Origin of the sequence: Lysinibacillus irui, from assembly GCF_028877475.1 — a bacterium.
GTDB lineage: Bacteria > Bacillota > Bacilli > Bacillales_A > Planococcaceae > Lysinibacillus > Lysinibacillus irui.
The window spans coordinates 4,382,053-4,439,723 of the sequence record NZ_CP113527.1; the positions used below are offsets into that span (position 1 = coordinate 4,382,053).

Below are 57,671 nucleotides of genomic sequence, written 5' to 3' on the forward strand. Positions count from 1 at the left end.
TCTAACATTATGAAAGTCCATTCAGATAAATCATTATTATTTGTGTCCTTTAGCAGTGCTATGCATAGTGTAATCGCTATAGACGAAAATGATTTACCGTTAACACCTGTTATCACATGGGCAGATAATCGTAGTGAAGCTTGGGCACATAAAATTAAAGATGACTGGAATGGTCATGAAATTTATAAAAGAACAGGTACACCTATTCACCCAATGTCACCTCTAAGCAAAATTACTTGGCTTGTGCATGAACATCCTGAAATCGCGTGCAAAACAAAGAAATATATCGGTATTAAAGAATACATTTTTAAAAAATTCTTTAATCAATATGTCGTCGATTATTCATTAGCCTCGTGTATGGGCATGATGAATCTCCACACATTAGATTGGGACGAAGAAGCGTTAACTGTTGCCGGTATTTCGAGAGCACAATTGTCGACACTCGTACCAACAACTCAATTATTTTCGAACTGCAATGACCTTTTAGCTAAACAAATTGGTATTGACCCACAAACACCTTTTATCATTGGTGCAAGTGATGGCGTACTTTCTAATCTAGGTGTGAATGCCATTCGAGAAGGTGAAATTGCTGTCACAATTGGGACAAGTGGTGCTATTCGCACTATTATTGATAAGCCTAAAACTGATGTGAAAGGTAGAATTTTCTGCTATGCCTTAACAGAGAATCATTGGGTCATTGGTGGACCTGTAAACAATGGCGGTATGGTACTTCGCTGGATTCGGGATGAATTTGCTTCATCTGAAATTGAAACAGCCAAAAGACTCGGGATTGATCCATATGAAGTATTGACCAAAATTGCAGAACGTGTAAGACCGGGTGCTGATGGATTGCTATTCCATCCGTATTTATCGGGTGAACGTGCACCTTTATGGAATCCAGATGTACGTGGATCATTTTTTGGTTTAACCATGTCGCATAAAAAAGAACATATGATACGAGCAGCTCTTGAAGGGGTTATCTACAATTTATATACCGTCTATTTAGCATTGCTCGAGTGTATGGAAACTCCCGTAACTCGTATTCAAGCGACAGGTGGTTTTTCACGCTCTGAGATTTGGAGACAAATGATGGCTGATATTTTTGAATCGGAAGTAGTTGTCCCTGAAAGTTATGAGAGCTCCTGTCTTGGTGCTTGTATTTTAGGTTTATATGCTATCGGAAAAATCGATTCCTTTGACATTGTCGCTGATATGATTGGTGACACTTATAAACATACACCTATCGAAGATGCAGCAAAAGAATATAGACAGCTACTCCCTATTTTCATTCGTTTATCCAGGGTGTTAGCAGATGATTATGCATCCATTGCTCAATATCAAAGGAGCTTAATTAAGCCCGACTAAAGAGGAGGAGAATACATGCCATTAATTATTGTAGGTATTGGTATTATCGCACTGTTAATTTTAATAATGGGCTTTAAATTAAATACGTTTATCTCATTAATTATCGTTTCATTTGGAGTGGCATTGGCTCTTGGGATGCCTTTAGATGGCATCGTGAAGACGATTGAAGCAGGATTAGGCGGTACATTAGGTCATTTAGCATTAATATTTGGACTTGGAGCTATGCTAGGGAAACTAATTGCTGATTCAGGAGGGGCACAGCGTATTGCCATGACCCTTGTTAATAAATTTGGGGAAAAGAATATCCAATGGGCTGTTGTAGCGGCATCCTTTATTATCGGTATAGCTCTTTTCTTTGAAGTAGGATTAGTGCTATTAATCCCTATAGTCTTCGCTATTTCAAGACAATTAAAGGTTTCTATTTTATATTTAGGAATTCCTATGACTGCAGCATTATCTGTTACACACGGATTTTTACCACCTCATCCAGGACCAACTGTCATCGCTGGTGAATTCGGGGCAAACATTGGTGAAGTTTTACTTTATGGATTTATCATCGCCATTCCGACCGTTATTTTAGCAGGGCCGCTATTCACAAAATTAGCGAAAAGGTTAGTGCCTGAATCATTCAACAAAACTGGTAATATCGCTTCTCTTGGTGAACAAAAAACATTTGAACTAGAGGATACACCTAGTTTTAGTATCAGTGTTTTCACTGCACTACTACCTGTTATTTTAATGTCTATCGCTACTATTATTACACTGCTACAAAAAACAATAGGCTTTGAAGATAATGGCTTCTTAGCAGGAATCCGCTTCATCGGTGAAGCTGGTACATCCATGTTAATCTCCTTACTAGTGGCTACCTATACGATGGGAATCGCAAGAAACATTCCTATTAAACAGGTCATGGAATCATGTACTACAGCAATTACTCATATCGGCATGATGCTCTTAATAATTGGTGGAGGGGGCGCCTTCAAGCAGGTATTAATCGATGGTGGTGTTGGGGATTACGTTGCTGAGTTATTCCATGGAACTACCTTATCACCGATCTTACTTGCTTGGATTATCGCCGCTATTTTACGTATTTCATTGGGATCAGCTACCGTTGCTGCTTTAACAACAGCTGGGTTAGTCATTCCAATGTTAGGTCAAAGCGATGTAAACCTTGCCTTGGTCGTATTGGCAACGGGGGCAGGAAGCTTAATTGCTTCACATGTCAATGATGCTGGTTTCTGGATGTTTAAAGAGTATTTTGGGCTGAGCATGAAGGAAACCTTTGCTACATGGACACTACTCGAAACAATAGTATCTGTGGCTGGTTTAGGATTTATTTTATTACTTAGTTTATTTGTTTAAGAAATGTATAAAAAGGAGCGGGCACAATGTTAAATACAATAGGCGTTATTGGTTTAGGCGTGATGGGCAGTAATATCGCTTTAAACATGGCTAATAATGGCGAGCAAGTAGCCGTTTATAATTACACACGAGATTTAACCGACAAACTTCTAGAAAAAGTCGAAGGACAGGCGCTTACTCCCTACTATGATATAGAAGACTTCGTACAATCTTTAGAGAAACCAAGAAAGATTTTTTTAATGGTTACAGCAGGAAACGCTATTGATTCTGTTATTCAGTCTGTAGTGCCTTTCCTTGAAAAAGGCGATGTGATTATGGATGGTGGTAACTCACACTATAAAGATACTGAGCGTAGATATGATGAATTAAAGGGACTAGGAATCGGATATTTAGGCATTGGTATTTCTGGTGGTGAAGTTGGTGCATTGACAGGTCCTTCTATCATGCCAGGTGGAGATCAAGAGGTCTATGAAAAAGCTGCGCCTATTCTTACGAAGATCGCAGCACAAGTAAAAGGGATGCCATGCTGTACGTATATTGGCCCTAAAGGTGCAGGTCACTTCGTTAAAATGGTCCACAATGGAATCGAATATGCAGATATGCAACTAATTGCCGAAGCTTATACATTTTTAAGAAAAAATGTTGGGTTATCTGTTGAGGAAATTGCTACTATCTTTGAAACTTGGAATCAAGGCGAACTAAAAAGCTACTTAATCGAAATTACAGCTGACATTTTAAGAAAAAAAGATGAAGTAACGGGATTACCGCTAATTGATATGATTCTTGATAAAGCAGGTCAAAAAGGGACTGGAAAATGGACTAGTATGCAATCCATTGATAATGGTATTCCTACATCCATTATTACAGAGGCCTTATTTGCACGCTATATTTCATCATTAAAAGGGGAGCGAGTTCGTGCGGAGGCTGTATTAACAGGACCTGACTACAATCAACAAAGCCTTGATAAAGAGGTTTGGGTTGAATACGTACGACAAGCTTTGTATATGGGTAAAATCTGTGCTTATGCGCAAGGTTTCACACAATATAAAATGACATCGGAACTTTATGACTGGAACTTGCCATTAAAGGATATTGCATTAATTTTCCGTAGCGGCTGTATTATCCGTGCAGAGTTCTTAAATGTTATTAGTGAAGCCTACCAACAGCAGCCTACTCTAGATAATTTATTAATTGACCCATACTTTGCAGAAAAGACGAAGGACTATCAAATGGGATTGAGAAAAATTGTGTGTGAAGGTATACAAGCAGGTAATGCATTCCCATGTTTAAGTGCTTCTCTCACATATTATGATAGTTATCGCACAGGTTCATCAAATGCCAATATGTTACAGGCCCAACGTGATTACTTTGGCGCTCATACGTATGAACGTATTGATGCAGAAGGTGTTTTCCATACAAATTGGTAAGTAAAAAGCTAAAATATACATCATTCCCTATCGATGACTGATTGTATATTTTAGCTTTTTTTATTCTCTATAAACATGGACTCGATTACGTCCTGCTTCTTTTGCTGCATATAAGGCTTTATCGGCTTTATTCAAAAGCTGATAAAGCGACTCTTCTCCAATTTTACCCTCTGCCACTCCACAGCTAATCGTCGCTCTAATAGTGCCCACAATAGTCATAAGGGGAGAAGTCTCTATGCTGCGACAGAGCTGATTTGCTAATTTTTCACCTTCAGCTAATGTATAGCCCTTGAGTGTAAGAACAAACTCCTCACCGCCATACCTTGCAAAAAATTGTCCATTTTTCAGCTCACTCTGGCAAGCCTTTACAACATGAACAAGTAATTGATCCCCAGTTGCATGTCCATACGTATCATTTACATGTTTAAAGTGATCAATATCCATTAAAACGACTGTAAAGCCAGTAGCTTCTTCGTACGTTTCTAGATGTTTGAAAAAAGCTCGACGATTATAGATTTGTGTAAGCTCATCATAGTAAGCCTGTTGTTCTAACATATGTTGTAGCTTTTTTACTTCAGTAAAATCCGTGAAAATTAGCAGTAACCCATTACCATGATTAACATGCTGGAGTGCTGATATACGTACTTGATAAGTACGATTGATATGGTTTAGCTCAATTTCTTGCGTATTCTCTATCGCTTTCAAATTAAAGGGCATAAATTGTCCAGTTACCTGGAGCCACACCTGGGCAAAGTCCATACCAAACATGGATCTAGATAGTTGAGGGAACATTTGGTTACACGATTGATTAAACTCTATTAATCGTGACGATTCATCTAGCACAATGACACCATCATTGATATTATGAAATATTACATCCTTAGTAATAGGCATGACGCTAAATAAACGAGAGGAACTTATTGACCATAAATACAACAGTGAGGAAGCCCATAACACCATTGGAACGGGATCAACTCCTTGAGGTGTTAAGCCCAACAAGTAAATAAATGCGGTTACCATAGGGATCAGCTGACCACACATTAAAGCAATGAGTTGTTTTCGATAGGCTTTACTTGTTTCTTTCCATTGCTTTACTATTAATAAAAATGCTACAAACATACAGCCAAATGTAAATATCCCATGTATGATATACCATACTCCAATTTCCTGATGAATATAAGGTGATCCCAATACAGGGTCAATTTCAAATACTCTATAATGAAAATGGTGCATATCATTTGTAGCAACCATGATTAAGCTGATAAAGGGAATGGAAAGTAGTGCAATTACCTTTTTCCGTGTCAGTTGAAAGCCCAAATATCTCATGATAAACAATAGTCCGAGAGGTGTTGAAGTGGCCATACCTGCGTATTGAATAGCGGTCCAAAACTTTATTGCCCCCAATGTTGTCGCTATTAAACCAAAAGCAGAGGCAAAACAATATATCGATATTAATGCGGTATAACTAATAAACAAATGCGCAATTTTTGTATAGTTAAATCGTTGTAGAAATACGTATAAACATAAATACAAATTTAGTACACCCGATGTGCAGCCAAGAGTAATAAAAGCAGTCAATTGTGAATTCATGTCTATGTACCTCTTTAAAATTTTTAATTTTAATGTAGCATACATATAAAATTTTGTGGATTTATTTATTTATTGCTCAAATGGTAGCTAAAAAATTTTTAAGGAGTACCAGTATGACTAATAGGGACAACCCTGAAATCATTTTTATTACAGATCCAGCCGAAAGCCTAACCCACCCGTTTTTTAATAAACAAATTGTTTTTACTGGAGCTCTTTCTACAATGACCCGTTCAGAAGCAGCTAAACAAGTAAAAGTTTGTGGAGGGTCCTTGCAAGGCGCCGTTACACAGCAAACAGATTTCGTTATTCTTGGAGATAAACGTCGTGGTATTAGTACTAAACAACGTAAAGCAGAACACCTCATAAATCAGGGTCATGACATTCAACTAATAATAGAGGATGATTTTTTATGGCTTATTTCGATGAAAGAGGACATTCAAAAATAAAAGGAGTATGTAAGATCAATTTACATACTCCTTTTTTATGCTTATTGCAGCGGAACAACGATCGGCTTTATTGTATACGGTTCTTTTATAAGTTCCAATGCTCCTGTACTATCCTTGATCTTGTAGAAGTTTACTACAGGAGTGATCATTATAGATGTTGCTTGTTTATCAAAATTATTAATAACAATGCGTGGGAAATTTCCTCGACCTACAAAGTCTGTATTATGACTATTTCCTCTAAAATGAATAACATTATACTCATTCCCTAAATTATCTTTCACGACATATTCAATGCCAGCCCCTCGCCATTCACCATTTTCCTTCTCTACAAACACCTCTTCTGAAAGATAAATTGCTGTAGAGATAGGGGTTTTCGTTATTTTAAAAGCTTCTATTTTTATACCTTCCGCTTCCGTTTTCATGCTATCTTTTTCTATACGCTGTGTTTTACTTTCAAGCTTCCCTAAAGTAAATTCAAATGACCAATTTCCTGCCACAGCATTATTCACATTATTTAAATCAACAACTTGATCTCCTTGAAAAGTAATATGAACTTCCTCAGGCTTTGAGCCTCTGATGAGTTCAAAAATATATAATACTGCATACTCATTGTCGTTTATTTTTTGAACCAAATGATTCGTGGCATAGCCTCCATATTGATACCTTTTACCAAATTCCTTAGCAGTTAGTTCACGATTTTCACCATATAATACTGGCCTTTCTCCTAAATCTTTCGCACTTTTAATGGTGTACGCAATGGTAATATTTTCTCCATCATATACAGCATCGTTTACAGATACTTCGATCCCATTACTCTCCTGGACCATTCCAATATTTGTAGAGTATTCATCATAATTGTCGAAAACATACTTTTCGTTATCAATGAACAACTCGAAGATATTTCCAATAATCGGCATATTCGCTGCAAATGTAGGAAATGCATAGCCAATTGTAATACTAGAAGCGATGAAAAAGGTTGCTGCAGCAACAAAATTTCTAATAAGGTGCTTTTTCTTTTTTGCCTTTAACACATTTCTTTTAATTCTCTCTTTTTCAAGCGTACTCACTTCCATTGGCTCTATATTTATATGATCAAGATTTAAATGATTAAATTGTTGATATAGCTTTTTCATGACATACTCCCCCCTAAATGAATTTGCTGTAATCTTTTTTTCCCACGATATAATCGGTTATTAATAGCAGCTTTTGTTAAACCACAATGCTCAGCAATTTCTTCGTTTTTCATATTTAAAAAGTATTTCATTGTAAAAATATCACGGTCCAATTGCTCCAATTGACTCATCATCATAAGTAACTCCTCTGTAGATGACTTAATTAAATATTCATCCTCAGCAGATTTTACTGCATTTCCTGTCTCATCAATTTCATAAAAAAATGGCGCTTTAGATAGCTTTCTTTGCTTCGTAATAGCTTTATACTTCGCTATAGTGCAAATCCATTTTCTAAAATCCTCTTTATCTCCCTTGAACTGTTTAGCATTTTCATATGCACCTAAGAAAGTATCACTTATACATTCTTCAATTATTTGAGGATCATTATAAGATTTTAAGGCATTGTAAATAATAGCTTTTACAATTCCGATATATTCATCAATCACGTATTGAAGTGCTTCTTCTCGATTTTTCTTTAGATGCTTTATAAAGTTTTCAGCTGTTATCCTCATCCAAACACCCTTTCTTCCACAATCATAAAGGACCCTTCATACAAAAACATCGCTAATATTTGGAATTGTTCTCATATTATTTAAAAATATTTACATTTCGAATTTTATAGCCAATATAAAAGGCTAAATCGTCATTGATTTAGCCTTTTACTTATTTAAATATCTATTACTTCACATCAACTATTTATTTACCTTAGGTGCTGGATAATCAAAGCCCTTCGTATCAACCTCAACCTTTTTCATTTGTTGATCTTCTAGTGGTTTATCTGTAGCATCTCGCTCAGCTGCAACAATTGCATCGACTGTTTCCATACCCTCGATGACTTTTCCAAAAGCAGCATAATCTCCATCAAGGTGCGGAGCTTCCTTGACCATAATGAAGAATTGAGAGTTGGCAGAGTTAGGGTCCTTCGAACGAGCCATCGAAATAACACCCCGTTCATGCTTCATGTTATTGTCAAAACCATTTGAAGAAAACTCACCATCAATCGAATAATCTGGTCCACCAGTTCCATTCCCTAATGGATCTCCACCCTGAATCATAAAATCAGGAATCACACGGTGGAAAATAAGGCCATCATAAAACCCTTTATTTACTAAGGAAATAAAATTAGCAACTGTGTTCGGTGCTACGGTAGGCTCCAATTCAATGACAATTTTCTCATCATTATTCATTGTAATGGTTACTATTGGTTTTTCCTTCACCTCTGATGCGTAATTAGCTGTTTTCTGAGATTCCTTAGTTGTATTTCCCTCTGTTTGCTCACTATCTTTAGCAGTACCACAGCCTGTCAACATCATAACGATTGCTAACAGTGAAAACACTAAATAGAAACCTTTAAAACGTGCGAACATATTCTTTCAGCTCCTCTTGTTAACCGTCTATTCATTATAAAACTATCGGATTATTTACAACAAATCAAGGTAGTTCCTATCAGTAAGATTATAAAAACCTTTGTATTATTCATAGCCATTAGAACAATTATGCCAGGAATGGTAGATTTAATTTTCCTATTAAATACATATCAAAAGAAAGATAACTGAACTTCACATAAAGAAGGATTGTAGTCCTACTTTATAAAGCTAATAACAAAAACTTAGAATACTTTTAAAAATTTTTAACTAATTTCTACATTTTTTTACCAACATGTTTATTACTACTGTAAAATGAAAATAATGAGACATTCGATACGAATAAAGCAAAAATTTAATAAAAATTTCTATGGGACAACGATACAAAATGGGAGGTTCACTTAAATGTCTATGGAACAAACAAGGTATTCTCGACTGGCCAATATTACGAAGATGATTAACATGAAGCTAGATTTACGTGAAGTATTGGAGCAGGTAACAACTGCAATATCTGAAGAAATCGTCAAATGTGATTCTGTGGGCATTTATCTGCCACAAAAAGATGGAACATTTAGAGGGTATGTTGGAAAACCAGAAGTAATTAATGGTTGGACATTGAATATGCATATTATTGACACCGAAATAGATTTACTGGCTAAAGAAGTAATTGAAACAAAGAAAACAATCTATATTCCTGATACGTCAAAGGATAATCGACCTGACCCTCGAGCTGTTGAAGGATTTCATATTAAATCTTTGTTAGTACTACCTATTTCCTTTGAGCAAGAATTATTTGGTCTTGTTTTTTTATTTGATTATGGTATTCCAATGAACTTAACAGAGGAAGAAATTCAAACGGTTGAAGCATATGTAAATATGGCTGCTGTTGCTATCCAAAACGCAAACAACTTAGCTTATAAAGAACACCTTATTAACGAAAAACAGTTGCTGCTCGATGTTACACGTGACTTATCAATGTGCTCTTCACTACAAGAGAGTCTTGATAAATGCTTTTTTTACTTAGAAAAGGTTCTAGACAATAAAAATATTGGCGTTCACCTATTAGACCCTTTAGCAGAAAAGAATATAAAACCAGCAAAGTTGAGTAAGGATAGCGATTGGACGGAAGAAAATTGGCTAAAAACACATAATAAAATAAAAATTGATGAAAGCAATGATGCTGTAATGCAGGAGGTTTTTGAAACCAAAAAGGCCATTCTTATTCCAAATGTCTTTGAGGATGACAGACCTAATCATGAAGTCTGTCGCAATTTTGGCATAAACGGTTTAGTTATGTTTCCTTTGATATCAATGGGTGAGATTTTAGGACAAATCTCTATTGTAAATCTTGAGAAAAAGCCATTCTACTACTCAGAAGCTCAATTACAATTAGCCCAATCAATTGTTGATACTACTGCATCTGCATTATCAAACCTGTTATATATGGAAAAGCAAGAGATCATTATCGAGGAAAGAACCTCCGAAGTAAGAGAAAAAAATAAAGAGCTCGAAAGAGTTGTCGCAGAGTTACAGCAGCTTAGCCGTGAAAAGGAGTTGATTCTCAATTCCGCAGGGGAGGGGATCTTTGGGTTAGATCTTGATCGAAACATTACATTTTGCAATCCTGCAGGTGCACACATGTTGGGATATGAAACAGAGAAGGAACTGATTGGAAAATCAGTCGATATTATAATGAGTGGCTGTGAAACAGAGGACAAAATTATGGTTTCACCCTTCTTAAACACAAATTTTAATAGCTACAAAGTTTTTTTTAGAAAAGATAATTCAAACTTTCCAGTCGAATATGTAACCTCATTAATAAAAGAAGGAGACAAGGTCGTAGGTGAAGTTGTGACATTTAAAGATATAACACAAAGAAAGCAACTAGAAGAGAAAATTAAATACCACGCTTATTTTGATAGCTTAACAGATTTACCCAACCGAATTCTTTTATTAGACCGATTAACTCAAGGTTTAAAATCTGCAAAAGTGAATGGTGAAAAATTAGCAGTTCTCTATTTAGATCTAGATCGTTTCAAATTAGTAAATGATTCACTCGGTCATAGCTATGGGGATCTATTGCTCCAAAATGTTGCCAAACGTTTAAGTGCTTGCGTTCCAGAAGATGCAACCGTGTCAAGGCAGGGTGGGGATGAGTTTACAATCTGTTTACCTAATATTAAATGTGAAAACGACATTTTGAAGGTTATTAATTGTATAAATGATTCCTTCTCTAAACCTTTTAATTTAATAGACCATGAAATTTACATTAAAACAAGTATCGGTATAAGCCTGTTTCCTGAAAACGGTGAGACTACAGAAACATTAATAAAAAATGCAGACACAGCTATGTACAAATCAAAAGAAACACCCGGTACTAGCTACCATTTCTTTAGCGAAGGGATGGATACAAGAACTTTTGAAAGTATCCAACTTGAGAATGATTTATATAAAGCTTTAGAGCGAGATGAACTAATTATCTTCTATCAGCCACAAATAAATTATAAAACAAATAGAATTAAGGGTGTTGAAGCTCTATTAAGATGGAATCATCGAAAACATGGAATGATAGCACCGGATAAGTTTATTCCCATTGCTGAAGAAACAGGTTTAATTGTTCCTATAGGTGAGTGGGTTCTTAGGGAAGCCTGCAAGCAATTAAAAGAATGGCATAACCAGGGATGTCCTTTAATTAGTGTGTCGGTGAATTTATCTGTCCATCAGTTCGAGCAGAATGATTTATTTGCTATTGTAAAAAACGTCCTAAAGGAAACAGATTTGTCACCCGAGTATTTACAACTAGAGCTTACGGAAAATCTCATTGTTAAAAATACAGAGGTAACTTTAAAAACGATGACACAACTGCAAGGACTTGGGGTAAATTTAGCAATTGATGATTTTGGTACTGGATATTCATCCCTAGGTTATTTGAAAAACTTGCCGATTTCTACATTAAAAATTGATAAATCCTTTGTTCAAGAAATGTTAACGGATGACGCAGCAGCTATTACGAATACGATTATTACGCTTGCTCAAAACTTAAAACTGGAGGTTATTGCCGAAGGAGTTGAAACCAAAGAACAGGCAGACTATTTATTGGCACAAAATTGTCATTTAATGCAAGGATATTTTTTCAGCAAGCCTATGAAATCTGGAGAAATTATGAAAAAATATTTCAAGTAGTGTTTAAATTTATTAAGCAAAGGAGATTTAAAATGAAAGCAGCTCGTACGGTCTTAGAGTATTTAAAAAATAGCGGTGTGCAATATATTTTTGGTATTCCAGCAGGTTCAGTCAATGCATTTTTTGATGAACTCTATGATATGAAGGAATTAACACCGATTGTCACAAAGCATGAAGGAGCAGCATCATATATGGCTGCTGCTTACGCAAAGTATACAAATCATCTAAGTGTATGTATTGGCTGTAGTGGTCCAGGGGGGACAAATCTTGTAACAGGTGCCGCAAATGCCATGCGAGAGCATTTGCCGGTTTTATTTTTAACTGGTGCTGTTCCTGTTAATACAATTGGTCTAAATGCCTCTCAGGAATTGGATGCGCAACCGATTTTCCAATCAGTTACCAAGTATAGTGTAACTGTTAAAGAATCAAAGGATTTATTAAAGGAAATAGTAAAAGCCTCCGAAATTGCTATATCGGGAGTTCCTGGTCCGGTACATATTGCTATACCAATCGATGTTCAACATGAAACAGTTGAAAACGTAGAAATACCAGCTTCACCAAAAAGAACAGCCATGGTTCCTGAAATAGATACCATTAAAAATGTAGCCGAACAGCTAATACAAAGAAAAAATGGTTATATTTTGGTAGGACAAGGGGTAAGAAATTCTGTTGAATCATTATTAGAATTAGCAGAAATTCTTAATTGGCCTATTATTACAACACCACAAGCCAAAGGGTACATTCCAGAGGATCATCCTCTCCTCGTTGGCGTTTTCGGTTTTGCTGGTCACGAAGCCGCTTCAGAATTGATAGCTGAAGGAGATGGACAAGTATTATTAATTGTAGGTTCAAGTTTAGGTGAAACAGCAACAAATAACTACAATTTAAATCTTACAAAAAACCGCTTTTCTATACAGATGGACTTTGACCAATCCGTCTTCAATCGAAAATACGAGATTGATATGCCCGTGCTAGGTGATATCAATCTAAGTTTATTATTACTTATTGAAGAATTAAGAGCGAAAGGTTTAACAAGAACCTCCCTTGAGATTAAAGAAAATAAAGAAATTCTTGAAAATGCAGAGGAATATAACACGAAAAATGTTCTGTTAAATATTCAAAAATATTTACCAGCATCTACAAGGTATACTATCGATATCGGAGAGTTTATGTCCTATGTCATTCATCATATGAAAGTTTTAGATTATGATACTTTTAATATAAATGTTCATTTTGGCGCAATGGGAAGTGGGATTGGATCTGCTATTGGTTCGAAATTAGCTGAACCTGAACGTCCTGTTGTATGTATCACTGGTGATGGTTGTTTCTTCATGCATGGAATGGAAATATTAACAGCGAAAGAGTATAATTTACCGATTTTATTTATTGTCATGAATAATGCTCGTTTAGGCATGGTATATCATGGACATGCTTTACAGTTTCAACGTACTCATCCATCCTTTGAGCAAAATCCAATTAATATAAGTGCTATGGCTTCAGCGATGGATATACCGAGTTTCCAAGTAACTGGACTACAAGATATTACTAACGATATGATTAATAACTTAATGAATTTAAATGGACCAGCTGTATTGGAAGTAGTTTTAACAGATCATAACACACCTCCTATGGGAGACCGAGTTAAATTTTTATCGTCTTTTGGGAAATAGAACCGTTAAAGCATCATAACTATAAAAAGATCATATAGATGGGGAGAATCTCTCCCCTCTAAATGATTTTTTTGATCTTACTATAAACTGTTTATGTATTATAAGTTCCCGACTCTAAACCTAACGAATTGTTTACAAATTAGAAAATGAATGTCGAATAACTCCAAGTATAGCCCCTATTGTTTGTCCTTTAAAAGCATCTGAAACTGCTTCACCTGAGGGGTTTGAGAAATAATAGCTGGCCATTTTTTCATTGTAGTAATACCCTAAACCTGTGAGAGCATCTTGTAAGTCAGCTGGGAGCTCTTCTAATCCTGTGTGTTCAGTGAAATACTTTGTAGGAAAGACCTTCACATCCACATCTCCTGCACCAGTGTGTACTACAAATAAGTCTTTTTCATGTTGAACAATCCACTGATCTTTTGAATATAACGAAAGTCGTGATCCTTCTAATGAGGATATTGCTTCTAAATTAACACCAAAAATTTCATTTATTATTTTGCGTATCTTTGCCCCTGTTATTGCCCCATCGTATTGATGTAGATGGTAATCTATTACCCCTCTCCCTGAAGATAAAGATGTCTCTTTTAACTTTTTAGATAGAATAGGTGCTTTATCTAAATTAATACCAAAAATTAAATCAACAACATGAAAAATCTCAGAACTACTCATTTTTCTTCCATAAGAATTTAAATGCTGATCCATCTTTTCTGCCTTTTTCATCATTCAACCCTCCCATAAAAACTATAACACTACTAAAGAAGCAAGAGGTAAATTCTCTTGCTTCTCGCACAATTTTAAATCTAACAATTACGAAAGACCAGGCCTTTAATGTATAAATTCTATAGCAACTAAAAGGTTCATTACCCTCAATAAATCTCAATTCTTCCTTTGTCTAGAACAGACTTATTTTGCACCTGATTTCCTAAAATATAAAGCTTTTTCAAATTAGGTAGATTCACTAAAGGCTCTACATTTGAAATAGCGTTGTTTTCCAGATGAAGAACCTCAATTTGTTGCCAGTTTTTCATAATATTTAACGATTGTAAGGAACTATCTTGTAACGTGAATGAACGGAGAGCTGAAAAGTCTACAAAGTAAGGTATGACCTTCTCAACATCTTGTACCCAATCACCATTACCTATTCGACTCGTTACATCATTCAAGGTTAAATGCTCCAACACATTATTCGTGAATGGTTGCGTACTATTTAATTGAAGACTACATTTATAACAATTTAAGGTTTTTACATGCTGTAAATTGAATAATTCACTTGTTTCCTGAAAAAACGCTGTCTCATTAAAGTTAAGTGTATGCAGATTCGGTAGTTGATTGAAAGAACGAATACCTGTAAAATCACCATATTCTCTTGCTGTAAGTTGTTCTAGCTGTGGGTATTTCAGTAATTCTGATCCATCAAAGGACACTCCTGCTCCCCCACTTATATAAACCGTCAAATCTTTTAAAGCTGGCGCCTCTAACTTTTCTATAAAAGAACCTGGAAGTTCGGCCTTTTTCAAATGGGGCACTACAATTGTTGACGTATCTCCATAATAACCAGTTACCGATAACTCAGTCAGTGATGATAGACTGTTCACAATATCAAGCAATTCTAATTGTCCTGGAGAAGATAAACGCAGCTTTGTCAAAGATGATTTATTTCTAAGTTTTTCTAAATTCGTAATGTTCATATATTCAAGATCAAGTGATTGTAGGTTAGGCATATTATCTATAAAATCAAGCGTTTTTAAATTTCTTACTGATGAGAGTTTCAATTCTTGTAATTGATTCAATGAATAAAGTGAGTTAAAATCTGTCGCCTCACTAATTTCTAGTGCTAACGATTCTAAATTAGTGAGTGTAGACAACCACTTTAAATCGTTGGTAGATTTTAATGACAGCGATTTTAGTGGTAATTTATTTAGTAGCTGGAAATCTGTAACCTCTTCAGTCATATAAGAAATTTCAAGTGATTGAAGATTAGGAAACTCTAATAATAAAGCAAGCTCATTATTACTTCGTATTTGAATTGAGAGCTCTATAACATTAGATTTATCGCTAAAATATTCCGCAATTTTACTAAATGATTCATTAAAGCTACCTGTATAGCTCTTTAAGTTTTTCAGATGTAGGAAGCTTACATTTTCACTCTGTGAGATTTCATAATCATTCATAAGCTTTAAGACAGCCAGTCCTGTAAAGGCTTCAAAATCTTTCTGTTCGATTTTTTGTGTATTCAATAACTTATCCATCATAATATAAGTGGAAATCTTGGCGTTTTTATTTGTAAATGGATCGTCGAGACTGTAATCAAAATGCCATTGATCGTCAGAATAATAGGCGGCCAAATAACGAATGCTTGCGATTTCTTCTTGAGTGGGCAATAATTCACCTTTTTCAAAAATATCTTTTAAAAAGAATAATAACACTTCGCTTTCAGGCATTGTTCGAACTGGGATTTGCTCTTGATTGCCGTATTCTGTATGATTGTTACCCAAAAGAAAATAAACAAAAAATGCACAAAGGATTATAATCGGCACAATAAGAAGCACCTTTAGATTTGATTTTGGGCGTGGCATCGTACTAGGAGAAGGTGTTCCGTAATAATTATGAATGGTTTGATCTACATAATACACCTTATTCTCTTTCAACATTATTTCAGTATCGCAATAAGGACATTTGAATGATTGCCCTTCTTTGTATTCAATTTTCCCATCACAATTTGGGCAATTTAATTTAATCAATTCCACTGGCAGTCCCCTTCCCAGCTCTATTTTCAATTAAGCTTAGTTGCCCGAAAAATAAATGTCAATATTTCTTTGAAATACTAATTATTCTCCATCATAAATTGCAGCGGGGTACTACATTTAATCTCCCACTAATTGCAGAAGCATTAATTATGTAGAAATAAAGTAAATATGATATCTTTTTGCAAGGTAGTATTTTGGAAAGAGAGGATATTCATCAATGAATCAAAATAATTTCTGGCTTGATTTACCACGGCCATTTTTCATTTTAGCTCCAATGGAGGATGTGACAGATGTCGTTTTTCGTCATGTCATTAGTGAGGCTGGACGGCCCGATGTATTTTTTACGGAATTCACCAATACAACGAGCTATTGTCATCCAGATGGTATGGACAATGTACGTAACCGTTTAGCATTCACAGAAGATGAGCAGCCGATTGTCGCACATATTTGGGGAGACAACCCTGAACATTTCCGTCAAATGAGTATCGGAATGAAGGAACTAGGCTTTAAAGGTATCGATATTAATATGGGGTGCCCTGTCGATAATGTGGCTGAAAGAGGCAAAGGAGCCGGCTTAATTCTTCATCCTGAACGTGCCTCTGAAATCATTCAAGCCGCAAAGGTAGGAGGCTTACCTGTAAGTGTAAAAACGAGACTTGGCTTTACAAATGTAGCCGAGTGGCGTGATTGGCTCACTCATATACTGAAACAGGATATCGCCAATCTTTCTATTCATCTTCGTACACGAGAAGAAATGAGCAAAGTTGCAGCCCATTGGGAATTAATTGCAGATATCAAAAAACTGCGAGATGAAGTTGCTCCTAAAACATTGCTGACGATCAACGGAGATATTCCAGATCGTTCAACAGGCCTAAAGCTAGTTGAGCAATACGGTGTCGATGGTGTAATGATAGGCAGAGGTGTGTTTTCAAACCCGTTTGCCTTTGAAAAGGAGCCGACAGAGCATAGTGCTAAAGAATACCTTAGCTTGCTATCCCTTCACCTGGATCTCCATGATCATTACTCTAAAGAATTTGAAACGCGCTCATTTAAAGCATTACAACGCTTCTTTAAAATATATGTACGTGGCTTCAAAGGGGCTAGTCAATTAAGAGTTCAATTACTAAATGCCCATTCGACTGACGAAGTACGTGAACTATTAGCTGCCTATACTGCCAATGTATTAACGGAGTAGATCGACCACATTAAAGGAGACTGGCAATGCCAATCTCCTTTATATTTGCTTTACTTGTAAACGTATATTCTTAACTATGACTATAAAGATTGGTCATTTTATTTACTTTGAGAAATTGATAAAAAATAGTCTAAAACAAATAAGCGAAATTGCTTTGCAATTGGTGTGAAGTAGCGCTTTTCGGACCAGGCTAATCCAATTGTTCGTTGACAAGTTGGTTCAACTATTCGAAGCTTATGCGGAAACTGTCCTGATTTAGGTACCCATGATAATTCAGAAACGAAAGCTACACCTAATCCTTGCCTAACTAAGTCTGAAATAACGGTAGGTTCGTCTCCCTCAAAAGCAATATGTTGAACAAATCCTGCTTCCCGGCAAAACTGGTCAGTTAAGTTTCGGAATCCATACCCTGTATTCATGCTAATAAATGCTTCATCCTTCACTTCTTCAAGCCGGATACTTTCCCTCTCTGCTAGCTGATGATTAGGTGGTACAATCAAAAATATTTCTTCCGTAATGAGTGGCTCCCATCTTACGCCCTCTCCTTCAATTGGAATTGAAGAAATACAATAATCTAAATCCCCTTCTAATAGCATTTTCTTCATAGAAGAAACAGATTTTAGAAATTGTTGAAAACGAACATCGGGATGTTTCGATAAAAAAGAACCTAATAATGAAGGTAACACTCTTGGAATGGTAACTGCTAATGTAATACTCTTTTGATCTTGATCGATAAATTGATTAAGTTCTCTTTGACCCTCATTCAATTCTGCAAAAGCTCGATCCACACGATTTAAAAAAACTTTTCCAGCTGCATTCAGACTTATTTTCCGATGTTCCCGATCAAACAATTCCACTCCTAAATCTTCCTCTAAACGAGAAATCGTTTTACTAAGGGATGGCTGGGCAATTTGAAGTTGTTCTGCTGCCTTCGTCATATGTTCCAGCCGAGCAACTGTTTGAAAGTATTTTAATTGCAAAAGTTCCATGCAGACTCCCCTTTATCATAGACTCAAATCTATTATGCATAACCTTTTATGTATTATACAACATCAACATATTAGATTAAGATGAAATAATCTTTTGCATAAAGAAAGGTAGGATATTTCATGAAAGGATTACAATTAGTATTACAAGACTTAGTCGCCATTTGGAAACATAAGCATGGACGCATTGCTTTAATTTTTCTTACACTTGTTCCTTTAATTTACGTAGGATTCTTTTTAGCTGGCTATTGGGATCCATATGGACAATTAGATAAACTTCCCGTAGCAGTTGTCAATCTTGATGAAGGAGCTACTATCAATAATAAAGCCATTCATATCGGAAATGATTTTGTTGCTCAATTAAAAAAAGGCAAAGAGTTAAATTTTCAATTTGTCTCTGCCAAGACCGCCAAAAAGGGACTTGAAGCTGGCGACTATTATATGATTATTAAAATTCCAAAGAATTTTTCTAAAAACATAACAACGGTCATGGATAAAACACCAAAACCAGCTAAACTTTTATATGAAGTCAATCCAGGGAAAAACTATGTAGCCTCACAAATTACTACAACGGCCGTTGAAAAAATGAATACAAAAATCAATGCCAATGTCACGAAGATCTATTCTGAAACAATTCTAACTAAATTCAAGGACGTTTCAGCTGGCTTCATGGATGCAGGAACTGGAGCACAGAAACTTTATAACGGCACTGTTGATGCACAAAACGGAAGTAGAAGGTTAACAGAAGGTATTCAAAGTTTAGATGAAGGGGCACAAAAACTTAAAACAGGGAGCACGGAACTTTCAGCTGGCCAAAAGAGCTTATCTTCTGGTGTAAATGAACTTACAACCGGCTCTAATTCCTTATATAAGGGGTTACATCAGCTTACGGATGGTGAACATTCTCTACAATCGGGAATGAATCAAGTAAGCCAAAGCATTACTAACTGGTCTGTTGGAAATACAAAGTTAGCTCAGGGACAAGAACAAGCAGCTATCACCGCTAAGAATTTGGAGGAACAAATGACTCAATATGTAAAAGAACATCCTGAAGCAAATCAGGATGGGAAACTCCAACAAATTATTGCTTTATCTAAAAAATTATCTACGACAGAAACTACTTTAAAATCTGACCAAGATCAGATAGAAATAGCTGCAAAAAAAATTACTACTGCACAGGCTTCGCTTCAAACTGGGATGGAAACGTTAGGTGCTAACATTACTCAGACTACTGAAGGAGCAAAACAGTTACAAGAGAGTACGAATGCATTTGCTAGTGGGTTTACAAAATGGATGACAGGCTATACAACACTTAACACTGGCATTACAACTCTCGCAAACGGAATCAGTCATGAATCAAGCGGATTAGCGGACCTACAAGACGGGCTTTCTTCTCTAGCAATTGGCTCAAATGAATTATCAGCAAAGCTAAATGAAGCTGCAGAAAAAACGTCTAATCTTCAATACAATGACTCTACCTCAACAATGTTTGCACAACCAATTGAATTGGTAGAATCCCATTTATCCAAAGTTCCGAATTACGGGACTGGCATTGCTCCTTACTTCTTATCACTTGCTTTCTTTGTAGGAGGCATTATGGCAGCCAACATCCTACCTTTAGGACGTAGAGAACGTCTAAAAGTAACTGGAACAGTTCACTTTATTAATAAACTAGGATTAGTTTATATAATAGGAATAATTCAGACACTTATCGTGGACCTGGTCGTACTTTTAGGATTTAAATTAGCAGTAGCAAGTGTACCGTTATTTATCCTATCAAGTATTATCGTGTCATTTACTTTCATGACCTTCATCCTGATGCTTATTATTCTCTTAGGGAATCTTGGTAAATTACTAGCTGTCACTCTCTTAGTATTTCAACTAGCAACCTGTGGCGGAACTTTCCCAGGAGAACTTGAAAATCCAATGTTAGCTAGGGTTGGAGGGTTTTTACCGATGGCCCACTCATTGAAAAGCTTCCAGGAGGTTGTTTCTCTCGGTGGCTGGTCAAACTTAATCACACAAGCATGTATATTACTTATTTACCTTTTACTCGCTTTCATCATCGGCTGGACTTCAAGTCATATACAGCATAAAGAACCAGCAGCCTTAGAAATGGTAAAGTAATAATTCGAGAATAATACTTGTTGAACTTGCTAGATAAAATAAAAATAGTATTTTTAAACTTTGAAGAAAAAGTACCAGCCCATGAGGACTGGTACTTTTTTATAATTTCTGTTGCTTAAGTTATGGTCCGACGCAACTAGTATAAGACTATATTTCTTAAAAAATATAGAAAAGGAAATGCAATACTTCATCTAAAGCCATGTTGTTGAAACACTTCTTTTACAGAAAAGCTCTCTTCATCATATTTCAAAAAATTATCCTGAAATAAGACGTTTTTCTTTCATTGCACCAACTTGGCCTAAAATTAGTGCACCGAACATTTGAATAATCGTTTTCACAATAATTTGTCCAAAAATGGCGGCAGGCACCGCTTCCCAAGGCAACATATTAGCCCCCAATGGACTCAAGCCGATTACTACGAAAATAGCAGAATCCAGAAATCCTCCAACAATTCCACTGTAGAGCACACGCCATGCCATTGGTAATTTCAATCGACTATAAATTTCTGTATCAGCCGTTTCAGCGACAACAAATGATAGGGCTGACGCTACCACAATCAAAAGTGTATCCCCTAGAAGGAATGACACTACTGCTGATAAAATTAAAGCTGTAATAATAACTATATATGTCTTTGCTCTACCATATTTATTTTGCACAAGATCGCGAAAAATAAAAGTCGCTCCAATTAAAAGCGTCCCCATTGGCACGATAAACATACCAAAATGTAACGGCGCAAATGCTGCCGTTACCACATTAGCAACGACAATAGATAATAAATAAAATAGTATTCTCATCCTATTACTCCTCAAATCAATTTCAAGACATTATTGTAATGGCACCCCTATACACCTCTTTTATTCCCCCAAACAAGAGCATGTAACTGCGGTAGTACTTTGACATCTCTTAATTCTTCATCCTTTATTACTCGATCAATGAGCTCATGATATTTATCTAATAAATGGATAGCTATTCGTGAATTATCAATCGACGTAAGATCATCGTTACCAACTTGGAGATAAAAAGGAATCGTTGGATAACGATGATGAATTTGTTTAGCATAGTCGTAATCCTCTTGATTAAAAACGACTATTTTGAGGGATGTATGGTGATTACTGTTTCGATTTTTAAGTTTTTCGAAGATATTTGAGAGCATCGAATAGTCCGTAGTCATTCCAGAACTAGGTGGCTTTGGTGAAATTGTCAGCTCATCAATCTCATACATCCATTTTTGCCATCTACTTCCCTGCGTTTCCACACTAACCTTTATGTTGTTTTCTTTTAAAATTGCAATGAGCTCTTGCAAATATGGATAGAGTGCAGGATTACCGCCCGAAATCGTAACAAATGAAAATCCACTGCCACCAAGACGTTTTAATTCAGACCAAATCTCTTCTGCTGTCATTTGGACAATAAGATGCTTTCCGCTACCATCCCACGTAAATGATGAATCACACCAGGAACAAGAATAATCACAGCCTGCAGTTCTTACAAACATCGTCTTCTGGCCAACTACCATTCCCTCACCTTGAATTGTTGGTCCAAAAATTTCGATAATAGGTACTTTATTCAACTTCCATCCACTCCCGTCTTGCTTCTGCAAAGCTTGTAGGAGTTTCGTAAAGCCTGATAAACTCTACACACGCACCGTTATATCTTTCATCAAGCAAGGCCTCAGTCAGCTTTTCGTAAATCCAAACAACAATGTTCTCTGCCGTCGTATTCATAGGTGGAAGTGTTTCATTTAAATAACGGTGATCCAAATGAATCTCTATTTTTTGTTTCCATATCTCTTTTATATCGCCAAAATCAATCATCAAACCACGTTCATCTGTGTAGCCACTCAGTCCTAATATGACACGATAGGTATGACCGTGCAGATTTTTACATTTCCCCTCATAATGATGTAAATGATGAGCAGCATCGAAGGTAAATTCTTTGCTTACGAGAACACGCTTTGCATGGTATTTCAATTGATTTCTTTGAATATCCTCATCTATTTTTTGGAGCCTCTCGACGATTTTATAATCTGACATGTCTTAAAACTCCTTCCTATAACTCAAATACTCATCAAGCCCTTTTTTTCGCAGGTTACACGCTGGGCATTCACCACAGCCATCTGCTATGACACCGTTATAGCAAGTTAACGTTCTTTCTCGAACAAACTCAAGCGCCCCAAGCTGATCAGCAAGCTCCCAAGTCTGTGCCTTATTCAGCCACATCAACGGTGTATCAATGACAAAAGAATCATTCATAGATAAATTTAACGTTACATTCAAGGATTTAATAAAAATATCTCGGCAATCCGGATATCCGCTAAAGTCTGTTTCACACACACCCGTTACAATATGCTTTGCTCCCACTTGGCTCGCTAAAACACCAGCAAATGAAAGAAAAAGTAGATTTCGACCAGGCACAAAAGTCGATGGAAGCTCACCATTTTCTCCGTCCTTCACCTCTATGTCTTGTCGTGTCAATGCATTCGGGGCAAGCTGATTCAGGAGTGTCATATCCAGAATGTGATGCTTGACACCAAGCTCCTTTGTTATCACCTTCGCACATTCAATTTCCAGAAGATGCCTTTGACCATAATCAAAAGTTACTGCCTCAATCTCTTTAAAACGTTCTTTTGCCCAGAACAAACATGTTGTGCTGTCCTGACCTCCACTAAATACAACAATCGCTTTTTCCTTCTTCATCCATAAAGACTCCCTTATATCGAAAAAACAGCACTCTAAGAAAAAGTGCTGCTTTCTTCTTAGTTTTTTTAAGAGGGTAGCTAAAAACCTCTTTCTTGCTTCACTTATCGATTATCAATTTTTTCTGGGTTAAGATCGTGGTTCATTAAACGATAATTGGCTATTTCTTCGTATTTAGTTCCTGGCTTCCCATAGTTACACCATGGATCGATCGAGATACCACCTCGTGGAGTAAATTTCCCCCAAACCTCTATATATCTTGGGTCAAGTAATGTAATTAAATCATTCATAATGATATTAACGCAATCCTCATGGAAATCTCCGTGATTTCTAAAACTGAATAAATACAATTTTAGTGATTTACTCTCAACAATTTTTTTATCAGGGATATACGAGATATACATCGTTGCAAAATCAGGCTGATGTGTAAGCGGACATAAACTAGTGAACTCTGGACAATTAAACTTAACGAAATAATCTCGATTGGAATGAAGATTATCTACTGCCTCCAAAACTTCAGGTGCATAATCATATGAATATTGTGTACCTTGGTTACCCAACAATGTTAAATCCTTTAGTCCTTCTTCATGACTTCGACCAGACATAAAAAAACCTCCTTGTAAAATGTTTCCCAACACTTTTCAAGAGAGGCATTACCAATCATTCTATTAAAACATAAGTAAAAACATAAAAAAGCCACGTCCGATATGGACATGGCATAATGTCATGTTTCCATAGTTTTTTATAGAGGGTATCAGCTATGAACCTCTCCCGTACAAGTCCGGGCACATTCTTTTCTTCCATATCGTACAAAAAATAATACAGAACGTCAAATAGATTTTAAAAAAATCTTTCTTATTTGTGCTTTACTAATTAAATTGACAAAATGAATATATTTCTGTAAGTCCTTTCTCATTTTAAAGTTCTATTTTTTAATTACATTACTAGGAAAATAGAATTAAAATATAATTGATAAACTAATACTTATTATCAATATTTTGGTATATTCAAATATTCCGATATTCGAATTACTACTCCTGTGATAAATTGGAATTATCACACTTTTCTGTTTAGTGTGATAATTAAATGTGGAGGGAGAAATGGGTTTTGAAAAAGTTTACGTTTATGAAGTTTTTAAGTAGTATTATAGCTTTCGTTATGGTGCTTTTTCTATTGGTTCCATTATCGAGCGCTAGTGCTGAAGAATCTAAACCATTTAAACAGGATAGTCAAAGTGAAAGTATACTTCAACTTAAGGCGGCCATCGCTGAACAGCTAAGCTTGTCTAAAGATGGTCCAACTCTTCACGAAAGCTTACAAAATGTATCAGGCAATCAAGAAGTTGCAGTCATCGTACATTTATCTGAAACGCCTGTGGCACTAGAGCAAGGAATGAGCCAGGTGAAAGGCCAAAAGTTCTCTAATGCGCGAGCAAATGAAGTACGTTCAAATGTAAAAGCTCAACAAGCAAAAGTAAAAAAAGAGTTAGCTACTAAAAATGTTCAAATGACTCAAGGCTACACATTTGATACTGTTTTAAACGGTTTTGCGGCAACAGTGAAAGCAAATGATCTCCCGAAACTGCTTTCAATAGAAGGAATTACATTAATCGAACCTGATGCAATTGTTTACGCATCAGAAGATAATACAATGAAATCATCGGAACTTATTAAGGAAGATCAATTAGAGGCCCAAATGAACACAAGTATTTCTTTCCTTGGGATCGAACAGCTGTGGAATGAAGGAATTGAAGGACAAGGAATAAAAGTAGCAGTATTAGATACTGGTATTGACGCAGATCACCCTGAATTCGCTGGAATTTACAAGGGGGGGAAAAACTTTATTCCAAATTCATCAACTTACACGAAGCCTCGAGCAGATGACGATGCATCGGAAACATTGCCTTCTGAGCGTCCTGCCGGAACACCTGAATTTAATGAAAAAGGAAGCTCGTTCTATACTTCTCACGGTACCCATGTTGCTGGAACCATTGCAGCAATCGGAGCAAACAAATTTGGTATTAAAGGAATTGCTCCAAAAGTAGACCTTTATGCTTACCGTGTTCTTGGTGCATATGGAAGTGGAGCTACATCTGGTATTGTTAAAGCAATTGAAACCGCTGTAACAGAAAAAATGGACGTTATTAACCTTTCTCTTGGTGGGGGAGCTAACTCTGAAACGGATGCTGGTTCATTTGCTATTAATAATGCAATGATGGCTGGAACAATCGGAGTAATTGCGACAGGGAACTCCGGCCCAAATCGCGGAACAATGGGCACGCCTGCAACTGCTCGTTTAGGAATTGCTGTCGGTAACACAACAAATCCTGAAACAAAGTATAACGGGGAAGTGAATGTTACTGTTGGTGACTACAACTTAACAAAACAGCTCCCATTAATGGGAACAACTTTTGGAAGGGATTTAGCAACACAGCTTCAAGGAGAATTTGACCTAGTTGCTATCCCTGGAAACGGGGAAGTAAAAGACTTTGAGGGAATCGATGTAGAAGGTAAAGTGGCATTGATCTCTCGTGGCAGTATCGCCTTTGTTGATAAAATTGCGAACGCAAAGGCAAATGGAGCAGTCGCAACAATTATTCATAACTTTGCTGGTGGAACAAATGCACCTAATATTTCAGGTACATTCCTTGGTGATTCATTTGCTTTTCTACCAACATTTGATATGTCCCAAACGGATGGCGATGCAATTCGAGCTGCATTGGCAGGCGGAACTGGAAAAGTTAGCTTTAGTCAATTTACTTCCACACAGACACTAGGAGATGAAGTAAACGATTCAAGTTCCCGTGGACCATCTACACCAAACTTTGATATTAAACCAGATGTAAGTGCACCTGGAACAAACATTATGTCAACGATTCCAATGTATAAAAAGGATTTCCCTGATGCAGATTATGCAGAAGCATATGATCGTAAAACAGGAACTTCTATGGCAACACCGCATATTACAGGTATTGTTGCATTACTTAAACAAGCAAATCCTGATTGGAACGCGTTCGACATAAAAGTGGCGCTTTCTAATACAGCAAAGGTTTTAGATAAAACAAAATACGATGTGTTCTCTCAAGGAGCAGGTCGTGTAAATGCTTATGCTGCAGCGCATCCAGAAATTCTTGCCTATGCACTGGATAGTGCAATTTTAGATGGAACTGGAGCTGTTTCAGAAAACTTGAAAGGTACAGTTACGTTCGGTCCACAACCACTTAAAGATCAGGATATTTCCGTAACAAAACAAGTTTTAGTAAAAGATATAAAAGGGAACGGCGGTAATTATAACGTATCAATTGATGTGACAAAAACATTTGGTGATGCAACTGTTACAGTCGACCAGCCAACATTTAACCTAGTTGGTGAGCAATTGTTAAATATTACATTAACCGCTTCACAAGCTACTGCACCAAACGGCTCTGAAATACTAGGGTATATTCACATCAGCGGTGGAGCTACAGAAATTTCATTACCATTCGCAGCTGACTTTGGCAGCGAGGCAGTAACTGAACTTAAAGATTTAAAGATTACAGAAACAGACCTATCCTTCAACGGTGATGGAGTGAAAGATTCAGCTGTCCTTTCATTTACATTAACTGGAGATGTAACAACTAACTATATCGAGCTTTGGGATATTATGAATCCTCAAGGTGGAGAATATGGTGACGGCTACATCGGCTATCTTCACGCAGGTACTGCACTAGGAAAAGGATCTTATACGCTGAATATTGCTGGGCAGTACAAACCATGGGGACCAGAACCTGCCACAACAATTCCAGATGGTCTCTATACAATTGACTTTACTGGTCTTGCGGCATCAGGAGTAGTGTCCGATTATGTTGGACCAATTATCGTGAAAACGACGAAACCAGAAATTACTGGTTCAGTTACTGAAGGTGTCGCTACAGGACAGGTAACAGATAAATATATCGACTACAATGAAGAGTTATATTTATACGGTTTAAATTACAATTTAAATGATAAATTAAAAGCTTCCTATATTTCGACGATTAATGGCGAAGTACAAGCACCAGTTCCTTTTGAATTAAATCAAGACGGTAGCTTCACATTCCCAGTAACAGCAGAAACTAATGCTGTATCTGTAAAAATTGAAGACGCTGCCGGGAATGTTGGTGAAGCCTTAATATATGAAAATGATGTAGTTGAACCAAAAGTAACGCTTTCTGTCAATCCAACAGAGCTAAACCTAACAGTTGGAGAAACTGCACAACTTACGGTAACAGAGACATCTACTCCTCCAGAAGGTGAAGCAACAGAGGAAGATGTAACTTCAAAAGCTACTTATGTGGTTGGAGATGAAAATGTTGCAACAGTAGCAAATGGATTAGTAACTGCTGTAGGTGAGGGCACGACTACGATTACTATTTCATACGGTGATAATGAAGCTAAGATAAATGTTACAGTTAAAGCACCTGTTGTAGAAACACCAATCGTAACACTAGAAATTGACCAAGCTAAGGTTGAAACTAGAATAGGTAAAGAAGTTTCAGTTAAGATTACTGAAGTAACTACTTTTGAGGGAAAAACAACAGAAAAAGATGTTACAACGCTTGCAACCTACGAAGTAACAAACGATAAAATAGCTTCTGTAAAAGCGGGGGCTGTAAAAGGAAAAGGTCAAGGTACTACGACAATTACAGTAACGTATGGTGATCACACATTAACATTTGATGTGGTGGTTGAAAAGCCTGGTAATGGCAATGGCAATGGCAACGGTAACGGTAATGGTAATGGTAATGGCAACGGTAAAGATAATAATGAAGTTACCGAGGTTGAGTTATAATTAATTTTAGTTCAAGCAAAAAGAGAAATTGCGCTGTGCAATTTCTCTTTTTGCTATTAAATTTCCATGGTTCGCCTTAACTAGTCTAATTGCAGTTTTTTAGTACCTGCTTTATAAGAAATTTAATGATGTGATTTAACTAAATTTTAGTTATTAATATAAAGAATGCTTCTTTCCTCTATAAATTAACAATTTAGTGCTTCAATATAAGAGGTCCTTCCTTTCATATAGGCAGGACCATTTAGTTTTATTTAAGCATTGTCGCAGTTAAAAATTCCCGAGTTCTCTCCTCTTTCGGATGGTTAAAAAATTGTTCAGGTGTGCCGCGTTCAATAATTTTCCCATCATGCATATACACAATCCAATCAGCTACTTCTCTTGCGAATCCCATTTCATGGGTTACAACAACCATTGTCATACCTTCTTCAGCCAAGTCTTTCATGGTTGTTAAAACCTCTCCCACAAGCTCGGGATCGAGTGCCGATGTTGGCTCATCAAAAAGCATAATGTCTGGTTCCATCGCAAGTGCTCTAGCAATCGCCACCCGTTGCTTTTGCCCCCCTGATAGCTTACTAGGATAGACATCCGACTTATCTTCCAAACCTACTTTTTTCAGTAATTGTTTTGCTTTGATGATAGCTTTCTCTTTGCCTACACCCTTTACCATAATAGGTGCTTCAATAATATTTTCCAGAACCGTTTTGTGTGGGAATAAGTTGAAATTTTGAAACACCATACCTACCTTTTCTCTAATCTTGTTAAGGTCATCTGTTCGTGGATTGACTTCATTTCCCTCAATTATAATATGGCCGTTATCCTTTCTTTCTAAAAAGTTCAAACAGCGAAGGAGGGTGCTTTTCCCTGATCCGCTCGATCCTATTAGACAAACAACATCGCTCTCGTAGACTGTCATGTCGATATTTTTCAATACATGTAAGTCTCCGAATGATTTATTCAATTGTTTTATTTTAATCATTTCCTTAGTGTCCAATCTTTTCAGCTCCTATCTGTCGCTTACTGTTAATTTTAGTTCAGTTCGTTTCACTACAAATGTCATCAACGCTACCAGTAATAAATAGTAGACTGCTACAATGAGTAAATAAGTCATTTCATCAAAATTATTTGACCCAAGTGTTGTCGCCACATTAAACAGCTCATTCATGGAGATAAATGCGGCTAACGAAGAATCTTTTAAGCTTATGATAAATTGATTGCCTAAAGGCGGTAATGCTCTACGGAATGCCTGTGGGAGAATAATCCTTCTTAATGTCAGTGTCTTTGTCATTCCCAAAGAGCGTCCTGCCTCAAACTGGCCTTTATCGACTGACTGAATTGCTCCCCTAAGAATTTCAGAAATATAAGCTCCATTATGTAACGCTAGAGCAAGTGAAGCAGCCCAAAAATCAGGAAGAAGGAAAATCCCGCTAATTCCAAAGTAGAGGATAAATATTTGAACAATCAGCGGTGTTCCGCGAACCAAATAGACATATATATCTGAAATAAGTTCTAAAATTTTTATATTAGAAATTTTTAATAAGGCAAAGGCAAGTCCGATGACGATTCCAAGCAAGATAGAAACCACCGTCAGCTCTAATGTTAAAAGCATAGCTTTAAAGAATACACCTTTTGTTTCCATTAGTATGTGAAAAAAATGCGAAAAACTTGGCAAAGTACTACTTCCTTTCTTTTATAGCATTCGTTTATTCTGATTTTTTGGTAATGTCCTCACCAAAATATTTGATACTGATTTGAGTCAATGTTCCATTTTCCCGAAGTTGCTCCAAAGTTTCATTTACTCGCTTCAATAGCTTTGGATTATCCTGGGGCAGCACGATTGCTTGTTCACTGCGATTAATTAATTGCTGTCCTTTAATCTCAAACCCTTCCTTTTCAGCAGTTTTTCCTGTAACAAAATCTGTGATTACTGCATCATGACGTCCGCTACTCAACGCCTTTAATGCTGTAATATCGCTGTCATATGTTTTTATTTTGTCTGTATACTTAGAAGCTGTATCGGCATATGTTGATCCTTTTGCAACCGCTACTTCCTTTCCCTTTAAATCTTCAACAGTCCTTATCTTACTATCCGGTCTGGTGAAAATTTTTGGTCCTGAATAATAATACGGGGTAGAGAAAGAAACATGTTTACTTCGCTGTGGGTTAATCGTGTGGCTTGCAACGGCTGCATCTGCTCTGCCTGTTTTTACCCCTTCAACAATCCCTTTGAACTTGATTCGTTTCTGAACCGGCTCAAGGCCCATTTCCTTTGCAATCGCTTCACCAACCTCAATATCAAAGCCCGACATTGTGAGATCGTCATTTATATAACTAAATGGCTTAAATTCACCAGAAGTAGCAAAAACAAATTGATTTTTATTTATTAATTCAGATCCGTCTTCAAGCTTCTGCTTCTCAGCACAACCAGACAAAAAGCAGACTACAATTGTACTAAAGACTAATAGTAACTTCTTATTCAACAACATGTTGGCTATAACTCCTTTCTTTTTCGATTATTCCTTCAATACCTCTTGCTATATAACTTGCTTATGATAGTTAATACCCAATCTACTCCCGATAAAACAAAAAAGTATCAGGCACTTTTAATAGCACCCGACACTTTTCTACAAAATTCGCATTATATAATTATCTTTCAAGTCTTCTCTTTCCTCTAAAAATGCAGCATTTTAGATGTATAGGACTAAGAAAACCGCACTTACTTATGGTACGGTTCACCCTTCATAATCCTAAAGCTTCGATAAATCTGTTCCACTAGCACGAGCTTCATGAGCTGGTGCGGTAGCGTCATTTTGCCAAAGGATTGTAGTTCGTCGGCTCGTTTTAGGACATCTTCATGTAGGCCGAGGGAGCCACCGATGACAAAGGTGATTTTACTTTTGCCGTAGGTCATAAGAGATTCAATATCCGCTGCCATTTGTTCGGAGGTTTTCATTTTACCGTTAATAGCTAGAGCGATCACGTAGGCATCTTGGCTAATTTTAGCTAGTATGCGTTCCCCCTCTTTTTTCTTGACGATGTCCATTTCGGCTTCACTTAGTTGTTCAGGCGCCTTTTCGTCTGGTACCTCAATCACATCTATTTTTGCGTAGCCGCCTAGACGTTTTACGTACTCATCGATACCCATTTTTAAGTACTTTTCTTTTAGTTTGCCGACTGATACAATCGTTATATTCACACGTTATCCACCTTTACAATTCATTTACAAACAAATTATCCACAAAAGTTATCAACATATCCACAAGCGCCACCTATATATTGTGTAAAGTTATTTACTTGATACAATATATTCCGCAGGCTGTTCACAGTAGCTACACTTTGTGGATAACTTTTTATCCTCTTCGATTTTATCCATAATTGGGAACTCTTTTTGCTCTGCTACAAACATGTCTAAAGCGTGATCTATATGACTTTCACAGCTGTACTTTTCCATTTTTTGATGTCTCCTTATTTTCCGAAATTTCCACAAACTTATTCACAAATCAGTCTATGTTATCCACAATCTATTGTAACAAAGGAATGGCATGTATGGAAGAAGTGCCTTTTTCTCACGATTTCATGGTATTCACAATTTTCTAGTTATCCACAATATTTCATTAAAGTTTTTCCTCATCCTCATAAAAAAACGATGGGGATTTTTTAGATCACCATCGTTTTTTTCATACTCTTTACAATGTATTACCATTTGTTAATGTTAGTGATAGTTCGACTAATTTACCTTGACGGTACACTTTTAATGTTAGTTTATCACCAATTTTTTTGTCATTATATAAATGTTTGCGTAAATCAATTGTTGTTTCAATTTTTTGACCATCCATTTCAACAATAACATCATATTGTTGAACACCTGCTTTTGATGCTGGTGAGTTATTCATAACATCTGTTACAACAACGCCTGTTGTCACCTCTGCAGGTAATTTTAATGTTTGTTGCTGATAGAATGATGGGACATCTGTTAAATCAGCCAGTGAAACTCCCATTGTTGGACGTTTCATTTCTCCATTTTTCTCTAATTCCTCGATAATTGGAATAGCTGAATTAATTGGAATAGAAAATCCTAAACCTTCCACTGAGGATTCAGCAATTTTCATGGAGTTAATCCCTACTAATTCTCCAGCTAAGTTCACAAGTGCTCCCCCGCTATTCCCTGGGTTAATCGCAGCATCTGTTTGTAATACTTCTTGTTGCCAATCTTCTGTGCCATCACCATTTAAGTCTACCGGTACAGAGCGGTCTTTACCTGAAACAACACCCGTTGTAACAGAGCCATAAAATTCTAGACCAAGTGGGTTCCCAATGGCAATGACCGTTTCCCCTTGTTTTAAAACATCTGAGTTCCCGAATGTCGCCACTGTTTTAACATTTTTAGAGTTAATAGAAATAACTGCAAGGTCAGTCCAAACGTCATGACCGACTAGTTGTGCAGGTTCTTTTGTTCCGTCTTGCATTGTGACCTCTAGCTGCTTGGCCCCTTCAATAACGTGGTTATTTGTGACGATAAAGGCTTTATCACCTTCGATTTTATAAACAACACCTGAACCGCTGCCCGCTTCTTTTGTAGTTGTTGATGGTGGACTCCAAAAACCTCCACTTGTTACTTCTTGAATATTTGCAATACCAACAACTGCATCTGAGGCTTTGTCTACCGCTGAAGTAACATCTGTCGTTACCTCTGTTGCAACTTGGTTAATTGTTGTATTATTTTTTGCAGTACTACTTGATGTTGTTCCAGGCATTTGATTGACAAGTCCCGGTAACATAAGCCATACAAGTAATGCTCCTATAATAACACCAATCAAACCACTAAAGAAATAACCGCCTTTTCCTCCGCCTTTCTTTTTAAGACGCTTGGCCTGCATTTCCTGCTCCTCACGCTCTAACCTTTCTTGCAGCGGTGATTTCGGTATTTCATCCTTTTTTAAGAAATCACTGTTTTTATCATCATCTTGAAAGTAACTCATGTTCCTCATCCTTTCATTTACTGCTATTTGTTTAATTGTTACCCTAATCTTACGATTCAAACATTAAAATCAGATGAAAAACAATTAAAATGGACATAAAAATAGCTGCTCAATGCACATTGTGAAATGCATTGAACAGCATCAAGTTTTCCCTAAATACCTTATGATTAAACCGTGACTAATGTTGTAGGTTCCTCTGCATCTGTATCAAAAAGATGCACATGCTCACCTACAAGAATGCCACAAGATTGCAATGTTTGTGTGACGCTCATACGTGCCAACTCTTTCATATTATTATCCTTACTTAAATGCGAAAGATAAATATTGGTCGTCTTATCAAACACAACTTCACTCATTGCGATAGCGGCATCCTCATTAGAAACATGTCCTACATCACTTAAAATACGACGTTTAATCGACCAAGGATAACGTCCCATTTGAAGCATATTAACATCATGATTACTTTCAAAAACAAAAGAATCTGCACCACGTATAATACCCTTCATACGATCACTGACATAGCCCGTATCTGTAATAATGACAAGCTTACGATCATTCTCATGGAAAGTGTAGAACATTGGATCTGCTGCATCGTGAGAAACGGCAAAGGATTCAACGGCTAAAGAACCAAAATGTTTCACTGTGTCCATTTCAAATTCAAAGCGTTGCTCTATAGGAATGTCGCCAACTAGCCCGTCCATTGCCTGCCACGTTTTGGCGTTTGCATAAATTGGTACATTATATTTTCGTGCCAGTACACCAATCCCTTTAATATGATCACTATGCTCATGTGTAACAAAAATACCACTAAGCTGCTTCATATTACGGTCGATTTTTGTAAAAAGCTGCTCCATTTTTTTCCCACTAAGGCCAGCGTCGACGATAAAAGAGTAGTCGTCATTTTCTACATAAATCGAATTTCCTGTACTGCCACTAGCTAAAACACTAAATCGCATTATTCAACTCCCCAGTCTTCTTCTTCGCTCTCTTGCTTGTCCTCCTGGATCTCGATCACTTTGCCTTCAACTGCATTGACAAAATACTCTTCCTTTTGTCCATCAGATAATTTCACTTGAACTTCCCATGTTGGCACTAATACCTGAGTTCGAGTTAATTTAACAAGCGTGGAGTAACCTAACTTCATTTGCGTAATACGCGAGTCTGGCTTGAGCGTTCCCTTTGCATATAAAGTTTGAATAATTTGAAGAGGCGGAATGACAGTTTCCTGTTGTTCCATTTCCTCAATATTATCAATCATTGTTTGTTCATACATCGTTACTTCATTGTTAGCATTCCACTTAATTTTTAATGAACCATTATAATAAAACATTCGATTATTGGTTTTCTGGAAAAAAACAGCGACTCGTTCTTCCCTGTCTACTTTCCATAAGGCGTAAGATTCTCCTTCAGTTATGTTTGCAAGGACAAAATCCGTAAAGCTTGCATCATCACTCACATTACGTAATTTAACAGGTTTTATAAAAATAGCACGAGCCTTTGAATCCGCCTTTGAATCCTTAATATTAATTTGTTGGTTGCTATTACTAAATTCAGCTGTTGTGAATTTATGGACTTGAGCTGTCATATACGAAGCAGTTTCAATATTATTTGGTAGTGTGCCATACGTAATATTATCATCTTTTAAACGAGCTTCTATTGTTTTTTCACCTGGAACCTCAATATCTTTCGCTTCATTATAGCGATTTACATAAAGGGAATACAAGAAGATGTTTAGAATTAAAAAAACGAATATAAAAATAGATTTTGTTCTATTCCAATCCATTTTTAACACCTCCTAATACTTCAGGAGTTAGTTTAATCCAAGATCCATTACGAATGACAAACCAGCATGGTTCAAATGTAAATATATTAAGTTCTTGGTTTTGCGTTAAATAATAACCCAAAACAATCTCATCAATATCAGCTAAGGCAATATTATTTGCGTTTTTTAATCTCTCGGCAATATTTACTCCAGAAGGCAATTCTTTTATTTCCTTTTCTGCTTCAATATCCATATCTAAGGAAAAGTATGGACGCTTATAATGGAAAATCCGGCTATCTCCCCAAATTGTCGTCATCCGGGTAATGACATGATTGCTATAGACCGGTAAACCTTGCAAATATAATTGATAATCCATTTGATTTTTATTGGTACTCGTTGAAGCATAGCGGAAATCTGCAGTAAATCCCCCATGCTCGTTAATAAATTCAAAGCTATCTTTTAGAAGTTTTGATGGCTCAATTCTAATACCGCTCTCTGCAGCTGGATAAACATAATTTAATGACTTTAGATTTGTATCTAACGTCATTAATGACATACCATCTGTATATTTTTCAGAAGACGCACTTTCAATATTGCGCCGTACAATATTTGGATCTGTAAATAATACATTTTTAAATAATTCTGGTGAGATTTCTTCAATATAGTACGTAAATTTTACAGATTCCGTTTTATTGTTATCTACATAAAGAGATGTCTGGCTTTCTCGCTCAATTTCTTTAAAAGTGCCATATTTTTTTGCAGGCTCTATGACTTCCTGTATAAATTGATTCATGTTTGGCACGCTGACATGTGATCGGAATAATGATTGGTTATTACCACTAATGTAATAAATCATTAAATCCTTGCTATTATAATTGCTCCAATCTATAATCATACGATTAAATGTTGTTTCTGGTAATTCCTTATCCGTATACTGAAAAATCGTGTTAAAGGCTGAAAAAGGAATCTCTCCAGTGAAAAAGATTGTCATGCGATTATTTGTGCCAATGATTTGATTGACATAGTTTGCAGAAAGATTATTGTTAACAGGCACTAAGTCTAATACATTCCAGCCTTTAAATACTTTCATAATATCTTTCATAGCTGCGTTAGATACTGTACCTTTAAATTCCTCATCGGAACGGAAAATAGCCTTGTATGGACGAATAACATCCTCCATATCTTTTTGAGGCTTAATTAGAATTTCCTCTAACTCTGTTTTTTCTATATATTTATAATCAGGTGTATAGGTCCAGATCAAAAAGGTTAAAACCACACTCAGCATGACGAGTAGAAATAGTACAACAGATTTAACTGGTTCTATATATTTCATTCCCACTCACCTGCCTCACCAAATTCATCTGCATCATATGGTAATGTGAAGAAAATGGTTGTACCTTGTCCTTCCTCACTTTCAGCCCAAATCTTACCACCATGAGCCTCAATCATTTCCCGAGCAATAGCCAATCCTAATCCTGTTCCTCCCATTGAACGAGCTCGTGCACGATCAACGCGATAGAAACGATCAAAAATACGACCTACGTTTTCTTTAGGAATCCCCATACCATCATCTGAAATCATGACTTTCAGCATATCCCCTTGTCCAGTAAAGCCAAAGCGAATATTACCACCATCCGGTGAGTATTTGATTGCATTTGAAATAATATTATCAATAACCTGAGTCACCTTATCCGTATCAATTTCTACATAAAAGGACGTTTCAGGGAATATTCGTTCAAATTGTACTTTATCGGACTTAGACATTTCAAATCGGTCAATTATACGATTAAAGAATGAATTAAATAAGACAATATCTTTATTCAATTCGTAGTCTGCACTATCCATTCGTGATAATTGCAATAAATCATTCACTAGACGAATCATACGCTCTGTTTCAGTTTGCGTTACATTTAAAAATGTAGGAGCGATATTTTCATCTTTCCATGCCCCATCTGCTAGTGCCTCTAAATAACTACGCATTGTTGTTAATGGTGTTCTTAATTCATGTGATACATTCGATACAAACTCTCGTCGATCCATTTCTATCTTTTCCTGCTCCGTTATATCGTGTAGTACAGTAATAAGACCATTAATAAAGCCTGTCTCTTTTTGAATAACGGAGAAATTGGCACGTAATATATAGGGAGCATCCGCTGTACTAAAGTTTAAATTGATTGCATCACTCATATAAATCAAGTCTTCAAAACTATATTCCTGATCGATTCCCAATACGGAAGCAATAGGGCGACCTAATGTAATATCCCTTGAAATATGTAGCAACTCAAGTGCAGGATCATTAATTAAAATAATACGTCCCTTACGATCTGTTGCAATAACCCCATCTGTCATATTACTCAGAACCGAATCGAGCTTACGTCGTTCCGCTTCTGTGGTCGATTGTGCCTCTTGTAAACGATTAGTTAAATGATTAAAGGTTATCGCTAGCTGTCCGATTTCATCCGTACCATATACGCGTACTTTTCTGGAATAGTTTCCCTTCGCCATTGCCTGAGCTTGCTTTCGCATATCAGCAATTGGCTGTGTAATTGTTCGTGCAACAAGAATACCTAAAAAGATCGTAAAGACTAACGACATTGCTGTGCCGCCAAGGAAAATACGATTAATTTCGTTCATTTGTTCAAAAACAGACTCAATATTCGCTTCAATATATAGAACACCGATAATTTCATCATCTGGCCCTGCACCCGCTCGAATCGGGTTCGCCAATACCCATACTCGATTCCTTGTTTTGTTATCAAGTTTAATGATATCAAAGAGCGTTTCAGCCGATATCGCACGTCGTACAAGGTCTGTGTTAGAGCGTTGTCCAATTAAATTTTGATTCTCAAGCTCAGATGTTGCTAGTATCCTTTGTCTATCATCAATGACACGAATTTCTAGAATATCACCATTCGAAACATCCCTTAAACCAGTAGAAAACTCCATTACAATTGACTTTAAGCTTTCCTCTAGTTTTGGCATGCTTTCATCGCGTTCCTTTAAAATTTCCTCACGGAGACTATATTGCATCAAGTCAACCCGCTGGAAAATAGAATCTTGGAAGTTGCTCTTCAAATTTTGTTCTAATTGACGTGCGAAATAGATACCGATAATTTGTAAAGCAAGTAAGATTAATAAAATATAAATCAGCACTAATTTGACATGAATGGATTTAAAGAAGCTTACTTTCTGCATTCCTATTACTCCTGTTCAGGATTTCGTAAATAATAACCTACACCACGTCGTGTGACAATCCAAGCAGGATGACTAGGATTATCCTCAATTTTTTCACGTAAGCGACGAATTGTTACGTCAACAGTTCGCACATCGCCAAAGTAATCATAGCCCCATACCGTTTGTAGTAAGTGCTCACGTGTCATTACTTGACCAATGTGTTTTCCTAAATAATGAAGTAACTCAAATTCACGATGTGTTAATTCAATTGTTTCATCACGCTTCATTACTAGATATGCATCTGGTTGAATAACAAGAGATCCTACCACAATCTCATTTGACTCTTCCTCAGCCTCTTCTGCCACAGGAGCAACCACTTGTAAACGGCGCATATTGGCTTTTACACGCGCAATAAGCTCACGAGTACTAAATGGCTTTGTTACATAATCATCTGCACCCATCTCTAATCCTAATACTTTATCAATTTCAGAGCCTTTCGCTGTTAGCATAATTATAGGGAAATCGTATTTTTTACGTACCTCTCTACAAACTTCCATTCCATCACGCTTCGGCAGCATGATATCTAAAAGCATTAAGTCGGGTTGCTCTTCCTCCACTTTCTTTAACGCTTCATCTCCATCATAAGCACAAATAACTTTATAGCCTTCTTTTATTAAATTAAATTGCAAAATATCTGCGATTGGTTTTTCATCGTCAACAACTAATATTGTTTTGTTCATACATTCTCTCCCTTTCGCTTTTTATCTATTCTAAACAATGTGTATTTGTAAATTCACTACTCTTAACTCTATCATGCTTTCGAGTTCTATGCATTAATCGATATTCAATCCATCCAATACTGTGACATAAAAGGATATATTTCAACAATTATTTCTCGGGAAATAATAGAAAAAGACAGTCCACTATTCGGACTGCCTTCTATTCAACGCGTTTATCGACCTACATAAGATAATGGATTTTCTAATGAACCGTTCTTTTCAACTTCAAAGTGCAAATGAGTACCTGTAGAATTACCAGTTGAACCCATTATGCCGATTACAGAACCTTTTTCCACTACTTGTCCCACTTCAACATTAATTGAAGATAAATGTCCATAAAGCGTTGTATAACCATTATTGTGATTAATAACAATACGATTACCATAAGTGCCTGAAGAACCAGCCGCAACAACTATACCATTATCAGCAGCTAAAATATTATAGTTACTTGGACGAGCGATATCAATACCACGATGGAAGGCTCCCCAACGTTCACCCATACCACTTGAGATATAGCCCCCAACTGCTGGCCATGCAAATTCGCCAGTACCTCGTGAAGAAATTACCTTTGTGCCAACTACTTCAATTTGATCTACTGGTTGTTGAATGATTTTTTCTTCTAATGCTACTTTCGATGTTTGCGTACCGTTTTCAGATGTTAATGCATAGGTTGTTTCTTTTTTTCCATTAGCGCCTTCTTGTTTAATCACTTTTTCGCCTTTATACATAGTCGGGTCTTCTTTGACCACTTTTTTAAATGGAATTACATCTGCAACTTTCTTTTCCTTTTTTACCTCAATTGTGACAAATGGCTTTGCCACTGTAACATTTAATGCTTGCCCAATTTGTAAAACTGTATCCACAGTAATACCAGGGTTCAAAGCTAATAGTTCACTAGTTGTTAAATTGTGTTTTTTAGCAACCGAACCTAATACATCACCTGATTGAATTTTATATGTTTCTTGCTCTAGATGACCTGTCATTAAATATTTTACTGCTTGCTCAGGCGATAAAATATCAGTTGGTGTAACCTTTTGTGATAATCCTGAGACTCCCTGTTTAAAGGAAATATCTAAAAGACGCGATTCACCATTTTGCAGTTCAGGTAAATTATTAATAGATTGTTGGGTATTCGCTAGTTTATCTAATTCTTGCTGAGAAACATATTGTAGCTTTAACAGCTGAACAGTTTTTTCATAAGCCTCTGTATTCTTTAACGATACGACTGGTTTATGATCAACTAATAATGTAAATGCATCAGACTTCGCTACTAATGATTGCTTAAGCTTTGATAGTGTTTCTGCATCTTTTGTTTCATTCACAAAAACTTGTTCTGGGATTATTTTAACAGCTGAACTAGCGTCAATAGAAAACCCTTTAAATTGCTGACTCGCTGCTTTTTCTTTAGATGCAATGATATCTTGAATTACCTTCTCATCAGATACTGCACCAATATATTCATTCCCCACATAAACGTGGTAAATTTTATTTAAGTTTTCTTTGTCATATTCCTTGGCAAAACCCATATTAATCGTTAGGCTTGTCATTAAAACTGCAACGATTGAAGCCTTTTTAAAAGAAGAAAAATTGTAGGTGAATCTATTGTTTTCTTCTTTTCTTTTAAAAAACGAATTCATCAATAAAGCCCCTTCCAACTTTACCCTTCAGTAGGATGATTTACCCACAAGGATTTTTTGCACCCTTATAATGTACCATAAAGAAAATAACGTTTGAATAATTTCACCCTTTTGTAATGTAAATGTATTATTTAACTACTAATTGTTACATAGAATACATTTTAGATACTTTTTATTTATTGATATTTTATCTACATATTAGGTAATTAATGAAATGAATGCTGAATAGTGAGTATACTAATCTCTAAATTTTTTCAAGGGAATTTTGACTTAATACTTTTTACTTTTTTAATATTCCGATAAAATATAAGAGAAGGTACACTATTTGATTGGAGCGATTAAATTGAGTGATTCACAAACCGCTGATAATCCAACAAAAATGTTGAGACATCAGAGAACGAATATGCATAAAATTTTCCTAAGAATTATTATGGTGTCACTAGGTGCGATTATAATGGCATTGGGCTTAGAATTATTTTTAGTACCCAACCACATTATGGATGGAGGCATTGTCGGTGTTTCCATCATTACATCTCATTTATTAAATTTACCCCTTGGTATTTTCATCTTCATTTTAAACTTACCTTTTATTTTCTTAGGCTATAAACAAATTGGTAAAACTTTCGCACTGTCTACAGGGCTAGGTATTACCGTACTCTCCTTAGCAACCCTTGTCTTACATAACATACATCCATTTACGGAAGATACATTATTGGCTACAGTTTTTGGGGGAATGATTTTAGGCGTTGGTGTCGGAATTGTCATTCGGTATGGTGGTTCTTTGGATGGAACTGAAATACTAGCCATTCTTTTTAATAGCAAGACACCTTTTTCAGTTGGAGAAATTATTATGTTCTTCAACGTCCTTATTTTCACAGTGGCAGGTTTTGTTTTTAATTGGGAACAAGCAATGTACTCCATTATTGCATACTATATTGCCTATAAAATGATTGATATTGTGATTCAAGGATTAGAGGAATCAAAATCCGTTTATATCATTAGTGACGACATTGATGAAATAGGACAAACAATTATGGATCGACTTGGGCGTGGTGTTACTTTTCTTCATGGGGAAGGAGCTTATACTGGCAACGATAAGAAAGTCATCTTCACAGTTATTACTCGGTTAGAAGAATCTAAGCTAAAATCAATTGTCGCTGAGATAGATGATAATGCCTTTTTAGCCATTGGTAATATCGCAGAGGTAAAGGGTGGTCGCTTTAAGAAGAAGGATATTCACTAAAAAATGGGCGTACCACTTATGGCACGCCCATTTCCATTTATCTTAAATTATGCTTCCCAAACATCAACTAAAACGTTTGTTTGCTCACGAGCAGGTCCAACTGAGAACGTAGCAATTTGAATTCCTGTTAACTCACTAATACGTTCTACGTAGCGGCGAGCATTATCAGGTAGTTCATCTAAAGTTCGGCAGCTTGTTACATCCTCAGACCAGCCTGGAAGTTCCTCATAAATTGGTTCACATTGTTCAATAATATGAAGATTTGCTGGGTACTCTGTTATTGTTTCACCTTTATAATTATAGGCAGTACAGATTTTGACTGTTTCTAAGCCAGATAAAACATCAATAGAGTTTAGAGCAAGATGTGTGATACCACTTACGCGACGTGAATGACGAACAACTACTGTATCAAACCAACCTACACGACGTGGACGTCCTGTTGTTGTACCGTACTCGCGACCAACCTCACGAATTTGTTGTCCTACTTCATCAAATAACTCTGTTGGGAAAGGACCATCTCCTACACGAGAAGTATAAGCCTTTGATACACCAATAACACTTGTCACTCGTGATGGACCAACACCAGCGCCAATGGCTACTCCACCAGCTACGGGATTTGAAGAAGTTACATATGGATACGTACCTTGATCTACATCAAGTAAAATACCTTGAGCCCCTTCAAATAACACTTTACCGCCTTCATCAAGTACATCATTTAAAATTTTAGATGTATCTGTTACATATTTTGCAATTTCTTGACCGTAACCATAGTATTCCTCAAAAATTTCTTCGAATGTTACGCCTTCAACTTCATAGAATTTCTCAAATAATTTATTTTTAATGGCTAAATTATGACGTAGTTTTTCCTCAAAAATATCTTTATCAAGTAAGTCAGCCATTCGAATTCCGATACGTGCTACTTTATCTTGATAACAAGGCCCAATCCCTTTACAAGTTGTGCCAATTTTATTTTCCCCACGACTAGCTTCGTCAGCGATATCTTGCTTAATATGGTAAGGCAAAATAACATGTGCACGATTAGAAATACGTAGATTATCTGTATCAATACCACGTTCTTGTAAGCCTTTAAGCTCTGTTACTAATGACTTTGGATTGACAACTAATCCGTTACCAATTACTGAAGTTTTTTCTTTATAGAAGATCCCTGATGGAATTAAATGTAGTTTATATGTTTCACCATCAATTTTAATGGTATGTCCTGCATTATCCCCACCTGCAAATCGAGCGATTGCATCGGCTTTTTGCGAAAGGAAATCTGTAATTTTACCTTTTCCTTCGTCTCCCCACTGTGTTCCTACAACTACTACTGATGTCATAATCAGCACCTCCGTTAGATACCTTTGTATCTCAATTTTTAAGCCTAAATCATTGTAACAATGATAGAAACGCCCCGTCAATAAAAAAAAGTTAAAAAACACGAACATATAATCAAAAAATCTGATTCAACGTTCGTGTTTAATAACAGAATGATATGAATATTATCGAACATTCAGATTAATTCAATCTATGGGTAATATTTCATTACTTAAGAGGCAACTTATCTGAATGATGACTAATCACGCGGCGGTGGTGGTGGCATTTGTGACCAATCCACATTAATGAATTTATTAAATTCCTTTTTAAAAGCAAGTGTAACTGTTCCTGTTGGACCATTACGTTGTTTGGCAATAATAATTTCGATCATATTTTTATTCTCAGATTCTTTATCGTAATAGTCATCACGGTATAAAAAGGCAACAATATCAGCATCTTGCTCAATACTTCCCGATTCACGTAAGTCACTCATCATTGGTCGTTTATCTTGTCGTTGCTCAACTCCACGTGATAGCTGTGATAGTGCAATAACAGGAACCTTTAATTCACGGGCTAATCCCTTTAAGGAACGTGAAATCTCTGATACCTCTTGCTGACGGTTTTCTCCTGGCTTACCACTACCTTGAATTAACTGTAAATAATCAATTAAGATCATTCCAAGTCCATTTTCTTGTGCTAAACGTCGACATTTTGCACGAATTTCATTGATACGTACACCTGGTGTATCATCAATAAATATCCCTGAATTCGATAAACTACCCATTGCCATCGTTAGTTTACCCCAATCTTCCGTAGTTAAAGCACCTGTACGTAAAACTTGTGCATCTATGTTACCTTCTGCACAAAGCATACGCATTACTAGTTGTTCTGCACCCATCTCTAAAGAAAAGATCGCAACATTTTCACGTGCTTGCACGGCAACACTTTGCGCAACGTTCAACGCAAAGGCGGTTTTCCCTACAGATGGACGTGCCGCAACAATAATTAAGTCGTTGCGTTGGAAGCCAGCAGTAATGTTATCTAAATCACGGAAGCCAGTAGGTATTCCTGTTACTTCTCCCTTTTGTGATTGCAGTTGCTCAATATTATCGAAAGTTTCCACAAGCACATCTTTAACATGCTTAAAGTCACCTGCGTTCTTTCGATTGGCAACCTCCATCATTTTCTTTTCTGCTTCACCTAATAACGCCTCTACTTCGTCCTCACGCGTATAGCCGTCCTCGACGATTTTCGTAGCTACACGAATTAAGCGACGTAATAGTGCCTTTTCCTCAACAATTTTTGCATAATGTGCGACATTGGCAGCTGTAGGGACAGCATTGGCGAGCTCTAGTAAATAAGATAGCCCGCCAACGTCTTCAATCTCTTTTTTAGCTGATAATTCTTCCGTAACTGTTACAACATCTATCGCTTTTCCTTGATCACTCAAACGCAGCATCGTTTCGAAAATTTTCTTATGGGCATTTAAATAAAAATCATCGGCCAATAAAATTTCTGATGCTGTTATTAACGCCTGTGGTTCAAGGAAAATAGCACCGATAACCGATTGCTCCGCCTCCCGGTTATGCGGTGGAACGCGGTCCATCATCGGTTCACTCATGGATCGTCGCTCCTTATTCTTCCGTTACATGTACTTTTAATGTTGCTGATACTTCATGATGTAGTTTTACTGGAACATTTGTAAAACCAAGTGCACGAATACCTTCAGGTAAAGTCATCTTACGTTTATCAATTTTAATACCATGCACTTTTTGTAATGCATCAGCAATTTGCTTTGTAGATACTGAGCCAAATAGACGGCCACCTTCACCAGATTTTGCTTTTAGCTCAACTGTTAATTTTTCAACTTTTTCTTTTAACGCTTGTGCTTCAGCTAATTCAGCAGCAGCATTTTTAGCTTCTAATTTTTTTTGTCCCTCTAATTGACTTAATGCTTGAGCATTTGCTTCTGCAGCATAGCCATTTTTAATAAGGAAATTTTGTGCATAGCCATCAGCTACGTTTTTAATTTCACCTTTTTTTCCTTTTCCTTTAACGTCTTTTAAAAATACTACTTTCATTAGTCCGAACTCCCTTCAATGACCTCATTTATGGCCTCTTCTAAATGTTTTTTCACGCCATCAATGGATTTAGCATCTATTTGGCAGGCGGCATTCGTTAAATGTCCACCACCGCCGAGCCTCTCCATGATTAGCTGTACATTGACCTCTCCAAGCGATCGTGCACTTATACCAATTTTTCCATCTGCTCGATGCGCAATGACAAAGGATGCACTTACATCTTTCATAGTTAGCAAAATATCTGCTGTTTGTGCAATTAAGACAGAGTCATACACTTTCGAATCTTCACCAACAGCAACAGCAATTCCAGGTTTTACAAATTTGACTGTTTGCACAATTTTAGAGCGCTCAATATATGTGTCCACATCCTCTTTTAAAAGGCGCTGCACTAATACTGTATCCGCACCGTTCGTCCGTAAATAAGAAGCCGCTTCAAATGTACGTGCTCCCGTTCGAAGTGTAAAGCTTTTGGTATCGACAATAATACCTGCCAGTAAAGCAGTGGCCTCTAGCATATTGATCTTCGCACGCTTCGGCTGATATTCTAGTAGCTCTGTTACTAGCTCAGCCGTAGACGACGCATACGGCTCCATATAAACAAGTGTAGGATTTTCGATAAAGTCTTCACTACGACGATGATGATCGATCACAACAACCTTTTCAGCTAGTTTTAATAAGTGTGCATCAATTACTAAATTAGGCTTATGAGTATCCACGATAACAAGCAATGATTTTTCTGTCATTTTCCCAGCAGCTTCTTCAGGTGTAAGGAAATTTTCATAGAAATCCGATTTACTCTCGATTTCATTCATTAGTCGTGTAACGCTACCGTTTAATTCATCAAAGTTTATAATGACATAACCCTTTACATCATTCATTTGTGCCATTTTCCGTACACCAACAGATGCCCCAATAGAGTCCATATCAGGATTTTTATGTCCCATTACAAACACTTGGTCACTGTCTTGAATTAAATCACGCAATGCATGTGAAATAACGCGCGCTCTAACACGTGTACGTTTTTCAACTGGATTTGTTTTCCCACCGTAAAATTTAAGTTTACCAGTAGGTTGTTTAATCGCCACTTGGTCTCCACCACGTCCTAGAACAAGATCAAGACTCGATTGTGCCAATTCACCCAACTCTACTAGCGAGGATGATCCAGCTCCTACACCAATACTTAATGTTAATGATAAATTCTTTTGAGCTGTTTTTTCTCGAATGGTATCTAAAATAGCAAATTTTTTCTTTTCCAGCTCTGTTAAAATAGATTCGTTTAACACTGCTAAAAAGCGATCTGATGATATTCGTTTTACAAATACGCCATGCTCAGCAGCCCACTCATTGACAATTGATGTAACCATCGTATTGGTTAAACTACGTGGTTGGTCATCCATAGCTTGCGTGATTTCATCGTAATTGTCGACAAATAATATAGCGATAACTGTACGATCTGCGTAGTATTGCTTTTCAATGGCAATCTGTTCTGTTATATCAAAGAAATACAGTAGACGTTCCTCTTTTTTATAATAAACACGATATTTCCGATCACGTAGCGTAATCGTAGCCTCATTTGTTTCTTCGGTCTTCATTAGTACATAGATGTCATCAGATATATTAACAATACCTTCTCCAACTAATGACTCCATATTTAAAATGCCTTGCATATATGGGTTGGACCATTCTATTTCATATTGCTCGTTAACCAGCAATATCCCAATCGGCATTTCTAGCAATGCCTCTTCTCCAACTTTTTTCATACGGAAGGAAATGGATTCAATATGCTTCTCAGTTTCTTCAAAAGCTATCTTTTCGACCTTCCATGTGTAAGCCATCAATAAAACAAAACCTATTCCATAACCGATACCTATCCCGATATTCCAAATACATAGAAGCACGAACGTCACAATTCCAAATATGGAAAGAACAAAAAGCGGATAGCGAATTGGTCGTTTTCTAAAAGTACCCATTACAATCAGCCCCTTATTCTTTAGTCTTCCCCTTTACAAGTGAACGTACGTCAAAGCCTAAATCAACGATACCGAGTAAGATCATGAAGGATGATAATGGAATAGCTAACAAAGTAGCAACCCATTTTACTCCATTTGGCATCCCTTTTTTTGAAATGAAGTAATGGATAAAAGATATCCCTTGTAGAATGAGTAACAACCATAATATATAAGAAACATTCAATACAATTATATCTAACGTAGATCCGGCCTCTGGACGCATAAATAAATTAATGCATAAAACAATCATGTAATACCATAAAATAGAGCGTGGTAATCTCATATTTTGAAACGGAGCAAACTTAGGAATATCTACTCCCAGTCGTTTTAATGCAGGTAAGTTTAATGTAATGATAATAAATCCAGCAAAAAATGCTGATATTGTAATCGTTGCAGGCATAGTTAGCTCAATTGTTTTAAACATTGCCTCAAGCTGTTCTGGATTTATAGCTACCTGGCCAGTGACATTCTTTGCAAATTCATTTGATTGCTCGTAATTTTGACGAGCTACTTCTAAACTCATATTAATAAAGTCTATTCCCGTCAGTTTTACATAAGCAATATAAACAATTGCCATGGAAATTAGATTAGCAATCCCCGTCGACATAAATAAAAAGAGCTTACTTTTCTTCAAATAAATTGCGTTACCCATTACGACACCCACTAGCCCTAAAATAAAGGCAAATGGTAGCATGGATATTCCACTTGTTATCGTGGTTAGGATACAGCCTACTATTGCAACAAGTATGGATGTGGAACGCTTGTAATTTGCGCTATACCAAGCAATCGGTAGTGGAGCAAATATTAAAGCTACTATAAAGATGAATGGTACATATGCAGAAATAAGCATTAATATCGTAAAAAGTGCAACCATCATTGAGCCTTGGACAAGCGCTTTTGTTTGATTATTCGGCATTGAAAACCTTCCTTTTTTTCAGTCAAACTTACTATCCTTTATTGTACCATTTTTTCATAGTGTTGAACAAAAATCGCTTAGATCACTATATGCTTTGTTATCAATTTTATCAAACAACTGCCAATTCCATTTTACCATAACAAAAAACCAGCATACCCCGATACGAATATCGTAATATGCTGGTATTTAAAATTGATGTAAGGTCAGTTACCTTAACGTCATCAATCTTATTTATCTTCTGCTACGAATGGAAGTAATCCCATGATACGAGATACTTTGATAGCTGAAGTTAATTTACGTTGGTACTTAGCGCTAGTGCCAGTTACGCGACGTGGTAAGATTTTACCGCGCTCAGAGATGAATTTTTTTAATAAATCTACATCTTTATAGTCGATATGCGTAATGTTATTAGCAGTGAAGTAGCAAACTTTACGGCGTTTGCGGCCTCCGCGACGTGGTGCCATAGTATGTCTCCTCCTTATCTTTTTTTATATTATAGAAGCATTAGAATGGAAGATCATCCTCAGATACTTCTATCGGTCCTTTGCTATTCGCAAATGGATCCTCATCTACACGTGTATAATTCGGCTGATTCATAGGTGGTTGATTTTGTTGATAAGTATCGCCGCCATAGGAACCCTGCCCTGGCATAGCGCCACCAAACTGTTGTTGTGGCTGACCACCGCCATATGACGGTTGGTTATTACCGTAAGTTTGTCCACCACCGTATTGAGGAGCAGCAGCGCCGCTACCATTACGTGGTTCTAAAAACTGTACGCTATCCGCCACGACATCTGTTGTATATACTCGCTTACCGTCTTGTCCTTCATAACTGCCCGTTTGGATACGACCTTCTACCCCAATTAAACTTCCTTTTCGCATGAAGTTCGCTAGGTTTTCGGCCTGTTTTCGCCATGCAACACAGCTAATGAAATCAGCTTCGCGTTCACCTTGTTGATTTGAGAATGCACGGTTTACAGCAACTGTAAATCTTGTAGACGCAATTCCGTTCGGTGTATAACGTAGCTCAGGATCTTTTGTTAGTCTTCCAACTAATACGACACGGTTTATCATCAGAATACAACCTCCTTTTCAGCGTTTTGTTAAAAGTCAATAATTAAGCTTCTTCGCGAACTGCAATGTGGCGAATGATGTCTTCGCTAATGTTAGCTAGACGTGTATACTCGTTAATTGCTTCTGAAGGAGCGTTTACTTTCACGATTTGGTAGTAACCTTCGCGGAAGTCTTGAATTTCATAAGCTAAGCGGCGTTTGCCCCACTCTTTTGATTCGATGACTTCTGCACCGTTAGAAGTTAAGATTTCGTTGAAACGTTCAACTAAAGCTTTCTTCGCTTCGTCTTCAATGTTCGGACGTACGATGTACATTAATTCGTATTTTCTCATCTGTTTACACCTCCTTATGGACTTAGGCTCTCCTATGTAAGGGAGCAAGGAGCAAGTAATATTATTACTCACATCAATGAATTGTAACATATAGGTACTTATCTTTCAAGTCGCAAACTAATAATTCGGTATATAATAAGAATATATATTGCAATCTTCCATGAAAGGGGCGATTCAATGCTACCAAATAAAGAGCCAATTGTTATTGAATTAGATATAAAAAAATTGATGATTGATAATTTGGTTATTACAGGTGGTCTTGTTATATTATTTACAGCCATTCAATATATTTGCTTTAAAGATTTTCATTTTTCTTTTTGGAATATGATTGTTGGTACAGTACTCTTTGTGATTCTATACATTATTTTTATTGTTCTACATGAGGTATTTCATTTAATTGGTTTTATGTTTTTTGGCAAAGTACCCTTGAAGGCTTTAAAATATGGCATAAATTTAGAGCTTGGTGTTGCTTATGCGACTACAGTACAACCTCTCTCCAACCAAGCAATGAAAAAGGCATTATTACTACCTTTTTGGACGACTGGTGTTCTTCCGACAATTGCTGGGTTTTATTTTAATAGTACCGTTTTAATACTCGTAGGAGCTTTTTTAATGGCTGGTGCAATAGGTGACTTTGCCATGTATAAAGAATTAAGGAAATATCCAAAACAGGCTCTTGTACGAGATGATCCTAAATTACCGAAACTTTACGTATATACTCAACAGAACGAAGATAACTCACTATAAGTTAGAATCTGTAGCATTGAGATAAATAGCTGCAGATTCTATCTATTCTTTAAGGCGTTAAAAATCCGTGCTGAGCTGCGGTATATAAATTTCTCCATATACGATTAAGCGTAGATGTTTCTGTAATAGCCTCCATACCAAGACTTCGTATTAAATGATTTGCTATGTCAACGCAAGCAGCAGCAATCTCTTTACTCATTTGTGTAAATTGAGATTGTTCATCTTCTGTTAAAAGGACACCCTGTTGGTGTTTTTGCCAATATAAAGTCAATGTTGTATAGAACCGCTCCTCATATTGCTTATAATGCTTCTGCTGCTGCATCAATAAAAATTGTAATGCCCCAATCCGTTCAGCTCGATTGATATCATGATTTCGTTGCTTTGTTAATTTATATGCTTCTTCTAAGAAATTTTCGGTAATACCAAGACAAACGCTTAAAAACGAAGCCTCCGCAAAAGTTACAAATGGAAAGCTATGTACTGAGTTGCCATAACTATTTTTTATTGCTCCTAGTTGAAACGTTGCTTCTTCGGGTACCCAAATATTATTCACACGAATCGTATGACTGGCTGTTGCCTTCAATCCCATCGCACACCAATCATTCAATATCTCAACGTCTTGTGGACTCACTGAACAACTAATAATTTCATCTTTTTTGATCCCGTCTTCTTCAATAAAGCAGTTCATTGTAAAAGTAGACGCATAATTGGAGCCACTGCAGTACTTCCACTGTCCCGTTACAACATAACCACCCTCTTCTTTCACAGCTATTCCTGTTGGATAACCACTACCTGCTATGACTGCATCCTTAGGCATAAAAATTTTCTCACAAACATTTGCACTGAAGGTTGGAATAAACGCATTCCCCCCTGTACCAATTGTAATTAGCCAACCAAAATTCCCATCTATAGCTGACATCTGCTGAAATACTTTTACACCTTCCACTAAATCTAAATCCTTACCACCTAATTCTTTTGACATGAACAATTTAAACAATTTTTGTTCATAAATAAAATCAAGTACATCTTGTGGTAGCTTTCCAAGCTGCTCAAACTCTAACCCACGTTCTTTAATCTGTAAAAGATTCATTTGTATAACTGCCCCCATTACTAAAAATTCTGATAACGGATCCATCAAAAAAGGGCAACCATTGTAGATTGCCCCTGTCCATTTTTATACATTAAAGCGGAATAACATAATATCGCCGTCTTGTACTTCATAATCTTTACCTTCAAGTCGAACTTTACCAGCTTCTTTAGCTGCTGCTTGAGAACCTGCCTCTAGTAAATCATCATAAGCAACCGTTTCTGCTCGAATAAAGCCACGTTCAAAGTCAGTATGAATAATACCTGCACACTGTGGCGCCTTCATACCTTTACGGAACGTCCAAGCACGTACTTCTTGTACACCTGCAGTAAAGTACGTTGCTAATCCTAATAAATCATAAGAAGTACGGATTAGCTGATCTAAACCTGATTCTTTAATGCCTAGTTCTTCTAAGAACATAGCTTTTTCTTCATCATCAAGCTCGGAAATTTCTTCTTCGATTTTTGCGCAAATTGTAATTACTTGAGCACCTTCAGCTGACGCATACTCACGTACTTTTTTCACATACTCATTGTTGTCTGCATCTGCTACTTCATCTTCTGAAACGTTTGCAACATAAAGCATTGGTTTAATTGTTAGTAAATGAAGACCTTTAATTACTTTTAGCTCATCATCTGAAAGTTCTGCAGCACGTGCTGGTTTACCGTTTTCTAATTGTTCTTTAATTTTTAGAAGTACTGGCTCTTCAATCATTGCATCTTTATCTTTTTGTTTTGCCATTTTACTAACTCGTTGTATACGTTTATCTACTGATTCTAAGTCAGCTAGCGCAAGCTCTAAATTAATTACCTCGATATCATCAATTGGATCTACTGCACCTGATACGTGTGTAATGTTTTCATCTACAAAACAACGTACAACCTGACAAATTGCATCCACTTCACGAATATGAGCTAGGAATTTATTCCCTAATCCTTCACCTTTGGAAGCACCTTTTACAATTCCTGCGATATCTGTGAATTCAAATGCAGTTGGCACAGTTTTTTTCGGTACAACTAATTCTGTTAATTTATCTAAACGTGCATCTGGTACTTCAACGATACCAACGTTCGGATCAATCGTTGCGAATGGATAGTTTGCAGCCAATGCGCCCGCTTTTGTAATTGCGTTAAATAATGTTGATTTTCCAACGTTAGGTAAACCAACGATTCCAGCTGTTAATGCCATGAATGGACACAACCTTTCTATACTCAGTTCAAATTTTCTCTCATATAACCTTATCTATTATATTGATTCGCTCATAAAAAGTCTAATATGCCTGATGTTAAGCCTCATTAGCAGATATTAAAACCTTTTTCATTTTTTTCTCAAATTCACGGCGCGGAATCATGACACTATGCTGACACCCTTCACATTTAATACGGACATCTGCGCCCATACGAATAATCTTCCATTTATTTGTACCACATGGATGTTGTTTTTTCATTTCAACGATATCATTTAAACCAAATTTTTTAGCTTCCATGTTATTCACTTCTCCCCTCATCTTTTCCATAGAACATCATTTTTGGATAGGCCATTGGTATGTTATTTTCTTCAAAAAGTTTTGTAACATCACGGCGAATTGTACGTGCAACGCCATATTGTTGCTGTGGTAATGTTTCAGCCGCTATACGTATTGTTACCTCAGTCCCTTTAACATTTTGCACACCTAAAAAAACCGGAGTCGTTATTAATTCCTTATGCAATGTAGGTAATGTCTCTAAATACTTATTAATAACCGCTTCAGCTTTCCCAAAATCAGCAGCTGTGGTCATTTGTAAATCTATAAAAATTTTGGAGTTGTTAACAGAATAATTGACGACCTCACCAATTGCACCATTTGGGATGATGAACTGCTCCCCCGTGGCTCCATTAATTTTTGTAGTACGTAAACCTATTTCTACAACTGTACCTTCTGCTGCATTTATTTTTATATAATCCCCTACACCAAATTGATCTTCAAAGATAATGAAGAATCCAGTAATAACATCCTTTACTAAACTTTGAGCACCAAAACCTATTGCTAAACCAACAATCCCTGCACCGGCCAATAGCCCTGCTACCTTTATATTTAAAGAAGAAAGAATTCCTATAATCGCTGAGAAGTAAACTACATAAGAAATCACACTTTGTAATAATCTTGCAATTGTTCGTTGACGTCGCTCTGAGTGGTTTAATGGGGAACGCATTCGTATTAAGAACACTTTTTTAATAAATTTTTTACCTAATCTTACAGCTAACCATGATGCTAATAAAATGAGCACAATCTCTATGGATGCATCAATCACATGATCCCAAAGTTCCTCAGATGTGAGCTTATCCCAATATCTCTCCATTAACTTTTTTTTATTCTCTTCCATCATTACCACCTATTGAATAACTTGCTAAAAATTTGCGTATACTGCATAAAAATTGAGCACTTCTAAATATAAAAAGAAAGTGAGTTTTTTTATGAATACTATACCAAATATGTTACTACCTTATTCCCTTCATCACGAGAGTAAAAATGCTGTTTGGCAATTAAGCACATTATTTTTAGAACATATACCGTTTCATCATGAACGTTTAATTTTTTGTTGTATTGGTAGTGACCGCTGTACAGGTGATACACTTGGACCATTAACAGGTAGCTTTCTAAAAAAATCAGTTAGCTTTCCCTATGAAATTGTTGGTTCTTTAGAAGATCCTTTACATGCTCTAAATCTTGATTCTACTATGCAACAGCTACACAATCATACTACAAAACCTTTTATTATTGCGATTGATGCCTGTCTTGGCAGTGAGCAAAATGTTGGCCATATTTCAGTTCAAAGCGGTCCTATTTTTCCCGGCAAGGCTGTAAAAAAAGAATTACCTCCAATCGGAGACATTTCCGTTAAAGGAATCGTCAATATTGGAGGCTTTATGGAAATGCTTGTTTTACAAAATACAAGACTTCATATTTCTTATGCTATGGCAGAAAAACTTTCTAGAGCTTTATTATTAGCTGCCCACCGTTATTCACTGAAAAGTGTAGAAGATGGCAACCATAACGCCAACAACGATAATACCTGGCAGCAAGTTAGCAGCTTTGATTTTAGCTAAACCAGCAATGTTTAACCCTATTGCCATAATCATTACGCCGCCAACAGCAGTCATTTCAGTAATGTACATTTCTAGCGCCGCATCAGGTATAAAGGAGCTTATAACGCCCGCAAAAAGTGCAATTAAGCCTTGATAAACAAAGACAGGTACAGCCGATAGCATAACACCTATACCTAATGTGGATGCTAAAATAATGGATGTAAATCCATCTATTAATCCCTTTGTAATTAAAACATTGTGATCATTACGTAGACCACTATCGAGTGCACCGATTACAGCCATCGACCCAACAACAAAAATTAGAGAAGCAGTGACAAAGCCCTCTGCGATGCTTATTTGGTTTTGATCATTCCGTTTTGTTCGAAATAATGACTCGACCCATTTTCCAAGCCGATTCATTTGCTTATCTAAATCCAACCACTCACCTATTACTGTACCTACAACTAAACTTACTACTAATATAATAAAGTTATCACTTTCAAAGCCCATTTTTATCCCTAACAATGTGACCGCTAAACCAATAATGGATAGGACCGTAGATTTCATAGATTCAGGAATATTTTTAAAAATGCGCCCCACTAATGCACCTGCTATAATTAGCACAGCATTAATCAATGCCCCTAGTATTACCACACTTAAGCCTTCCTTCTCTCTAAAAAATAGAGAGCGCCTGTTTGCTTGGCGCTCTGATTAAGTTATAGAAATATTATTTTATTCTTCCTGTAAGTTCAAAATTTCTAAAATACGTTCTAAATCATCTTCGGAATAAAATTCAATTTCAATTTTTCCTTTATTGTTTGTTTTTTTGATTTGTACATTTGTTCCAAAATAATCACGTAATTGGGATTCTTTGGCTGCTACAAAAATATCTTTCTTCTTTGGTGGAATTGTTTCACGTGAAACTTCTTCATTGATACTTTGTACTAGCATTTCAACCTGACGTACATTCAAGCCTAGGTTAATTACCTTATTGGCTACTTCTGAAATTCTTCTTTTATTTTTCAAGCCGAGTAAAGCCCGTCCTTGCCCCATTGATAACATGCCTTCATTCATCAATTTTCGAACATCTTCTGGTAAAGCAAGTAGACGAACGTGATTGGCTATATGTGGTCTACTTTTTCCTAGCCGCTTAGATAATTCTTCTTGTGTTAAATGTAGGTTTTCCATTAAGCTCTGATAGGCTTCTGCTTCTTCAATAACTGTTAAATCCTCACGTTGGAGATTTTCTAAAATGGCTAGCTCCATCATTTGAGCATCTGATAGCTCTTTAATAATGACAGGAATAACCTCTAATTCAGCTAAGAGACATGCTCTATAACGGCGTTCCCCAGCAACAATTTCAAATTTACGTCCTTTTTTTCGAACAGCAATTGGCTGCAAAATACCATGCTCTTTAATAGAATCTGCTAGCTCCTGTAAACTTTCCTCATCAAAAATTTTACGAGGCTGATATGGGTTCGCAACAATTAAATCCAATTGGATTTCTTCTACTTGCCCACTTTGTTCTAAAGACTCTCCTGGAAATAGTGCACCAATGCCCCTTCCTAAACCTTTAGCCATTTTTTATCACTTCCCTCGCCATCTCCAAATAAACTTCTGCACCTCTAGATTTTGCGTCGTAAGTGATGATTGGTTGACCATGACTTGGTGCCTCACTTAATCGCACATTACGAGGAATGATCGTTTTATATACTTTATCTTGGAAATATTTTTTTACTTCATCAATAACCTGTAAACCTAAGTTTGTTCGTGCATCCAACATTGTTAAAAGAACCCCATCAATATAAAGCTGCTGGTTTAGATGCTTTTGAACAAGTCGAACAGTGGATAATAATTGACTTAGCCCTTCCAATGCATAGTATTCACATTGAACCGGGATAATCAGTGCATCTGAAGCAGTTAATGCATTAATTGTTAAAAGTCCTAAAGAAGGAGGACAGTCAATAATAATATAATCGAAATCTTCTTTAACATTTTGCAGTGCATGTTTTAATCGCACTTCTCTTGAAATAGTAGAAACCAACTCAATTTCGGCACCTGCAAGTGAAATTGTTGCTGGCACGATTGATAAATTTTCAACATTTGTTTTTTGAATGACATTTTCTACATCTTCGTCGTCAATGAGCACATCATAAATACAGCCCTGTATTTCTCCTTTATTAATACCAAGTCCACTTGTTGTATTCCCCTGCGGATCAGTATCAATTAAAAGCACTTTCTTACCTAAATAAGCTAGGCAAGCGCTCAAATTGACCGAAGTTGTTGTTTTACCTACGCCACCCTTTTGATTGGCGATTGCTATAATTCTACCCATTTAAAAGCACCTGCTTTCATCTATCAAAGTTTACTTTGACAAATCATTTGTAAAATCACTCTTTAATCCGCTATCTAACTCTCATTCTATCAAAAAAATTGAAGAGAGTTGTATAAAATATTAAGAATATATACAAAAAAGGAGATATCTCATTTATCTTTCTGAGATATCTCCTCTGTACAGTGTTCGATAAAGCTCTAAATTACTTTTTTAGAATAATTTATTACACCTTTTTCTTTTTAGGTATCTTCACTGTAATTTGATAATATTCTTCTGTATCTTCTTCTTCTGTTTTCACCGTAATACCGCTTTTTGTTACCATTGTTAACGATTGTTTAATCGTATTTAAAGCAATGCGTACATCTTTACTTATAGCTTTTCTCTTTGGCTTTGCTTTCCTTGGTGCCGATTCTTCCTGCTCGTCTGTTACTGGATTTAATATTGTCTGAATTTGTTCCTCTAATTGACGAACATTCCAATCATTATCAATCGTTTGTTGTAAAATTTCTAATTGTAATGGTTGATCTTTTACTGCGATTAATGCACGTGCATGTCGTTCAGATATTTGGCGCTTCAAAATGGCTTGCTGCACTTCTTCCGGCAACCTTAATAAACGTAATTTATTGGCTACAGTGGATTGTCCTTTTCCAAGTCGTTGGGCAAGTGCTTCCTGTGTAAGCTCATGAAGCTCTAATAATTTTTGATAGGCTACCGCTTCTTCAATTGCAGTTAACTCTTCACGCTGTAAGTTCTCTATTAACGCAATAGAAGCTGTTTCCTTATCAGTTAAATTACGTACAATAGCAGGGACCTCTGTCCATTGTAGCTTTTTCATCGCCCGATAACGACGCTCACCGGCAATGATTTCATATTGATTTTCTGATGTTTTACGTACAACAATTGGCTGAATCACACCATGTGTATGAATGGTTCTTGATAATTCCTCAATTTTTTCATCATCAAAAATAGTACGTGGCTGAAAACGGTTAGGTACAATT

The 57,671-nt window shown here is 36.5% G+C and carries 52 protein-coding genes and 1 riboswitch (2 of these 53 only partly in view); of the genes, 12 read left to right on the plus strand and 40 right to left on the minus strand.

The features are described from left to right. The 3 genes in view from gntK to gnd are tightly spaced (at most 26 nt apart) and all read left to right on the plus strand, a layout consistent with a single transcriptional unit that may run on beyond the window. On the plus strand, positions 1–1,365 hold the 3' portion of the coding sequence (gene gntK, locus OU989_RS22125) for a gluconokinase (protein WP_274795046.1). The gene continues 177 nt to the left of window position 1, outside the view; 1,365 of the gene's 1,542 nt are visible here — the last part of the coding sequence; the start codon falls outside the window, past its left edge; its stop codon occupies positions 1,363–1,365. Between the two features lie 15 nt (positions 1,366–1,380). Beyond that, positions 1,381–2,727: a GntP family permease gene (locus OU989_RS22130; protein WP_274795047.1), complete on the plus strand. Its 1,347-nt coding sequence runs from the start codon at positions 1,381–1,383 to the stop codon at positions 2,725–2,727. Between the two features lie 26 nt (positions 2,728–2,753). Then, complete coding sequence (gnd, locus tag OU989_RS22135) at positions 2,754–4,154, plus strand: decarboxylating NADP(+)-dependent phosphogluconate dehydrogenase (protein ID WP_274795048.1); 1,401 nt, start codon at positions 2,754–2,756, stop codon at positions 4,152–4,154. A 60-nt stretch (positions 4,155–4,214) separates the two neighbouring features. On the opposite strand, the gene OU989_RS22140 is transcribed toward gnd, so the two are convergent. Next, positions 4,215–5,744 (minus strand): histidine kinase N-terminal 7TM domain-containing diguanylate cyclase, encoded by a 1,530-nt coding sequence (locus tag OU989_RS22140; RefSeq protein WP_274795049.1) that lies wholly within the window; start codon positions 5,742–5,744, stop codon positions 4,215–4,217. Between the two features lie 113 nt (positions 5,745–5,857). Here OU989_RS22140 and OU989_RS22145 point away from each other — a divergent pair, with 113 nt between their 5' ends. Beyond that, on the plus strand, positions 5,858–6,190 hold the full coding sequence (locus OU989_RS22145) for a BRCT domain-containing protein (RefSeq protein ID WP_274795050.1): 333 nt from the start codon (positions 5,858–5,860) through the stop codon (positions 6,188–6,190). Between the two features lie 41 nt (positions 6,191–6,231). On the opposite strand, the gene OU989_RS22150 is transcribed toward OU989_RS22145, so the two are convergent. The 3 genes from OU989_RS22150 to OU989_RS22160 form a co-directional block, all read right to left on the minus strand. Beyond that, complete coding sequence (locus tag OU989_RS22150) at positions 6,232–7,323, minus strand: DUF4179 domain-containing protein (RefSeq protein WP_274795051.1); 1,092 nt, start codon at positions 7,321–7,323, stop codon at positions 6,232–6,234. Further along, on the minus strand, positions 7,320–7,874 hold the full coding sequence (locus tag OU989_RS22155; protein ID WP_274795052.1) for a sigma-70 family RNA polymerase sigma factor: 555 nt from the start codon (positions 7,872–7,874) through the stop codon (positions 7,320–7,322). Before OU989_RS22155 ends, OU989_RS22150 begins: the two co-directional genes overlap by 4 nt. 180 nt (positions 7,875–8,054) lie before the next feature. Further along, positions 8,055–8,729 (minus strand): peptidylprolyl isomerase, encoded by a 675-nt coding sequence (locus tag OU989_RS22160; protein WP_274795053.1) that lies wholly within the window; start codon positions 8,727–8,729, stop codon positions 8,055–8,057. A gap of 402 nt (positions 8,730–9,131) precedes the next feature. Here OU989_RS22160 and OU989_RS22165 point away from each other — a divergent pair, with 402 nt between their 5' ends. Together OU989_RS22165 and OU989_RS22170 are read left to right on the plus strand one after the other, a co-directional pair. Continuing rightward, complete coding sequence (locus OU989_RS22165; RefSeq protein WP_274795054.1) at positions 9,132–11,909, plus strand: bifunctional diguanylate cyclase/phosphodiesterase; 2,778 nt, start codon at positions 9,132–9,134, stop codon at positions 11,907–11,909. A gap of 32 nt (positions 11,910–11,941) precedes the next feature. Then, positions 11,942–13,579, plus strand: a complete 1,638-nt coding sequence (locus OU989_RS22170) for a thiamine pyrophosphate-binding protein (RefSeq protein WP_274795055.1) — start codon at positions 11,942–11,944, stop codon at positions 13,577–13,579. A gap of 132 nt (positions 13,580–13,711) precedes the next feature. Here the strand turns inward: OU989_RS22170 and OU989_RS22175 are convergent, their stop codons facing one another. Further along, the gene (locus tag OU989_RS22175) at positions 13,712–14,305 is read right to left on the minus strand and encodes a hypothetical protein (protein WP_274795056.1); all 594 of its coding nucleotides are present in this window, start codon (positions 14,303–14,305) and stop codon (positions 13,712–13,714) included. Positions 14,306–14,448: 143 nt separating this feature from the next. After that, positions 14,449–16,329: a leucine-rich repeat domain-containing protein gene (locus tag OU989_RS22180; protein ID WP_274795057.1), complete on the minus strand. Its 1,881-nt coding sequence runs from the start codon at positions 16,327–16,329 to the stop codon at positions 14,449–14,451. A 217-nt stretch (positions 16,330–16,546) separates the two neighbouring features. On the opposite strand from OU989_RS22180, the gene OU989_RS22185 reads away from it, so the two are divergent. Continuing rightward, positions 16,547–17,524 (plus strand): tRNA dihydrouridine synthase, encoded by a 978-nt coding sequence (locus OU989_RS22185; RefSeq protein WP_274795058.1) that lies wholly within the window; start codon positions 16,547–16,549, stop codon positions 17,522–17,524. 98 nt (positions 17,525–17,622) lie between these two features. Here OU989_RS22185 and OU989_RS22190 read toward each other — a convergent pair whose 3' ends face one another. Then, positions 17,623–18,513, minus strand: coding sequence for a LysR family transcriptional regulator (locus OU989_RS22190; RefSeq protein ID WP_274795059.1), 891 nt, complete (start codon positions 18,511–18,513; stop codon positions 17,623–17,625). A 120-nt stretch (positions 18,514–18,633) separates the two neighbouring features. Between OU989_RS22190 and OU989_RS22195 the strand changes: the two genes are divergently transcribed. Continuing rightward, a complete protein-coding gene (locus OU989_RS22195) occupies positions 18,634–20,637 on the plus strand; it encodes a YhgE/Pip family protein (protein ID WP_274795060.1) in 2,004 nt (667 codons plus the stop codon). Between the two features lie 254 nt (positions 20,638–20,891). On the opposite strand, the gene OU989_RS22200 is transcribed toward OU989_RS22195, so the two are convergent. From OU989_RS22200 to queF, 5 genes are all read right to left on the minus strand, one after another. Further along, positions 20,892–21,431, minus strand: coding sequence for a VUT family protein (locus OU989_RS22200; RefSeq protein ID WP_274795061.1), 540 nt, complete (start codon positions 21,429–21,431; stop codon positions 20,892–20,894). A gap of 47 nt (positions 21,432–21,478) precedes the next feature. Continuing rightward, positions 21,479–22,207, minus strand: coding sequence for a 7-carboxy-7-deazaguanine synthase QueE (gene queE, locus OU989_RS22205; RefSeq protein WP_274795062.1), 729 nt, complete (start codon positions 22,205–22,207; stop codon positions 21,479–21,481). Then, positions 22,200–22,670: a 6-carboxytetrahydropterin synthase QueD gene (gene queD, locus OU989_RS22210; protein WP_274795063.1), complete on the minus strand. Its 471-nt coding sequence runs from the start codon at positions 22,668–22,670 to the stop codon at positions 22,200–22,202. Before queD ends, queE begins: the two co-directional genes overlap by 8 nt. A gap of 3 nt (positions 22,671–22,673) precedes the next feature. Continuing rightward, positions 22,674–23,333: a 7-cyano-7-deazaguanine synthase QueC gene (queC, locus tag OU989_RS22215; protein WP_274795064.1), complete on the minus strand. Its 660-nt coding sequence runs from the start codon at positions 23,331–23,333 to the stop codon at positions 22,674–22,676. Between the two features lie 104 nt (positions 23,334–23,437). Continuing rightward, positions 23,438–23,938 carry a preQ(1) synthase gene (gene queF, locus OU989_RS22220; RefSeq protein WP_274795066.1) on the minus strand — a complete coding sequence of 167 codons (501 nt, stop codon included), beginning with the start codon at positions 23,936–23,938 and terminating at the stop codon, positions 23,438–23,440. 123 nt (positions 23,939–24,061) lie between these two features. Next, a riboswitch (PreQ1 riboswitch) is annotated at positions 24,062–24,108 on the minus strand. 332 nt (positions 24,109–24,440) lie between these two features. Between queF and OU989_RS22225 the strand changes: the two genes are divergently transcribed. Continuing rightward, a complete protein-coding gene (locus tag OU989_RS22225) occupies positions 24,441–28,142 on the plus strand; it encodes a S8 family serine peptidase (protein ID WP_274795067.1) in 3,702 nt (1,233 codons plus the stop codon). 247 nt (positions 28,143–28,389) lie between these two features. Here the strand turns inward: OU989_RS22225 and OU989_RS22230 are convergent, their stop codons facing one another. The 12 genes from OU989_RS22230 to OU989_RS22285 all read right to left on the minus strand — a co-directional run bounded on the left by OU989_RS22230 (position 28,390) and on the right by OU989_RS22285 (position 40,470). Next, on the minus strand, positions 28,390–29,118 hold the full coding sequence (locus OU989_RS22230; RefSeq protein WP_396631789.1) for an amino acid ABC transporter ATP-binding protein: 729 nt from the start codon (positions 29,116–29,118) through the stop codon (positions 28,390–28,392). 27 nt (positions 29,119–29,145) lie between these two features. Continuing rightward, on the minus strand, positions 29,146–29,811 hold the full coding sequence (locus OU989_RS22235; RefSeq protein ID WP_274795069.1) for an amino acid ABC transporter permease: 666 nt from the start codon (positions 29,809–29,811) through the stop codon (positions 29,146–29,148). Positions 29,812–29,842: 31 nt separating this feature from the next. Next, positions 29,843–30,625: a transporter substrate-binding domain-containing protein gene (locus OU989_RS22240; protein WP_274795070.1), complete on the minus strand. Its 783-nt coding sequence runs from the start codon at positions 30,623–30,625 to the stop codon at positions 29,843–29,845. 230 nt (positions 30,626–30,855) lie between these two features. Further along, positions 30,856–31,335, minus strand: coding sequence for a 23S rRNA (pseudouridine(1915)-N(3))-methyltransferase RlmH (rlmH, locus tag OU989_RS22245; RefSeq protein ID WP_274795071.1), 480 nt, complete (start codon positions 31,333–31,335; stop codon positions 30,856–30,858). Between the two features lie 90 nt (positions 31,336–31,425). Further along, entirely contained in the window at positions 31,426–31,590 is a 165-nt protein-coding gene (locus OU989_RS22250) for a CxxH/CxxC protein (RefSeq protein ID WP_274795073.1), read from the minus strand. Between the two features lie 235 nt (positions 31,591–31,825). After that, on the minus strand, positions 31,826–33,118 hold the full coding sequence (locus OU989_RS22255; RefSeq protein ID WP_274795075.1) for a S1C family serine protease: 1,293 nt from the start codon (positions 33,116–33,118) through the stop codon (positions 31,826–31,828). Between the two features lie 167 nt (positions 33,119–33,285). Further along, on the minus strand, positions 33,286–34,074 hold the full coding sequence (locus OU989_RS22260) for an MBL fold metallo-hydrolase (protein ID WP_274795076.1): 789 nt from the start codon (positions 34,072–34,074) through the stop codon (positions 33,286–33,288). Further along, the gene (locus OU989_RS22265; RefSeq protein ID WP_274795077.1) at positions 34,074–34,901 is read right to left on the minus strand and encodes a two-component system regulatory protein YycI; all 828 of its coding nucleotides are present in this window, start codon (positions 34,899–34,901) and stop codon (positions 34,074–34,076) included. The genes OU989_RS22260 and OU989_RS22265 overlap by 1 nt, the downstream gene beginning before the upstream one ends. Then, complete coding sequence (locus OU989_RS22270) at positions 34,888–36,213, minus strand: YycH family regulatory protein (RefSeq protein WP_274795078.1); 1,326 nt, start codon at positions 36,211–36,213, stop codon at positions 34,888–34,890. Before OU989_RS22270 ends, OU989_RS22265 begins: the two co-directional genes overlap by 14 nt. Next, entirely contained in the window at positions 36,210–38,075 is a 1,866-nt protein-coding gene (gene walK / locus OU989_RS22275) for a cell wall metabolism sensor histidine kinase WalK (RefSeq protein ID WP_274795079.1), read from the minus strand. The genes OU989_RS22270 and walK overlap by 4 nt, the downstream gene beginning before the upstream one ends. Positions 38,076–38,080: 5 nt before the next feature. Beyond that, a complete protein-coding gene (gene yycF, locus OU989_RS22280; protein WP_274795080.1) occupies positions 38,081–38,794 on the minus strand; it encodes a response regulator YycF in 714 nt (237 codons plus the stop codon). A gap of 212 nt (positions 38,795–39,006) precedes the next feature. Then, the gene (locus OU989_RS22285) at positions 39,007–40,470 is read right to left on the minus strand and encodes a M23 family metallopeptidase (RefSeq protein ID WP_274795081.1); all 1,464 of its coding nucleotides are present in this window, start codon (positions 40,468–40,470) and stop codon (positions 39,007–39,009) included. A 379-nt stretch (positions 40,471–40,849) separates the two neighbouring features. On the opposite strand from OU989_RS22285, the gene OU989_RS22290 reads away from it, so the two are divergent. Further along, entirely contained in the window at positions 40,850–41,713 is an 864-nt protein-coding gene (locus OU989_RS22290; protein WP_274797396.1) for a YitT family protein, read from the plus strand. A 47-nt stretch (positions 41,714–41,760) separates the two neighbouring features. On the opposite strand, the gene OU989_RS22295 is transcribed toward OU989_RS22290, so the two are convergent. The 8 genes from OU989_RS22295 to rpsF form a co-directional block, all read right to left on the minus strand. After that, positions 41,761–43,050, minus strand: a complete 1,290-nt coding sequence (locus OU989_RS22295) for an adenylosuccinate synthase (RefSeq protein ID WP_274795082.1) — start codon at positions 43,048–43,050, stop codon at positions 41,761–41,763. Between the two features lie 236 nt (positions 43,051–43,286). Next, entirely contained in the window at positions 43,287–44,648 is a 1,362-nt protein-coding gene (gene dnaB, locus OU989_RS22300) for a replicative DNA helicase (protein ID WP_004233370.1), read from the minus strand. Positions 44,649–44,661: 13 nt separating this feature from the next. After that, positions 44,662–45,108 (minus strand): 50S ribosomal protein L9, encoded by a 447-nt coding sequence (gene rplI, locus OU989_RS22305; RefSeq protein WP_274795084.1) that lies wholly within the window; start codon positions 45,106–45,108, stop codon positions 44,662–44,664. Continuing rightward, the gene (locus OU989_RS22310; RefSeq protein ID WP_274795085.1) at positions 45,108–47,078 is read right to left on the minus strand and encodes a DHH family phosphoesterase; all 1,971 of its coding nucleotides are present in this window, start codon (positions 47,076–47,078) and stop codon (positions 45,108–45,110) included. The genes rplI and OU989_RS22310 overlap by 1 nt, the downstream gene beginning before the upstream one ends. A 13-nt stretch (positions 47,079–47,091) precedes the next feature. Continuing rightward, positions 47,092–48,033: a YybS family protein gene (locus OU989_RS22315; protein WP_274795086.1), complete on the minus strand. Its 942-nt coding sequence runs from the start codon at positions 48,031–48,033 to the stop codon at positions 47,092–47,094. Between the two features lie 227 nt (positions 48,034–48,260). After that, positions 48,261–48,497, minus strand: coding sequence for a 30S ribosomal protein S18 (gene rpsR / locus OU989_RS22320; RefSeq protein ID WP_012296211.1), 237 nt, complete (start codon positions 48,495–48,497; stop codon positions 48,261–48,263). 40 nt (positions 48,498–48,537) lie between these two features. Next, entirely contained in the window at positions 48,538–49,107 is a 570-nt protein-coding gene (gene ssb / locus OU989_RS22325; RefSeq protein WP_274795087.1) for a single-stranded DNA-binding protein, read from the minus strand. A gap of 43 nt (positions 49,108–49,150) precedes the next feature. After that, complete coding sequence (gene rpsF, locus OU989_RS22330) at positions 49,151–49,438, minus strand: 30S ribosomal protein S6 (protein WP_274795088.1); 288 nt, start codon at positions 49,436–49,438, stop codon at positions 49,151–49,153. A gap of 177 nt (positions 49,439–49,615) precedes the next feature. Between rpsF and OU989_RS22335 the strand changes: the two genes are divergently transcribed. Then, positions 49,616–50,185, plus strand: a complete 570-nt coding sequence (locus OU989_RS22335; RefSeq protein ID WP_274795089.1) for a DUF3267 domain-containing protein — start codon at positions 49,616–49,618, stop codon at positions 50,183–50,185. Between the two features lie 49 nt (positions 50,186–50,234). Here the strand turns inward: OU989_RS22335 and OU989_RS22340 are convergent, their stop codons facing one another. From OU989_RS22340 to OU989_RS22355, 4 genes are all read right to left on the minus strand, one after another. Beyond that, a complete protein-coding gene (locus tag OU989_RS22340; RefSeq protein WP_274795090.1) occupies positions 50,235–51,320 on the minus strand; it encodes an acyl-CoA dehydrogenase family protein in 1,086 nt (361 codons plus the stop codon). A 39-nt stretch (positions 51,321–51,359) separates the two neighbouring features. Next, positions 51,360–52,460: a redox-regulated ATPase YchF gene (ychF, locus tag OU989_RS22345; RefSeq protein ID WP_274795091.1), complete on the minus strand. Its 1,101-nt coding sequence runs from the start codon at positions 52,458–52,460 to the stop codon at positions 51,360–51,362. Between the two features lie 97 nt (positions 52,461–52,557). After that, the gene (locus OU989_RS22350) at positions 52,558–52,758 is read right to left on the minus strand and encodes a DUF951 domain-containing protein (protein ID WP_274795092.1); all 201 of its coding nucleotides are present in this window, start codon (positions 52,756–52,758) and stop codon (positions 52,558–52,560) included. A gap of 1 nt (position 52,759) precedes the next feature. Further along, positions 52,760–53,635 carry a mechanosensitive ion channel family protein gene (locus tag OU989_RS22355; RefSeq protein WP_274797397.1) on the minus strand — a complete coding sequence of 292 codons (876 nt, stop codon included), beginning with the start codon at positions 53,633–53,635 and terminating at the stop codon, positions 52,760–52,762. Positions 53,636–53,726: 91 nt separating this feature from the next. Here OU989_RS22355 and yyaC point away from each other — a divergent pair, with 91 nt between their 5' ends. After that, on the plus strand, positions 53,727–54,359 hold the full coding sequence (gene yyaC / locus OU989_RS22360) for a spore protease YyaC (RefSeq protein WP_274795093.1): 633 nt from the start codon (positions 53,727–53,729) through the stop codon (positions 54,357–54,359). Here yyaC and OU989_RS22365 read toward each other — a convergent pair. From OU989_RS22365 to noc, 4 genes are all read right to left on the minus strand, one after another. Continuing rightward, complete coding sequence (locus OU989_RS22365) at positions 54,276–54,992, minus strand: DUF554 domain-containing protein (protein WP_274795094.1); 717 nt, start codon at positions 54,990–54,992, stop codon at positions 54,276–54,278. The genes yyaC and OU989_RS22365 overlap by 84 nt on opposite strands. A gap of 78 nt (positions 54,993–55,070) precedes the next feature. Further along, positions 55,071–55,919 (minus strand): ParB/RepB/Spo0J family partition protein, encoded by an 849-nt coding sequence (locus OU989_RS22370; protein ID WP_274795095.1) that lies wholly within the window; start codon positions 55,917–55,919, stop codon positions 55,071–55,073. Further along, positions 55,912–56,673, minus strand: coding sequence for a ParA family protein (locus tag OU989_RS22375; RefSeq protein ID WP_274795096.1), 762 nt, complete (start codon positions 56,671–56,673; stop codon positions 55,912–55,914). Before OU989_RS22375 ends, OU989_RS22370 begins: the two co-directional genes overlap by 8 nt. Positions 56,674–56,896: 223 nt before the next feature. Beyond that, positions 56,897–57,671 carry the 3' portion of a nucleoid occlusion protein gene (gene noc, locus OU989_RS22380; protein ID WP_274795098.1) on the minus strand. Its footprint extends 125 nt past the window's final position, so only the last 775 of its 900 coding nucleotides appear in the window; its start codon lies off the right edge, out of view; its stop codon occupies positions 56,897–56,899.

Bases quoted from the DNA above. Each gene is read 5' to 3' on its own strand.
- OU989_RS22130 (WP_274795047.1), top strand. From the start codon at position 1,381: ATGCCATTAATTATTGTAGGTATTGGTATTATCGCACTGTTAATTTTA.
- gnd (WP_274795048.1), top strand. From the start codon at position 2,754: ATGTTAAATACAATAGGCGTTATTGGTTTAGGCGTGATGGGCAGTAAT.
- OU989_RS22140 (WP_274795049.1), bottom strand. From the start codon at position 5,744: ATGAATTCACAATTGACTGCTTTTATTACTCTTGGCTGCACATCGGGT.
- OU989_RS22145 (WP_274795050.1), top strand. From the start codon at position 5,858: ATGACTAATAGGGACAACCCTGAAATCATTTTTATTACAGATCCAGCC.
- OU989_RS22150 (WP_274795051.1), bottom strand. From the start codon at position 7,323: ATGAAAAAGCTATATCAACAATTTAATCATTTAAATCTTGATCATATA.
- OU989_RS22155 (WP_274795052.1), bottom strand. From the start codon at position 7,874: ATGAGGATAACAGCTGAAAACTTTATAAAGCATCTAAAGAAAAATCGA.
- OU989_RS22160 (WP_274795053.1), bottom strand. From the start codon at position 8,729: ATGTTCGCACGTTTTAAAGGTTTCTATTTAGTGTTTTCACTGTTAGCA.
- OU989_RS22165 (WP_274795054.1), top strand. From the start codon at position 9,132: ATGTCTATGGAACAAACAAGGTATTCTCGACTGGCCAATATTACGAAG.
- OU989_RS22170 (WP_274795055.1), top strand. From the start codon at position 11,942: ATGAAAGCAGCTCGTACGGTCTTAGAGTATTTAAAAAATAGCGGTGTG.
- OU989_RS22175 (WP_274795056.1), bottom strand. From the start codon at position 14,305: ATGATGAAAAAGGCAGAAAAGATGGATCAGCATTTAAATTCTTATGGA.
- OU989_RS22185 (WP_274795058.1), top strand. From the start codon at position 16,547: ATGAATCAAAATAATTTCTGGCTTGATTTACCACGGCCATTTTTCATT.
- OU989_RS22190 (WP_274795059.1), bottom strand. From the start codon at position 18,513: ATGGAACTTTTGCAATTAAAATACTTTCAAACAGTTGCTCGGCTGGAA.
- OU989_RS22195 (WP_274795060.1), top strand. From the start codon at position 18,634: ATGAAAGGATTACAATTAGTATTACAAGACTTAGTCGCCATTTGGAAA.
- OU989_RS22200 (WP_274795061.1), bottom strand. From the start codon at position 21,431: ATGAGAATACTATTTTATTTATTATCTATTGTCGTTGCTAATGTGGTA.
- queD (WP_274795063.1), bottom strand. From the start codon at position 22,670: ATGTCAGATTATAAAATCGTCGAGAGGCTCCAAAAAATAGATGAGGAT.
- queC (WP_274795064.1), bottom strand. From the start codon at position 23,333: ATGAAGAAGGAAAAAGCGATTGTTGTATTTAGTGGAGGTCAGGACAGC.
- queF (WP_274795066.1), bottom strand. From the start codon at position 23,938: ATGTCTGGTCGAAGTCATGAAGAAGGACTAAAGGATTTAACATTGTTG.
- OU989_RS22230 (WP_396631789.1), bottom strand. From the start codon at position 29,118: ATGATTAAAATAAAACAATTGAATAAATCATTCGGAGACTTACATGTA.
- OU989_RS22240 (WP_274795070.1), bottom strand. From the start codon at position 30,625: ATGTTGTTGAATAAGAAGTTACTATTAGTCTTTAGTACAATTGTAGTC.
- OU989_RS22250 (WP_274795073.1), bottom strand. From the start codon at position 31,590: ATGGAAAAGTACAGCTGTGAAAGTCATATAGATCACGCTTTAGACATG.
- OU989_RS22255 (WP_274795075.1), bottom strand. From the start codon at position 33,118: ATGAGTTACTTTCAAGATGATGATAAAAACAGTGATTTCTTAAAAAAG.
- OU989_RS22260 (WP_274795076.1), bottom strand. From the start codon at position 34,074: ATGCGATTTAGTGTTTTAGCTAGTGGCAGTACAGGAAATTCGATTTAT.
- OU989_RS22265 (WP_274795077.1), bottom strand. From the start codon at position 34,901: ATGGATTGGAATAGAACAAAATCTATTTTTATATTCGTTTTTTTAATT.
- OU989_RS22270 (WP_274795078.1), bottom strand. From the start codon at position 36,213: ATGAAATATATAGAACCAGTTAAATCTGTTGTACTATTTCTACTCGTC.
- walK (WP_274795079.1), bottom strand. From the start codon at position 38,075: ATGCAGAAAGTAAGCTTCTTTAAATCCATTCATGTCAAATTAGTGCTG.
- yycF (WP_274795080.1), bottom strand. From the start codon at position 38,794: ATGAACAAAACAATATTAGTTGTTGACGATGAAAAACCAATCGCAGAT.
- OU989_RS22285 (WP_274795081.1), bottom strand. From the start codon at position 40,470: ATGAATTCGTTTTTTAAAAGAAAAGAAGAAAACAATAGATTCACCTAC.
- OU989_RS22290 (WP_274797396.1), top strand. From the start codon at position 40,850: ATGTTGAGACATCAGAGAACGAATATGCATAAAATTTTCCTAAGAATT.
- OU989_RS22295 (WP_274795082.1), bottom strand. From the start codon at position 43,050: ATGACATCAGTAGTAGTTGTAGGAACACAGTGGGGAGACGAAGGAAAA.
- dnaB (WP_004233370.1), bottom strand. From the start codon at position 44,648: ATGAGTGAACCGATGATGGACCGCGTTCCACCGCATAACCGGGAGGCG.
- rplI (WP_274795084.1), bottom strand. From the start codon at position 45,108: ATGAAAGTAGTATTTTTAAAAGACGTTAAAGGAAAAGGAAAAAAAGGT.
- OU989_RS22310 (WP_274795085.1), bottom strand. From the start codon at position 47,078: ATGGGTACTTTTAGAAAACGACCAATTCGCTATCCGCTTTTTGTTCTT.
- OU989_RS22315 (WP_274795086.1), bottom strand. From the start codon at position 48,033: ATGCCGAATAATCAAACAAAAGCGCTTGTCCAAGGCTCAATGATGGTT.
- rpsR (WP_012296211.1), bottom strand. From the start codon at position 48,497: ATGGCACCACGTCGCGGAGGCCGCAAACGCCGTAAAGTTTGCTACTTC.
- ssb (WP_274795087.1), bottom strand. From the start codon at position 49,107: ATGATAAACCGTGTCGTATTAGTTGGAAGACTAACAAAAGATCCTGAG.
- rpsF (WP_274795088.1), bottom strand. From the start codon at position 49,438: ATGAGAAAATACGAATTAATGTACATCGTACGTCCGAACATTGAAGAC.
- OU989_RS22335 (WP_274795089.1), top strand. From the start codon at position 49,616: ATGCTACCAAATAAAGAGCCAATTGTTATTGAATTAGATATAAAAAAA.
- OU989_RS22340 (WP_274795090.1), bottom strand. From the start codon at position 51,320: ATGGATCCGTTATCAGAATTTTTAGTAATGGGGGCAGTTATACAAATG.
- ychF (WP_274795091.1), bottom strand. From the start codon at position 52,460: ATGGCATTAACAGCTGGAATCGTTGGTTTACCTAACGTTGGAAAATCA.
- OU989_RS22350 (WP_274795092.1), bottom strand. From the start codon at position 52,758: ATGGAAGCTAAAAAATTTGGTTTAAATGATATCGTTGAAATGAAAAAA.
- OU989_RS22355 (WP_274797397.1), bottom strand. From the start codon at position 53,635: ATGGAAGAGAATAAAAAAAAGTTAATGGAGAGATATTGGGATAAGCTC.
- yyaC (WP_274795093.1), top strand. From the start codon at position 53,727: ATGAATACTATACCAAATATGTTACTACCTTATTCCCTTCATCACGAG.
- OU989_RS22370 (WP_274795095.1), bottom strand. From the start codon at position 55,919: ATGGCTAAAGGTTTAGGAAGGGGCATTGGTGCACTATTTCCAGGAGAG.
- OU989_RS22375 (WP_274795096.1), bottom strand. From the start codon at position 56,673: ATGGGTAGAATTATAGCAATCGCCAATCAAAAGGGTGGCGTAGGTAAA.